Source organism: Variovorax sp. FW305-3-2-15-B-LB1 (genome assembly GCF_058787635.1).
The window spans coordinates 1-56476 of the sequence record NZ_JBYSZY010000014.1 but is presented as its reverse complement, the minus strand read 5'-3'; the positions used below and the strand labels follow the sequence as shown (position 1 = coordinate 56476).

Here is a 56476-nt window from a genome sequence, read left to right as displayed (position 1 = left end):
GGCCATCGACTGCTCCATGGCTTCCTTGACGCCGGAGAAGTCGCCCTTTTCGATCAGGTCGGCCACCAGTGCGGTGTTCAGCATCACTTCGAGCGCGGGCACGCGCCCGCCGGCCGGCGTGCGCAGCAGGCGCTGCGACACCACGGCGCGCAGCGCCGAGCCCAGGTCGCCCAGCAGGGTGGGGCGCACCTCGACCGGGAAGAAGCTCAGGATGCGGTTGAGCGCGCGGTAGCTGTTGTTGGCGTGCAGCGTGGCCACGCACAGGTGGCCCGACTGCGCGTAGGCGATGGCGGCCGTCATGGTGTCGCGGTCGCGGATTTCGCCGATCTGGATCACGTCGGGCGCCTGGCGCAGTGCGTTCTTCAGGGCCACCTGCAGCGAGGTGGTGTCGCTGCCCACGTCGCGCTGGTTCACCAGCGATTTCTTGTTGGTGTAGGTGAACTCGATCGGCTCTTCGACCGTGAGGATGTGGCCGCTGGCGTGCTCGTTGCGGTAGTCGAGCATCGAGGCCAGCGTGGTCGTCTTGCCCGCGCCGGTGGCGCCCACCATCAGGATCAGCCCGCGCTTTTCCATGATGAGCGACTTCAGGATGTCGGGCAGGTTCAGGTCGTCGAAGCTGGGGATGACCGAGGCGATGTGCCGCACCACCACGGCGTAGCTGCCGCGCTGGCGCATGGCGCTGATGCGGTAGTTGCCGGCGCCTTCGAGGGCGACGGCCATGTTGAGTTCGCCCGTGTTTTCCAGTTCCTGGATGCGGGCTTCGGGCACCACTTCCGACAGCAGCGCCAGCGGCGCGGTCGGGGGCAGCACCTGCGCATTGATGGGCAGGCAGTTGCCGTTGATGCGGATCATCACCGGGGAGTGGGCCGAGAGGTAGATGTCGGAGGCCTTGCGCTCGGCCATCAAACGAAGAATCCGTTCCATCATGTTCATCGGTCTCTCTCCTCGGTGCTGTTTTTTTCTCAGGGGAAGAAGCGGACCGGCCGCGCGGTGAAGCAGGCGGCCGGTGGTGGGTGCGTTTTTTAGTCGCGCAGCAGGTCGTTCAGGCTGGTCTTCGAACGCGTCTGCGCGTCGACCGTCTTCACGATGACTGCAGCGTAGGTGCTGTAGTCCTGGCCCGACTTGGTCTTCTTGGGCAGGCTGCCGCTGATGACCACGCTGCCGGCGGGCACGCGGCCGTACGAGATCTCGCCGGTGTCGCGGTTGAAGATCGGGGTGCTCTGGCCCAGGTACACGCCCATGCCCAGCACCGAGTTCTCTTCGACGATCACGCCTTCGACGACTTCGGAGCGCGCGCCGATGAAGCAGTTGTCTTCGATGATGGTCGGGTTGGCTTGCAGCGGCTCGAGCACGCCGCCCAGGCCCACGCCGCCCGACAGGTGCACGTTGGCACCGACCTGCGCGCACGAACCGACGGTGGCCCAGGTGTCGACCATGGAGCCTTCGCCCACGTAGGCGCCGATGTTCACGTACGAGGGCATCAGGATCGCGCCCTTGGCGATGAAGCTGCCGCGGCGGGCCACGGCCGGCGGCACGATGCGCACGCCCGATTCCTTCAGCTCGGCGGCCGACAGGTGCGAGAACTTGGTCGGCACCTTGTCGTAGAAGCCCAGCGAACCGGCCTGGATCTGCTCGTTGTCCTTCAGGCGGAACGACAGCAGCACGGCCTTCTTGATCCACTGGTGCACGGTCCACTGGCCCACGCCCTGGCGGGTGGCGACGCGCAGCTTGCCGTTGTTCAGCTCGGTGATCACGTGCTCGACGGCGTCACGCACTTCGGCGGGGGCGGCGGTGATCGAGATGTTGGCGCGGTCTTCCCACGCGGCGTCGATGATTTGTTGCAGTTGCTGTGTCATGGAGAGAGTCTCGGGTGAAAAAGGGGGCAGGGACGCGGGGCGACGGGGGTCAGCGGCGGCCGTCTTTGACGAACCGGACGATGCGCTGGGCGGCCTCGACGCACTCGGCCGTTTCGGCCACCAGCGCCATGCGGATGCGACCGCGGCCCGGGTTGGCGCTGTGGTCGGTGTCGCGCGCCAGATAGCTCCCCGGCAGAACCGTGACATTGTATTGAGCGTAGAGCGCGCGGGCGAAGGCTTCGTCGTCGCCAGCCCACACTTCGGGCACGCCGGCCCAGAGGTAGAAGCTGGCGTCGGGCAGGCGCACGTCGAGCACGGGTTCGAGCAGCGGCGTGACGGCGGCGAACTTGGCGCGGTACTGGGCGCGGTTGTCGACCACGTGCGACTCGTCGCCCCAGGCCGCGATGCTGGCGGCGGCCACGGCGCCGCTCATGGCGCTGCCGTGATACGTGCGGTAGAGCAAGAAGCCCTTGATGAGGGCCGCGTCGCCGGCCACGAAGCCGCTGCGCAGGCCGGGCACGTTGCTGCGCTTCGAAAGCGAAGTGAGCGCGATCAGGTTCTTGAAGTCGGGCCGGCCGAGCTTCATCGAGGCTTCCAGGCCGCTCAGCGGGGGCTCGTCGCGGAAGTAGATCTCGCTGTAGCACTCGTCGGCGGCGATCACGAAGCCGTGGCGGTCGGACAGCGCGAAGAGCTTCTTCCACTCGTCCAGAGACATCACCGCGCCCGTGGGATTGCCCGGCGAGCAGACGAACACGAGCTGGGTGCGGGCCCAGACGTCGTCGGGCACGCTGTCCCAGTCGACGGCGAAGTTGCGCGCGGGCACGCTGGGCACGTAGTACGGCTCGGCGCCCGAGAGCAGGGCCGCGCCCTCGTAGATTTGATAGAACGGGTTGGGCGACATCACCACCGGCTTCGGCTGGGCGCTGGCGTCGACCACGGTCTGGGCGAGCGAGAACAGCGCCTCGCGCGAGCCGTTGACCGGCAGCACCTGGGTGGCCGGGTCGAGCGTCAGGCTGTAGCGGCGATGCAGCCAATGGGTGAAGGCGGTGCGCAGTTTCAGCTCGCCGGCGGTGGCCGGGTAGGCGGCAAGGGCGCCGAGGCCGGCGCTCAGGGCGTCCTTGATGAAGGCCGGCGTGGCGTGCTTGGGCTCGCCGATGCCCAGGCTGATGGGGGCGAATTCGGGGGCGGGCGTGACGCCCGCGAACAGCTGCTTCAGCCGCTCGAACGGGTACGGCTGCAATTTGGCAAGCAAGGGATTCATGCCCCGGATTATCGGCGACGGGCAGGGCGGCCCGCACGCCCCGCGCCCCTTGGCCCGCTCAGCAAAGCGGGCGGTTGAACTGGCCGATCATGTTGGCGAAGTTCTGGTTGTAGCGGTTGGCCGCGTCGACGATGGCCGAGCGGCCCATGCGGGCCATCGCACCGGTTTCCTTGCGCTTGAACACGCCGTCTTTGGCGTCCTTGATCACCGAGCGCGACTGGCCGATGAACTCGTTGATCTGCAGCATGCCGCCGCTGCAGCTCTTGCCGTTCTGGGTCGACTGCTCGCTGGTTTTCTTGCTCCAGCCTGCGGCCGAGTCGGCCACCAGCGCCAGCGAGGCCTCGAAGGCGGCCAGCGCCTGCGGGTCGTTGGGCGCGGCGAACAGCGCCATGGCGTCGGCGTGGTTGAGCTTGCCGTGGTAGATCAGGCCGGCGCGGTAGTAGGCGGCGGTGTCCTTGGGCGCCTTCTCGAAGGCTTCCCTGGTGAGCGCCCGGTCGCGGGCGCTCAGGCCCTTGTCGAAGGCCGCTTCGGCCTGCGCGACGGTGGTGAGCGCGGCCAGGTAGTCGGCGCTCATTTGGCGTGCCTTGTCGCCGTTGTCGGCGAGGTAGCCCTTGGAATTGGCGTAGTCGTTCAGCTCGCGGCTCAGGGGCGACAGCATCTTGAGCGCGGCCGAGAAGGCCTTGGCCGATTCGTCGATCTCGGGCAGCGGCGCGGCGATGGCGGCGGCGGCATCGAGCTTCTTCGCCGAGCGGTCGACCAGGATGTCGTTCTGGATGCGCAGGCTGGTGAGCGGCGCCTTGGCCTGCAGCAGCGGCACCTGGCCGGTCACGTAGCTTTCGCGGGCTTCCTGGAACGAGGTGCGCAGGTTGTTCGAGACGTCGACGTAGAGGTTGTACTTCTCGACGAGCTGCTGCTGGTCGTTGCCGGCCGGGGCGGCGGGCTTGGCTTCGGCGGAAGCGGGCGGGGTGGTCTTGTCCGTCTTGTCGCCGCAGCCCGCGACGAGCGCCGACACGGCGACGAGGGTGGCACCCAGCAGGGCTTGGTAGTTCTTCATTCTTTCATTTCCTCCATTGAAAAAAACAGCACGGGCAGGCCGCGGGACGGCGGCTTGCCGGAAAAACATCGTGGGAAGGAGCGCCGCTGCCTGAGGACAGCGGTCGAGGGGGCGGGATGGGTCAGACGGCGGTGGCCGCGCTGCGCCGGTAGAAAGCGAGCGAGCCTGCCAGCGCCAGCAGCATGCCGCCGCAGGCGCGGTCGATCCAGCGCGTGGCCGACACCGTGAGCAGCCGGATCGCGCGGGCGCCGACGAAGGCGTAGGCCAGCATCACCGCCATGTCCAGCCCCGCGAAGATCAGCGCAATGATCAGGTACTGCGGCGCCTGCGCGGCGGCCGGGTCGATGAACTGCGGCAGCAGCGCCGAACAGAAGATGTAGCCCTTGGGGTTGGTCACCGCCACGAGGAACGACTTGAAGAAGATGCGCCGGCTTTCGACCGCCGTGACGGTGGCCGCGGCGTCCGCGCTCGGCAGCTGGAAACCGCCCTGGGAGCGCAGCATGCGCAGCCCGAGCCAGGCGAGGTAGACCGCGCCGACCCACTTCAGCATCGAGAACCAGAACTCCGAAGCCGCCAGCAGCGCGCCCAGGCCGAGTGCCACGGCGCCGACCAGCACGAAGTCGGACAGCACCGCGCCGAGCATGCCCGGCAGCGCCCGGCGCACGCCGTGGCGCGAACCGTTGCTGAGCGCCAGCAGCACCGTGGGGCCGGGCGTGGCGATGGCGGCGAAGGCCACGATGGCGAACAGCAGGGCGGTGGCGAGCGTCATCGGGGCGTCTTTCTTCGGATGGGTTTCTTCTTCAGATCTTCTTGACCAGCACCTGGCTCTTGCGGTCCCAGTTGTACTTGCGCTTGCGCGCCTCGGGCAGCCAGTCGGGGTTGACCTGCTGGAAGCCGCGCTTGAGGAACCAGTGCATCGTGACCGTGGTGAGCACGAAGATGCTTTCCAGGCCCATGGCCTTGGCGCGGTGCTCGATGCGCTTGAGGATGCGTTCGCCGTCGCCCTGCGACTGCGACTGCGGCGACACCGTGAGCGCGGCCATCTCGGCGGTTTTCGCCTCGGGGTACGGGTACAGCGCCGCGCAGCCGAAGATCACGCCGTCGTGCTCGATCACCGTGTAGTGGCCCACGTCGCGCTCGATCTCGGTGCGGTCGCGCTTGACCAGCGTGCCGTCGCGCTCGAAGGGCTCGATGAGCTGCAGGATGCCGCCGATGTCGTCCACCGTGGCTTCGCGCAGGCTCTCGAGCTTCTCGTCGATCACCATGGTGCCGACGCCGTCGTGCACGTAGATCTCGAGCAGCAGCGAACCGTCGAGCGCGAACGGAAGGATGTGATTGCGCTCCACGCCGCCCTTGCAGGCCTTCACGCAGTGCTGCAGGTAGAAGGCGGTGTCGGTCGGCTTCTGCGCGGGCGGCAGCGAGGCCAGCAGCTTCTCGGCGGCGGCCAGCGGCAGTTCGGTGTCGATCGGGTTGTCCTCGCTCTCGGGCAGTTCGCTGTCCACGCGGATGCCCGGCACTTCGGTCAGGAAGATCAGCTTGTCGGCCTGGATCGAGATGGCCACGCTGGTCGCCACTTCTTCCATCGTCAGGTTGAAGGCCTCGCCGGTCGGCGAGAAGCCAAAGGGCGACATGAGCACCATCGCGCCGAAGTCGAGCGTGCGGCGGATGCCGGCCGCGTCCACCTTGCGCACCAGGCCCGAATGCTTGAAGTCCACCCCGTCGACCACGCCCACCGGGCGCGCGGTGATGAAGTTGCCCGAGATCACGCGCACCGTCGAGCCGGCCATGGGCGTGTTGGGCAGGCCCTGGCTGAAGGCGGCCTCGATCTCGTAGCGCAGCTGGCCCGCGGCCTCCTGCGCCGAGTCGAGCGCCACGGCGTCGGTGATGCGGATGCCGTGCGAGTACTTCGCCTCGTGGCCCTTGGCCGCCAGCTGCTCGTTGACCTGCGGGCGGAAGCCGTGCACCAGCACGATCTTGACGCCCATGCTCTGGATCAGGGCCAGGTCCTGCGCGATGTTCTGCAGCTTGCCCGCCGCGATGGCCTCGCCCGCCAGCGCGACCACGAAGGTCTTGCCGCGGTGCGTGTGGATGTAGGGCGCGACCGAGCGGAACCACGGCACGAAGGTGAAATTGAAGACGGTGGACATGGGGCGTGATTGTGCATTCTTGGCAAGGTTTTGGTGCAGCGCGTCATGCCAGGGCGCGCAGCAGCCGGCCGGCCCCGGCCGCGGCGGGCGTGCCGCGGGCCTTGAAGGCCTCGAGCTGGTCGGCGTAGGCGTCCAGCGGCTCCACCGCCGCCTCGGCCGCACCCGCCGGCGCGGCCGGTGCCAGCGGCAGGCCGAGCAGTCCGGCGAGCTCGTCCGGCGCGATCGAACCCTGCGCCATCAGCGCATCGACCACCGCCATGAAGGCGGTGGCGTGCGCTTCGAGCAGGCCCAGCGCGCGGGTGTGTTCGCGCGCCAGGATGGCCTCGATCTCGCGGTTGGTGGCGGCCACGTCGGTGTTCAGGTTGTCGTTCGAATCGGTCGTCACGTCGGTGCGGCTCCAGCGGGTGCCGAAGCCCAGGTGGCGCACGTGGCGCGCTGCCGTGGCGGTCGCCTGCGCCAGGTCGCGCTCGGCGCCGGTGGTGCAGCCCGATTCGCCGAACACCAGCCGCTCGGCCGCGCGGCCGGCCAGGCTCACGCACACGCTGTCGAGCAGGTTGCGCTTGGACCACGCCTTGCGCTTCACGTAGCTGTTGTAGCCACCCTCGAACGAGGCCACGTTGATGCGGATCTCCTGCGGCGCGCGGCCGAAGAGCAGGGCGTACACCAGGCCGTGGCCGGCTTCGTGCACCGCGAGCAGCGCGCGGAAGTCGGCGTTGGCGCGCTGCTTGAGCCGGTTCAGCTCCAGCGCCACCGGGAACTCGCGCCGCGCCAGCCGGAAGCGCGCGACCAGGCGCGGGCCGCCGGGCGTGACCTCGCCGGGGTCGAGCATCAACCACACGGGCTCGCTGCCGTGCGCGCCCTGTTCGAGCGCCCACAGCGCGGCATTGACCAGCGTCGCGCTCAGGATCGCGTGGATCGACGAGAACAGCGGCCGCGTGCCCTGCGCCGGGAACACGGCGTTGGCGTAGATCTGCTCGTACACGCTCGCGTCGAGCACGAAGCGCACGCCCGAGCTTTCCTGGATCTCGCTCACGTAGCGGTCGCAGATCGACAGGATCAGGCGCACGTAGGTGGCGCGGCTGAACGAGGGGTAGATCACGTGGTTGTTGCCCAGCCGCGCGACCTGCTCCGGCTTGAAGCGCTCGGCCAGCGCCTTCTTCACGTCGATGAGCGAGAGCTTCTTCGTCAGCGCGTGGAAGATGTCGGCGTCGGTGTCGCAGTCTTCCACCCGCTTGGCGGTCTCGGCGTACATCTCGTCGAGGTTGCCCGAGACGAAGACCAGCAGCTTCGAATAGTCGGTCTCCCAGTTGTCCTGCGAGGCGCGGAAGGCGCGCAGCCGCGCCTGGATCTCGTCGGGCTTCCAGGTCATGATTTCGAGCAGCGACTCGCGCAGCTTCAGGCAGCGCTTGAACTCCTGCGCTTCCCAGGGCGAGAGCTGCAGGCGGCGCTTGCGCTTGGCCTTGCCAGCCTTGGCGCCGTCGTCCTCTTCGTCTTCATCGTCGTCATCGGTGCGGCGGTCCTGGTCGTACTCGGCCCAGGCCAGCGACGACTCGATCTCGCTGAGCACCGACAGCGACGGCGGCAGGCGGCCGTCCGAGAGCAGCGCCCACACGTCCTGGTAGCGCTCCACGCGCGCTTCCTTGCCGCTGGCGTCCACGGTGCGAAAACGCTGGAACTCGTCGAGCACGAGGATGCCGGGCGCGCCCTCGGCGATGCCCGACTCGGCCAGCATGGCCGAGATCGAGCCGGCAGTGCGGTGGCCCGAGCCGTGGCTGAAGCCGTCCATCTGCACTTCGATGAAGCGGTCGTAGAAGCCCAGGTGCTGCGCCAGGCGCCGCACGAGCTGCGTTTTGCCGGTGCCGGTCAGGCCCCACAGGCAGATGACGACCGGGCGGCTGATGAGCTGCGGCAGCACGTACCAGGCGCGCAGCGAATCGATCACGCGATCGATGATCTCGTCGATGCCGAACAGCTCGGCCTTCAGCGAATGGGCAATGGCTTGCAGGTGGCGCGTGCGCTCGGCCAGCGTGGTGTGCAGGTCACGGGAAATGTCTGGATGCGACATGAGGTTCTTTTTTCTTCGAATGATTCGGGACACGGAAACAGGAATGCGGCCGCTTCTCCACGCGAGATGCGAGGAGGGCGGTGGTGCAGGCGCTGTGCGGGTCAGGCTGGCGCGCTTCAGTCTGTGAAGCGCGAGCACAGGGCGTTCAGTTCCGCGAAGGAAGCTGAAGCCGGCGCGCGGGCTTCGTCAGGCCGGGCGGGTCGCCTTGACCCCGCCGCGTGCAAGGACGCGGCTTGCGCAGCGGATGCGCATCGAAAGGGGGGCAAGGAAGGAGGTCATGGCCGCGATCGTAGCGGCGGCATGCGGTAGAGTAAAGAGTCTTTACGAAATTTTCTGCGCCACCTGCTGCATGCGGCCTCGCTGTGGATGCCATGCAACAGCGCCGGGGCCCCGCGATAATTGGCGGTTTGCCCGCCTGCCGCCGCGCGCAACGACCGACGACTGCCTTGCCTTGACGACCCTCACACCTCCCGCTCCCCTGCGCATCGAGTTTCCCGAATCGCTCCCGGTCTCCGGCCGGCGCGAGGAGATCATGGCCGCCATTGCGGCGCACCAGGTCGTGATCGTCTGCGGCGAAACGGGCTCGGGCAAGACCACGCAGCTGCCGAAGATCGCGCTGGCGCTCGGGCGCGGCAAGCTCAATGCCGAACCCGGCAAGGGCCGCCTCATCGGCCACACGCAGCCGCGACGCATTGCCGCGAGTTCGGTCGCCAAGCGCATCGCCGAAGAGCTGAAGACGCCGCTGGGCGACGTGGTCGGCTTCAAGGTGCGTTTTCAGGATCGCCTGAGCCGCGACGCGTCGGTGAAGCTGATGACCGACGGCATCCTGCTGGCCGAGACGCAGACCGATCCGCTGCTCAAGGCCTACGACACGCTCATCATCGACGAGGCCCACGAGCGCTCGCTGAACATCGACTTCCTGCTGGGCTACCTGCGCGAGATCCTTCCGCGCCGGCCCGACCTGAAGATCATCGTCACCTCGGCCACCATCGATGCCGACCGCTTCGCGCAGCACTTCGCTTCGGCCAAGGGCCCCGCGCCGACGATCATGGTGTCGGGCCGCACCTTCCCCGTCGAGCAGCGCTACCGCCCGTTCGAAGAGTCGCGCGAACACGACCTGAACGACGCCATCGCGGATGCGGTCGACGAACTCTGGCGCGACCCGCACAACGCGGGCGACATCCTGATCTTCCTGCCCGGCGAACGCGAAATCCGCGAGGCGGCCGATCACCTGCGCCGCCACGTCAGCCACCAGCCGCTGTTCCGCAATGCCGAGGTGCTGCCGCTGTTCGCCCGGCTCTCGGGCCCCGAGCAGGACCGCATCTTCGAAAGCCACCACGGCCGACGCATCGTGCTGGCCACCAACGTGGCCGAGACCTCGCTCACCGTGCCGGGCATCCGCTACGTGATCGACACCGGCACGGCGCGCGTCAAGCGCTACAGCTTCCGCAGCAAGGTCGAGCAGCTGCTGGTCGAGCCGATCAGCCAGGCCGCGGCCAACCAGCGCGCGGGCCGATGCGGGCGCGTGGCGAACGGCATCTGCATCCGTCTGTACGACGAGAAGGACTTTGCGGGCCGTCCGCGTTTCACCGACCCGGAAATCCTGCGCTCGTCGCTTGCGGGCGTGATCCTGCGCATGAAGTCGCTGCGACTGGGCGATGTGGCGCGCTTCCCGTTCCTCGAAGCGCCGTCGCCGCGCGCGATTGCCGATGGCTACCAACTGCTGAATGAACTCGGCGCGGTCGACGACGCCAACGAGCTCACGGCCACCGGCGCCGAGCTGGCCAAGCTGCCGCTCGATCCGCGCGTGGGCCGCATGATCCTGGAAGCCCGCACGCGCGGCGCGCTGGAAGAAGTGCTCATCATCGCTTCGGCCCTCAGCGTGCAGGACGTGCGCGACCGGCCGATGGACGCGCAGCAGCAGGCCGACCAAGCGCATTCGAAATTCGACGACGAGAAGAGCGAGTTCAGCGGCTACCTGCGGCTGTGGAAGTGGATCGCCGATGCGCGCGGCGGCCACGGCGACACGCACAAGCTCAGCAACCGCCAGTACGAGCAGCTGCTGCGCCAGAACTTCATCAACATCCGCCGCGTGCGCGAATGGCGCGACATCCATTCGCAGCTGCTCACGGTGGTCACCGAGCACAAGTGGCGCATCAACGCCACGCCGGCCGGCTACGAGCCGCTGCACCTGTCGATGCTCGCGGGCCTGCTGGGCAACGTGGGCTGGAAGCTCGAGGACGACGAGGCCTACCTCGGCGCGCGCGGCATCAAGTTCTACAAGCACCCCGGCGCGCACCTGAAGAAGAAGCCGGGGCGCTGGATCGTCGCGGCTGAACTGGTCGAGACCACGCGGCTGTTCGGGCGCGGCATCGCCAACATCGAACCGCAGTGGCTCGAACAGGTGGCGGAGCATCTGCTGAAGAAGCAGCTGCTCGATCCGCACTGGGAGAAGAAGGGCGCGCAGGTCTCGGCGCTGGAGCGCGCGACGCTGTACGGCCTCGTGGTCTACAGCGGGCGGCGCGTCGATTTCACCAAGGTCGATCCGGTGTCGGCGCGCGAGATCTTCATCCGCGAAGCGCTGGTTGGCGGGCAATGGGAAAGCAAGTTCCCGTTCCTCACGGCCAACCGCAAGCTGGTGCGCGAGGTCGAAGGCCTGGAGCACAAGGCGCGCCGGCAGGACGTGCTGGTCGACGACGAACTGATCTTCGCCTTCTACGACGCGCAACTGCCGGCCGACGTGGCCAGCGGCATCACCTTCGAGAACTGGTACCGCCACGCCTCGAAAGACCAGCCGCGCCTGCTGTACCTCACGCGCGACGAGCTGATGCGCCACCAGGCGGCCGGCATCACCACGCAGTCGTTCCCGCCGACACTGCGGCTCGGTGGTGTCGATTGCGCCGCGAGCTACCTGCACGAACCGGGCGACGCGAAAGACGGCCTCACGGTCAGCGTGCCGCTGTTCGTGCTCAACCAGGTGAACGAAGAGCGCTGCGAGTGGCTGGTGACGGGCATGCTCAAGGACAAGATCCAGGCGCTGCTCAAGAGCCTGCCGCAGCGCCCGCGCTCGCGGCTGGTGCCGCTGCCCGAGTCGGCCACGAAGCTGGCGGAGGAGCTGTCGGCGCCCGAACTCTTCGGTACCGGCTCGCTCACCGACGTGCTGCTCAAGCGTGTGCGCGATCTCACGAGCATCGACGTGAAGCGCGCCGACTTCAAGCTCGACATGCTCGCGCCGCACCTGTTCATGAACCTGCGCATCGTCGACGAGCACGGACGCCAGCTGGGCATGGGTCGCAACCTCGGCGCACTGAAGGCGGAACTGGGCGCGCAGGCGCGCGGTGCATTCCAGGCGCTCGCAGGGCTCAACGTGAAGGCGTCGCCGGCGCCCAAGGCTGCGCCTGCGAACGGGGGCCAGGCCCCCGCGAAGAGCGCTGCGCCCGAGAAGGCTGCCCCCACGCTGCCCGCCGGCCAGCGCTACACGAGCTGGACCTTCGGCGAGCTGCCCGAGCTGATGGAAGTGCGGCGCGGTTCGCAGTCGCTCATCGGCTTCCCGGCGCTGCGCGACGAGGGCGATGCCGTGACCATCGAGGTGTTCGACGAGCCCGCCGTGGCCGCCGCCAAGCACCGCGCGGGCCTGCGTCGCCTGTTCGCGCTGCAGCTGAAGGACGCGCTCAAGTACCTCGAGAAGAACATCCCCGACCTGCAGAAGATGTCGGTGGCCTACATGCCGCTGGGCACCTCGGAAGAACTGCGCACGCAGATCATCGACGTGGCGATCGACCGCGCCTTCCTGCAGGAGCCGCTGCCGACCGACGAGTTCGCCTTCAAGAAGCGGCTCGAAGAAGGGCGCGGGCGGCTCACGCTGATCGCCAACGAGGTGGCGCGGCTCGCGGGCGTCATCCTCGTGGAGTACGCGGCCGCCGCGCGCAAGATCAAGGACACGAAGGTCCAGCCCGAGGCGGTGCAGGACGCGGCGCAGCAGCTGCAGAAGCTCGTGGGCAAGCGCTTCATCGCCGATGCGCCGTGGACGCAGCTGCAGCACTTCGCGCGCTACCTCAAGGCCATCGTGCTGCGCCTGGACAAGCTGCGCGCCGACCCCGCGCGCGACACGGCCAAGCTGGCCGAGCTGAAGCCGCAGGAACAGCGCTACTGGCGCCTCGTGGCCGAGCGCAAGGGCGTGGTGGACGAGCGCATGCTCGAATTCCGCTGGCTGCTCGAGGAGCTGCGCGTGAGCTTCTTCGCGCAGGAACTGCGCACGCCGCAACCGGTGAGCGTGAAGCGGCTGGACAAGGCCTGGGCGCAGCTTCAGGCGTAAAAAAAGCCCGCGGCGACGCGGGCTTTTTTCATGATGGCGCGGGCGCTATATGCGGCCCATGAGCACGAGGATCACCAGGATCAGCACCACGAGCCCGAGGCCGCCGCTGGGCCCGTAGCCCCAGGACCGGCTGTAACCCCAGCTCGGCAGCGCGCCGATCAGCAGCAGGATCAGGACGATCAGCAGAATGAACGAGAGGGACATGTTTTTTCTCCTGGGACGTTGTTGTCACGAGCCTCCATGCTCATCGTCCCGGGGCGCCGCGAGCGCCGGAGAGCCGCCCCTGACGCGGTCAGGACTGTCCTACCGTGGGCGTCGGCGCTTTACCGGTGCGCCTGCCAGCAGGAAGTGCATGGCCACGCCCACCGCCAGGAAGATGGCGCCCAGACCGCCGACGATGGCGGCGCCGCCCCACAGGTCGAAGAAGCCGTCGAGCCGGGCGTCCTGCGGGTTCGCGGGGTTGAAGAACACGCCGACGACTTCGCCCTTGTCGTAGGCCGGCGGGTTGCTGCTGCTCGACGGCGAGAACTCGACGATCGCGCCCGACGGCAGGGTGAAGCGCACCAGCGGGCGCCACGTCGGCGAATTGCTGCGGCTCGAACTTCCCGCGGACTGCAACGCGATCACCTCGCCCTGCGCCTTGCCGGCCGATGCGATGAACTTCGTGGTGTTCTGGTAGAGCAGCCAGCCGCCGACGAGCATGAGCGCGCCGACGAGCGTGAAGATGCGCGTGATGAGGCGGGTGGGGTTCATTGGGGTGGCCTTCAGTTGCGCATCCACTCGACCGACAAGGTGCCCACGGCTGCCAGCACCAGGCTCGACACCAGGAAGCCCACGGCCCCCAGCGTGGCCAGCAAGGCCCGTCGCCAGGGGCGCGTGCGAAAGAGATAGACCGGAATGCCCAGCAGCGGAAAGATGCCTGCGAGCAGCGCCGCGCGACCAGGCGCGGGCACGCCGCGCGCGAGGCCATCGGCCCGGCACCACGTGTAGCACAGCGCCGAGATGAGGAACACATGCGCCACGTCCAGCGCGGTGTAGTCCTTGCCGCGCAGCGGCGGCAGGAACGCGTCGGCGATGCCCACCACGAGGAACGAGAGGGCCAGGGCCAGCAGGATCCAGCGCGGCCGGTTCATCGTCATCGCTGCCCCCCGGAGCGTGGCCGCCGGTGTCAGAGCTTCGCGAGGCGGTCGAGCGCGGCGAGCAGCGTCTCGTCCTTCTTGGCGAAGCAGAAGCGCACCACGCGCTGGTCGAAGCCGTCGCCGTAGAAGGCCGACAGCGGGATCGCCGCCACGCCGATCTCGCGCGTGAGCCAGAGGCAGAAGTCGGCCTCCGACAGGTCGCTCACGGCCGAGATGTCCACGCACTGGAAGTAGCTGCCTTCGCTGCGCAGCAGCTTGAAGCGGGTCTTCTCGGCCAGGCCGGCCGCGAACAGGTCGCGCTTGCGCTGGTAGAAGGCGGGCAGCTCCAGGTAGGGCTCGGGCCGCGCCATGTACTGCGCCAGCGCGTGCTGCATCGGCGTGTTCACGGTGAACACGTTGAACTGGTGCACCTTGCGGAACTCGGCCATCAGCGGCGCGGGCGCGGCCACGAAGCCGACCTTCCAGCCGGTGACGTGGTAGGTCTTGCCGAAGCTGCTGACAATGAAGCTGCGCGCCGCCAGGCCGGGGAAGCGCGCCACGCTTTCATGGCGTGCGTCGTCGAACACCATGTGTTCGTAGACCTCGTCGCTGATCACGAACACGTCGGTGGGCGCGAGCAGGTCTTCGAGTTGGCGCATCTCGGCCTCGGTCCAGACCGTGGCGCTCGGGTTGTGCGGCGTGTTGATGATGATCGCGCGCGTCTTCGGCGTGAGCGCGGCGGCGATCTTGTCGAAGTCGGGGCGGAAGGTGCCGGGCACGAGCGGCACGCGCACGACCTTGCCACCGGCCAGGTCGATGTTGGGCACGTAGCTGTCGTAGCAGGGCTCCAGCACGATCACTTCGTCGCCGGGGCGCACGAGGGCCAGGATGGCGGTGATGATCGCCTGCGTGGCGCCGGCCGTGACCGTGATCTCGGTCGCGGCGCTGTAGCTGCGGCCGTAGAGCGCTTCGATCTTGGCGGCGATGGCGTCGCGCAGCGACGGAATGCCCGGCATCGGCGGGTACTGGTTGTGGCCAGCCGCCATGGCGGCGGTCACGTCTTCGAGCAGCTTCGGATCGCAGTGGAAATCGGGGAAGCCCTGGCCGAGGTTCACGGCGTTCTTCTCGGCCGCGAGCGTGGACATCACGGTGAAGATGGTGGTGCCGACAGCCGGCAGCTTGGTGGTGATCTCGGGCGTGCGGGGAGAAGACGAAGGGGTGGCGGTGCTCATGGTCGGTCGTCGCGGGGGAAAAGCGAAAGGTCAGAGTTCGTAGTCTTGTTGATGGCCGCTCAGGGCCTTCGCGATCAGGTTGCGGTCGAGGCGGTCGGAGAGCAGCTCGGCGAACTTGAAGACGAAGTTGCGCAGGTAGGCGCTGCGCTTGAAGGCAACGCGCGCGATGTTCTGGCCGAACACATGGCCCATCGGGCGCACCACGAGGTCGGCGTTCGACTCGTCGCGCACGGCCATCTCGGCCACGATGCCCACGCCCAGGCCCAGGCGCACGTAGGTCTTGATCACGTCGGAATCGATGGCCTCGAGCGCGATGCGCGGCGTGAGCTTTTTCTGCGCAAACGCATGGTCGATGCGCGTGCGGCCGGTGAACGACGGGTGGTACGTGATGATCGGCTCGCTCGCGAGGTCTTCGAGCGACACGCGCTCCTTGGCCGCCAGCGGATGGTCCTTGGGCAGCACCAGCACATGCTGCCACTCGTAGCAAGGCAGCGTGACCAGCTCGGCATAGCCGTCGAGCGATTCGGTGGCGATGCCGATCTCGGCGATCTCGTCGATCACCATGCGCGCCACCTGGTCGGGCGAGCCCTGGTGCAGGCTCACGTTGACCTTCGGGTAGGCCTCGCGCAGGTTGGCCACGGGCACCGGCAGCACGTAGCGCGCCTGCGTGTGGGTGGTGGCGATGGAGAGGGTGCCGCTGTCCTGCGCGCTGAACTGTTCGCCGATGCGCTTGAGGTTGCCCACCTCGCGCATGATGAGCTCGATGCTCGCGATGACGTGCTGGCCGGGTTCGGTGATGCGCTTCAGGCGCTTGCCGTGGCGGGCGAAGATCTCGACGCCGAGCTCTTCCTCGAGTTCGATGATCGCCTTGGAGACGCCGGGCTGCGAGGTGTGGAGCGCCTTGGCCGCCTCGGTGAGGTTCAGGTTGCGCCGCACGGCTTCCTGAACAAACTTGAACTGGTGCAGATTCATATCAAATTCCGTCTGATTGCGGAATTCATTATGCCTTTGAAGTCTATAAAAATGACCGGGACTTCAGGATTTGATGGCAATCCGGGCCAGCAAAGCGACCAGTTCGGGCGATTCACCCACGATCGGGGCCAGCGAGAAGGCCACGTCGGGCCAGCGCCTGCGCAGGGCGTCCAGTTGCAGCGGCAGGTCTTCGCGGGCGTGCTTGCCCATGCCAAGGAACAGCGGCACGACGTGCACCGCGGTGGCGCCGTCGGCGATCAGGGCGGCGGCGGCGGTCGGCAGGTCGGGCGTGGCCAGTTCCATGTAGGCACACAGCACGCGCACGGCGGGGTCGTCTTCGCGCATGCGGGCGGCGACCGCCTCGATGGGCTCGCGCCAGCGCGCGTCGCGCGAGCCGTGCGCGAGCAGCACTGTGCCCGGCACCTGCGGGGTCATCGCCTCAGGACCAGCCAGCTGAAGGCTGTGAGAGACAGCACCGAATAGATCAGCCCCGGCGCCGCCGCCGTGAGCCAGGGCGACCAGTTGCTGAGGTTGCCCAGGTAGCCGAACACGTTGTTCAGCAGGAAGAAGCTGATGCCGATCATCACGCCGCCGAACACGTAGGTCGTGATGCCGGCTTGGCGGAAGTGCAGGTAGGCGAAGGGCAGGGCGAGCACCACCATCACCAGGCACGACAACGGATAGAACACCTTGCGCCAGAACTCGATCTCGTAGCGCTGCGCGGTCTGGCCGTTGGCGTTCAGGTGCCGGATGTAGTCGAACAGGTCGATGGTGCTCATGCGGTCGGGCCGCAGCAGTGCGACCGACACCATTTCGGCGGTGAGCGAGGTGGGCCAGTCCATCTTCTCGACGTGGGTGGTCGTGATGCGGGCCTTGTCGGCGGTGCGGGTTTCGTAGTCCTGCTGCTCGACCTCGGAGAGCACCCACTTCTCGTCGAGGATGCGGGCCGACTTGGCCATGAGCTGCTTGCTCACGTAGCCGTTGCCGTCGAACTCGAAGATGCGCGTGTTCTGCAGCGAGCCGTCGCGCGAAATCGACAGCACGTTGACCGCGTACGACGTGTCGCCGCGCTTTTCCTTCAGCCAGGCGCCGGTGTTGCCCACCAGCGAGTAGGTGCCCTGGTAGCGCGACTTGAGCAGCTGCCCGGTGCGTCCCGACAGCGGCGCGATGTAGTCGCCGATGGCAAAGGTGAGCACCACGAAGCCCAGCCCCAGCAGCAGCAGCGTGCGCAGCGCGCGCCACGGGCCCAGACCGCTGGTGCGCAGGATGGTGTATTCGGAGCTTTGCGCCAGCCGCGCCATCACGAAGATGCAGCCGATCAGCACCGTGATCGGCAGCAGCTCGTACAGGTGGCTGGGTACCAGCAGCAGCACGTAGATCAGCGCCTGCACCGGGCCGTAGGCCAGGCTTTCGGGCTTGCCCACGGACTGCAGCTCGTCGACGAAGTCGAAGAAGAAGAACAGGCTCAGGAAGCCGAGCGTCACGAAGGCCACGGCCTTCAGTGCCTCGACGTAGATCAGTCGGCGGATGGTTTTCACGAGGTCGGGTCGATCCGGGAAGGCGGTACGGCCGGCAGGGCGGCCGTGGCGGCGCTGGCGCGGGCCTGGCGCCGGGCCGACCAGTTGTTGTTGCGCAGCGTGAGCCAGGCCGTGGCGAAGAGGAAGACGCCGCCATGCAGCAGCAGCATGAAGGAGCCCATGCCGTAGCGGCCCGAGCTGATCCAGCTCTGGCCGAGGTTCAGCAGGTTGTAGTAGACGACGAAGGCGAACAGCGCAAAAACCAGGTTGCCGCTGCGCCCCACGCGCGGGTTGACGCTGGACACCGTCAGCGCCAGCAGCACGAAGTTGATGGCGGCCAAGAGCATGCCGAAGCGCCAGCCCAGCTCGCCCAGGCTGGCATCGCTGCGGTCGCGCAGCAGCGAGAGCGTGGAGCGCGCGCGCGTGGGCGTGCTGTCGCCGGTGGCGTTCGAGCTGCCGCCAGCACGCGTGCCGTAGGTCTTGAACTCGCTGATCTTCAGGCCCGATTCGGTGAACAGCGGGCGCTCCAGGCGCTGGCCGTTGCTCAGCAGCAGGAAGCGGTGGTTGTCGATGTCCTCGATGCGGCCGCTGCGTGCCGACGTGGTGATCTGCAGCCCACGCTCGACGGCCCAGATGAACACGTTGGTGGCGGTGGCGCCGTCGGGCGTGTCCTTGTCGATGAAGAACACGCGCAGCCGGCCCGAGGACTCGCGGAACTCACCCGGCGTCACGCGCTCGATGTCGCTGCGCTGCTCGTACTGCTGGCGCATGCCGATGGTCTGCGAGTTGGCCCAGGGCCAGCCCACCAGCGCCATGGCGGCGATGAGCAGCAGCACAGGCCAGGCGAAGCGGAACAGCGGCTGGACGAAATCGGCCAGGCCGCGCCCGCTGGAGAGCCAGATCACCATTTCGCTGTCGCGGTACATGCGCGAGAGCGTGCCGACGATGGCGATGAACAGGCTCAGGCTCAGGATGGTCGGCATGTAGCCGAGCACCGTGTACGCCATCACGAGGAAGACCTCCTGCGGGTTCACGCTGCCCTTGGACGCCAGCCCGAGCGTACGGATGAGCATCATGGTCATCACGATGGTGACCAGGACGACGAGGGTCGCTCCGAAGCTGCGCGACAGCTCCTTGCGTAGGGAAGAATGGAATAACATCGTTCGAGGAAAAAAAGGATTATGGACTTTCAACTCAAGACCCTCACCGTCGCCCAGGCCGCCGCCGAGAAATCCGACCTCCTCATCGTGCTCGTCGGCAGCGCTCTCCCCACCGCCAAAGACCCCGTTTCCGTGCTCGCCGCCAGCGCCCGCAAGGCCGGCGACCTGCCCGACAAGGCCGGCAAGCTGCTCGCGCTGTACCGCCCCGAGACCGTGGTGCCCTCGCGCGTGCTGCTGGCCGCCATCGGCGACGGCAAGGCCGCCTCGGTGCGCAGCGCCGTGAGCGCGGCGGTTGCCGCCGCCAAGGCCCACGGCCCCAAGCGCGTCGTGATCGTCTTCGCGCAGCCGGCCGACGCCGCCGCGGTGGCCGCCGCCGTCACGGCCGCGGCCGATGCCAGCTATGTCTACACCACGACCAAGTCGAAGGCCGAGCCGCGCAGCATCCGCCACCTGACGCTGGGCGTGTCCGAGGCCGCCAGCCCCGCCGTCGCCAAGGCCTTCGACGACGCCCGCGCCACGGTCGCCGGCATCGAACTGGCCAAGGAATGGGGCAACCGTCCCGCCAACCACGCCACGCCCACGCTGCTGGCCGAAGCCGCCAAGGGGCTGGCGAAGCTGCCGCGCATCAAGTGCGAAGTGCTGGGCCCGAAGGAAGTCGAGAAGCTCGGCATGGGCGCGTTCGCCGCCGTGGCCCAGGGCTCGGCCGAACCGCTGCGCTTCATCGTGCTGCGCTACCAGGGCGGCGCGAAAGACGAAGCACCCGTGGTGCTCGTCGGCAAGGGCATCACCTTCGACACCGGCGGCGTCTCGCTCAAGCCCGCGGCCGAGATGGACGAGATGAAGTTCGACATGTGCGGCGCCGCCAGCGTGCTCGGCACCTTCCGCGCGCTGGGCGCGATCCAGCCGGCGATCAACGTGGTCGGCCTGATCCCCTCGTGCGAGAACATGAACGACGGCAAGGCGGTCAAGCCCGGCGACGTGGTCACCAGCATGAGCGGGCAGACCATCGAGATCCTGAACACCGACGCCGAAGGCCGTTTGATCCTGTGCGACGCGCTCACGTATGCCAAGCGCTTCGACCCGGCTGCCGTCATCGACATCGCGACGCTCACGGGCGCCTGCGTGGTGGCTTTGGGCGGCGTGCGCAGCGGCCTGTTCGCGAGCGACGAGTCGCTGGCCTCCGCGCTCGAATCGGCCGGCGAGGCTTCGCAGGACCGCTGCTGGCGCCTGCCGCTGGACGACGACTACGCCGAAGGCCTCAAGAGCAACTTCGCCGACGTGGCCAACATCGCCGGGCGTGCCGGCGGAGCGATCACCGCGGCCAAGTTTTTGCAGCGCTTCACGGCCGACTACGCCTGGGCGCACCTGGACATCGCAGGCACGGCCTGGAAGAGCGGGGCGGCCAAGGGCTCGACCGGCCGGCCCGTCGGCCTGCTGGTGTCGTACCTGACGAACCGCGCGGGCAGCAGCAACGCCGCTGCCGCCGCACCGAAGGCCGGCAAGGCCGCCAAGCCCATGAAGAAGGCTGCTTCGCCCAAGGCCCCGGCCAAGCCGGCCCGAAAGGCCCGGTCCGCGCAGTGACCGACATCGGCTTTCACTACAACGCGCCGGACAAGCTCACCTACGCTTGCCGGCTGGTTCGCAAGGCCGTGAGCACACGCGGCCTGCGCGTGGTGGTGGTGGGTGATGCGCGCGCGCTCGACACGGTCGATGCCGCGCTCTGGCAGCTGTCGCCGGTCGACTTCGTCGCGCACTGCCGCGCCGATGCGCCGGCCCATGTGGTGGCGCGCTCGCCCGTCATCCTGTGCGTCGAAGGCGGGGACGCGGCCTCGCTGCCGCACCGCGAGATGCTGGTCAACCTCGGCCTCGAGGTGCCGGCCGGCTTCGAGCGCTTCGAACGCATGATCGACATCGTGAGCGACGAGGCGAACGACCGGCAGGTCGGCCGCACCCGCTGGCGCCACTACGCCGACCGGGGCTACACGATCCAGCCGCACGATTTCGCAAGGAGCGCTTCCTGATGGCCAGCACGCTGCGCACGCCGCCCCGGTTCGTCCCGACGCTGACGACCGTGCTCGAGATCCCGGCCGAGCCCGTGCCGGTCGCCGAGACGGTGCGACCCACGGGTGCGCCGGTGTCGCAGCCCCCGCCGCCGGACCCTGCGAGCGCCGTGGCGTTGCCGCCGTCGGTGTCGCTCACGCCGGCCGAAATCGTCAGCCTCGAAGAGCAATTGCTGCACCGCGTCCTGCAGCGCGTCGACCTGTCGCTGGAGGAGCGATTGAGCGACGCCGTGTCAGCTGCCGTTCAGCATCAGCTCGACGAAATGGTGCCGCGTCTGCGCGGCGAAATCGAGGCCGTGCTGCGTGCGCTCGTCATCGAATCCATGGCCGCTGAACTCTGTGAAAACACAGGGGAAAACACAGGGTCTACGCCAACTTCCGGCGCATAAATCCTCGGCTAAACTGCGCCGCAGGTCGGAAAGGCGTGAGGGTGCCGCTGGTCTGCGGCGCGAAACTTGCGAGGTCTGAACGCCCGGATCGAACGACCGGTTTTTATATCTTTTCATCCAAGTTCTGGAGGTTCTCATGCAATTGAAATGGACTGCGGTCGCACTGGCTGCACTCACGCTCGTGGCTTGCGGCAAGAAGGAAGAAGCTGCCGCGCCTGCGGCGACGCCGGCACCCACGGCTGCGGCCCCGGCCCCTGCTGCGCCTCCTGCTGATGCCCTGGTCGTCAAGATCGGCCACGTCGGCCCGACCAGCGGTCCCATTGCCCACCTCGGCAAGGACAACGAGCTCGGTGCCAAGATGGCCATCGAAGACCTGAATGCAAAGGGCTTCAAGATCGGCGACAAGGTTGCCAAGTTCGTGCTGGTTCCCGAAGACGACGCTGGCGATCCGAAGCAAGGCACCGCCGTCGCCCAGAAGCTGGTCGATGAAAAGGTCAACGGCATCGTCGGTCACCTGAACTCGGGCACCACGATCCCCGCTTCCAAGCTGTACAGCGACGCCGGCATTCCGCAGGTCTCGCCGTCGGCCACCAACCCCAAGTACACCCGCCAGGGCTTCAAGACCACGTTCCGCGTGGTGGCTGACGACACGCAGCTGGGCGGCACGCTCGGCAAGTACGCCGTCGAAACGCTCAAGGGCAAGAACATCGCCGTGATCGACGACCGCACGGCCTATGGCCAGGGCGTTGCCGAAGAGTTCGAGAAGGCAGCCAAGGCCGCCGGCGCGACCATCGTGGGCCACGAGTTCACGACCGACAAGTCGACCGACTTCAACGCCATCCTGACCAAGCTGAAGGCTGCCAAGCCCGACGTGCTGTTCTTCGGCGGCATGGACGCCGTGGGCGGCCCGATGCTCAAGCAGGTCAAGCAGCTCGGCCTGAACGTCAAGTTCATGGGCGGCGACGGCCTGTGCACCGGCGAACTGCCGAAGCTGGCAGGCGACGCCATCGGTGAAGACATGGTGGTCTGCGCCGAAGCCGGCGGTGTCGACGGCGACTTCAAGCAGCCGCTGGAAGACTTCAAGGCCAAGTTCAAGACCAAGAACGGCGTCGAAGTGCAGATCTACGCACCGTACGTGTACGACGCGGTCAACGTGCTGGCCGAAGCCATGGCCAAGGCCGGCTCGTCCGACCCGGAAAAGTACCTGGCTGAAGTCGGCAAGGTGCAATACAAGGGCGTGACCGGCCCGATCGCCTTCGACGAAAAGGGCGACATCAAGAACGGCGCGCTGACGCTCTTCACCTACAAGGGTGGCGTGCGCACGCAGATCGCCGTGGTGCGCTGATCGCATTGCAGCCAACGACCCTTCACCGGGTCGTTCCATTAAAAAAGGGCCCTCGGGCCCTTTTTTAATTCAGGGGTGCGCGCAGCCGTTGCGCGGGCCTGCCTTCAGAGCGCGGCCATGCCCGAGGGGCGGTCCGCGTTGCAGTACTCGATGAAGGCGTCCAGGTCGCGCGACTTGTCGAACACTGCGTCGGCGCCCAGTGCCTGGCAGCGCGTGCGGATGTCGGGGGTGACGTAGTTGCTCAGCACCACGACCCGCTGGTGCGGGCCGCGCTCGCGGCAGCCCGACAGCACGCCCAGGCCGGAGCCTTCCTTGAGGAACAGGTCGACGATGAGCAGTTGCCAGGCATCGGGGTGGGCGGCGAGCCAGGCGAGGGCGCCCGATTCGGTTTCGGCATAGCCGACGACATGGCCGTTGACGAGGTCCTCGAGGGCCGGGACCAGGTTGTCCCTGATGGTCTTGTTGTCCTCGACGAGGAACGTGATGAGGGCCATGCCGCGGTTTTGATGTGTGAACCAATAGCGTAGCGTGACGCAAGCGGTCTCCGCGTAGGAGAAGGGAGAACGACGCACGCAAACCGTGCGGAAACAACGGCGATCAGCGCTTGTCCGACGTCGCCTGGGTGCGGATGCGCGCCTTGAGCTGCTCGGCCAGCGCCTGGCTCTCGTCGCGCTCGGCGGTCACTTCGAGGCGCTTCTCGATTTCCTCGCTCAGCGCCGCATTCACTTCGGCCAGTTTCTCGGCCGACTGGGCGAGTTTTTCCTCGAGCTGGCTGGTGTGCTCGATGGCCTGCGCCACCTCGCCGACCTGGACCTCGTCCGGCAGTTCCTGTTCCAGCACGGTGCTCACGACGGCGAGGTTGTCCGAGGCGCGCTGCACATCGGCGGCCACCTGTTCGCTCTTTTTCAGGGTCTTGTCCAGCGAGGTGGTGCCGCGCGTCAAGGTGGGGGAAGGTCCGGCCATCGAGGCTCCTTTGCGGCAGGCGAAGTGGGGTGGAATGTCGGTCGATTCGATTCCGCGCATCGTACCGCCAGATGCGGCCTTGCTCAGGATTGGCAACAGTTGCTGCGGGGCAACAGGGTTCAGCCGAAGTCCTACGGAATCGGCCGCGAGTTTCGGACTGGGCCGATGGGGGATTCTTGCCGCCCCCGGGAAGATGCAGAACATCCTCTTCCCCCGCCAAGGCTCGCCATGATCAGAAACGCACTCGTGATCGACCAGGTCGAACGCACCGGCTTCGCGCTGGCCACCTTCATGCGCCACGCCGGCATTCCCCGCGTGGACGTGACGCGCAGCGGCCATGGCTTTGTCGAGGCGGTACAGCACCGGCGCCACGACCTGCTGGTGGTGGACATCGACACGCCCGAAGTCACGGGCCTGCAGATGATCGATGCCGTGGTCGAGGCCGGCAGCCCCGCCGCGCTGGTGCTCATGAGCGCCCAGCCGCCGCGCATCCTGCAGGCCGCAGAAGACTATGCCAGGGCCCGTGGCGCGCGTGTGCTTTCGGCCATCGCCAAGCCGCGCACCATGGTCACGATGGCGTCGGCGGCGCAGGCCATGGCGCGCGAACGGCGCCACCGGGCCGGGCTGCGGCGCGGCAGTGCGCCGCCCGCGAGCGGCGGCGCACCGGCGTTCACGGAAGCAGTCCTGCGCGAGGCGCTGGCCACGCGCCAGATCGCCGCCCACTTCCAGCCTCGGCACTGCGCGCGCACGGGCGTGCTGCGCGGCGCCGAGCTGCAGCCGGGCTGGTACCGGCCCGACGACACCTGGCTGTCCGCGGCCGACTTCCTGCCCGCCATTGCGCAGGCCGGCCTGCACGACGCGCTGGTGCAACGCATGCTCGAGTGCGCTTTCGAACTGCTCGGCTACATGCACAAGGACCACGGCCTGCGCCTGGGCGTGCGCGTGCCCGCGTCGGTGGCCGCCTCGGTGTCCTGGGCGCAGGGCGTGGCCGAGCAGGCCGAACGCGCCGGCATGGCCGCCGACCAGCTCGTGCTGGAGATCGCCGAGGACGGCGGCGCGCGCTGCAACGAGGTGCTGGCCGGTGCGGTCGCGCACCTGCGGCTGCGCGGGTTCCACTGCGCCATCGACCGTTTCGGCCAGGGCGACTCGACCCTGAGCCGCTGGTTCAAGGTGCCGTTCAGCGAGCTCCAGATCGACGCACGCCAGCTGGCACAGGCGCGCGAGAACCCGCATGCCCGCCACATCCTGGCGAGCGTGATCGCGATGGCGCGCGAACAGCACGCGACACTGCTCGTGAAGGGCGTCGACGGCGAGCACGACCTCGCGCTGGCCCGCAGCCTCGGGTGCCACTTCACGCAGGGCGCGCAGCACGCCGCGCCAATGCTCACGAACACCATGAAAGGACGACCCTGCATGTCGAAACCGGGCTGCACCAGCTTGAAGGGCGATGCCCCCGGTGCCAGCAGGTCGGGCGCCGGCGGCTGCCAGGCGACGCGCCGCTGCGTGCGCCACTGCGCGGCAAGCGCCGGGTCGCCGGCGAGGTCGCCGATGTCGTAGCTCAGACGCGCGATGAGCGCGGCGGTGTCCGGCAGGCCGGTGCGGGCCAGCACGCCCTGCAGGCCGCCTTTGGGCGCGGGCATCAGCGTGAGCAGGCGGTGGTCGGGGGTGTAGGCGTAGGCGCCCAGCGGCGAATTGCGCAGCTGTGCGACGGCGGTGACGCTGTAGGCCTGCATTTCGAGCATGCCCAGGTAGGGCGCGAACGCGTGCAGGTCAGGGGTGCCGGCGGGGTCGACGGCTGCGATGGCGGGTGTCAGCTGCGCCCCGGCCTGCAGGACCACCTGGCCTCCGTCGCGCACGAAGGCCTCCAGCGTGCCGGCGGCCGGCGGGGCCTGGCTGTTCCAGAGCAGCTCGGCATTCACCACGCCGCGGCGCATCGCCGCCTGCTTTTCTTCGATGTCGAGCTGCATCTGCGCGCTGTGCGCGGCCAGCGTGGTGCGCAGGTTCGCGAGCGCATTGGCGGCGGCGTTGTACAGCACGAGGCCCGCGGCCAGCACGATGAGCAGCGAGCCGCGAGGAGGTGTCGCTGCTGCGCGCCTACCGGACCTCGGACGACGCCGGCAAGAAAGCCGCGCATGCAGCACTCCAGGCCATCGCGCAGGCCTTCCCGGGCGACATGCTGTCGGCCTCGGGCGCGCGCGCTTCGCAGCCCGCTGCCGCGGCGCCGCCCACCGAAACGGCCTGAGCCGTTCACCTGCGCGCCGCGTCCCCGCCCGCGCAAGACCGGCGGGTAAGATGCCCCGGCGCAGCGCCCGGACCCTCGTCCGCCGGCCACGCCGGCAAGCGAAAGGGAAAAAACAATGGCAATGGACCGCTTCGAAATCCGCGTCGTTCTGGCCGACGACCATCCCGGCATGCTGGCCGGGGTCCGGCACGAGCTGGCGTCGGTCGAGACCCTCACGCTGGTGGGCGAGGCGGCCAACTCGACCGGGCTCATGGCGCTGCTGGAGACCACGCCCTGCGACGTGCTGGTGTCCGACTACGCGATGCCGGCCGGCGAGTTCGGCGACGGCGTGCCGCTGTTCAAGCTGGTAAAGCGGCGCTTTCCCGACACGCAGATCGTGGTGATGACCATGCTCGACAACCCGGCGGTGCTGCACTCGCTGGTGTCCAGCGGCATCCGCTGCATCGTGAGCAAATCGGATGCGGTGGCGCACCTCATTCCCGCCATCCACGCCGCCCGCACCGGCGGCACGTACTACTCGCCGACCATGGACGCGGTGGTGCGCTCCATCGACTGGGAGGTGCGCAGCCGCAACGCCGCGGGCGTGCTGAGCCAGCGCGAGTCGGAGGTGGTGCGGCTGTATGCGTCGGGGCTCACGATCAACGAGATCGCCGAGCAGCTGCATCGCAGCAAGAAGACCATCAGCACGCAAAAGACCAAGGCGATGGAAAAGCTGGGCATCGAGCGCGATGTTGACCTGCTGCGCTACGCGCTCGAAAACGGCCTGACGGCCACGGTGACGGGCGCGCCGCAAGGCTGACCCGCATGTGGCCTCAGGGCCAGGGCAACGCCGGCAGGCCCGGCGGTGGCGGCGGCGGGGCCGCCGAGGTGCTCATGAGCCCCGTCTCCATGCCGTAGCGCACGAGGTCCATGTCGCGCAGGATGCCGAGCTTGGCCATGGCCGAGCCCTTCTGCGTGCTGATGGTCTTCTTGCTGCGGTGCAGCCGCTCGGCAATCTCCGTCACCGTGAGGCCTGACACGAACATGCGCACCACCTCGAGCTCGCGCTTGGAGAGCATGGCGTGTGGCTGGGTGTCGGTGCGGTGCGGCGCGGTGCGCGCGGCGATCTCCGCCATGCTGGGCGACAGGTAGCGTCCGCTCGCGTAGGCCGCATGCACGGCCGGCAGCAGGTGGCTCACCGAGTCGGCCTTGTTCAGGATGCAGGGCACGCCGATGTCCAGCAGCGAATGGATGATGCCGGGGTTGTCCAGCATGGTCATCACCACGATCTTCAGCCGCGGGTAGCGCTGGCGCACCAGCGCGAACAGCGCGATGCCGTCGCCGTGCAGGCCGCCGGGCATGGCGTAGTCGGACACCAGGATCTGGCAGTCGTGCTGCTTGAGCATCTCCATCATCTCGGTGGAGTCGCGCGCGGCGCCCACGACGGTGACCGCCTGGCTTTCGCGCAGCGTGCTCTCGATGCCGATGCGAACGGCGGGATGGTCGTCCGCGATCAGGACGCGGAGATTGAACGGCTTCATGGCGGACCTGTGGAACACAGAGGGATCGGACCTGCGCGCGCCGCGTGCAGGAAGGGCTGCTGTCGAACGCCCAGCCCCCGGCGTCGGGGACGTCTGAAAAAGGGGCCGGTGGCGGGTGCCTCGGGCGGTGCCAGCAGGGGATGACTGGACTTTAGGAGGACGTCGGTCCTGCGTTAAGCGGCCTGATCCGATAGCGGGCCGCCAATGCATAGGACCCGTCCTAATTTGTAAGACGCGGGGCCCGAAGGGCTAGGACCGGGGGCGCCGGCGGATCGGATCGGGTCCGAAAACGGGTTCGGACCCGGGCGGCTTCAGGCCGCGGCCGCGCCCTCGGGCGCCCGGCGTGCGAGCGCGGCGCGCGCCGCCGGTTCGAAGCGTTCGAAGGCCTGCGCCAGCGCGGGCAGGTCTGCGTCATGCAGCTGCGTTTCCATCGCGACGCAATCGGCGGCGAGCCCGGCTTCGTGGATCAGCGCGAAGGCGCCGCGCAGCGAGTGCAGCCCGGCGCCGAGCGCGGCGCTGTCGCCGGCGTCCAGCGCCGCGCGGATGGCCGCCGCGGTATCGGCCAGCGACTGCGCGAGCGGCCGGTGCACCGACGCGGGCAGGGTGCCTTGCGCGATGTCCTGCCGCCGGGCGACGGCCGATGGCGCGGCGTCGGGGTCGCGCAGGGTCAGCTGCCGCACGGTCTGGTCGAGCGTGTCGAGCAGGATGGGCTTGATCAGCGCGGTGTCGATGCCTGCCGATTCGCAGCGCTCGCGTTCGCGCACCGCGACGTCGGCCGTGAGCGCCACGATGGGCACGCGCGAGCCCTGCGCGCGCAGTGCGCGTGCCAGCGTGTAGCCGTCCATGCCCGGCATGTTGATGTCGGTGATGATGAGGTCGTGCCGCCGCCGGGCGAACAGGTCGAGCGCTTGCAGGCCGCCCGAGGCCTGGTCGGAGGTGTAGCCCAGCGCCTCGAGCTGCATCTTCACCAGCTCGCGGTTGGCTGGATGGTCATCCACCACGAGGATGTGGGCCGTCGGCGCGGCCGTGTCGGCGCCCGTGGCCGGCGGTGCGGGCGCGCGTGGGGGCAGGGCGGGCGCGGCCGGCAGCGGCAGCGTGACCAGGAAGGTGCTGCCCTTGCCCGGCGAGCTCACCACCTGGATGTCGCCATCCATGAGCCCGGCCAGCCGGCGGCACAGCGCCAGCCCCAGGCCGGTGCCGCCGAAGCGGCGCGCGATGCTGCTGTCGGCCTGCGTGAAGGGCTCGAACAACGCCTTCTGCTGCGCCGCCGTCATGCCGATGCCGGTGTCGCTCACGCCAATCACCACCGGCGAGGCGGGGTCGGCGTCGTCCTTCAGGTAGACCTCGAGCAGCACGTCGCCGGTGTCGGTGAACTTGATGGCGTTGCTCAGCAGGTTCATGAGCAGCTGGCGCAGGCGCGTCGGGTCGCCGAGGTGGTGCGGGGCGAGGGCGTCGTCGATCACGCAATCGAGCGCCAGGCGCTTGGCCTGCGCCAGCGGCGTGAAGACGGCGATCACCTGCCGCGCCGTGTCCGCGAGGTCGAAGCGGATCGACTCCAGCCGCATCTGGTCCGACTCGATCTTCGAGAAGTCGAGGATGTCGTTGATGATGCCCAGCAGCGCGGTCGACGACGACGTCACGGCGCCGAGCCGCTCGTTCTGCGCGGCCGACAGCGGTGAGCGCTGCAGCAGCTCGAGGTTGCCCATGATCGCGTTCAGCGGCGTGCGTATCTCGTGGCTCATCATGGCCAGGAAGGCCGACTTCGCATGATTGGCCTGGTGCGCGGCTTCGCGCGCGCTTTCCAGTGCACGCTCGGCGTTCTTGCGCGTCGTGATGTCGGAGAAGTTGCACAGCAGCACGTCGCTGCCCTGGTACTTGGTGCGCACCACGCTCACGAGCAGCTCGGTGACTTCGCCGCTGGCCAGCGTCACGGGCAGTTCCAGGTCGGGCAGCCATTCGGGAGCGCCGGGGGCGTCGTCGTACAGGCGCAGCAGGCGCTGCGGCAGGGGCGGGTCTTCGGGCCGCGCGTTGTCGGTGCAGGCCTGCATCACCTGGTTCTGCAGCAGCACCTCGCCCGAGGGGTAGCGCAGCAGCGCCAGGCCCGAGGGCGTGGTCGCGACCATGGTGCGGTTGAGGTTCTCGCTCTCCACGATGCGCTGGGAGCGCGCATAGCCAGGCCGGAACACCTTGCGATCGAGCAAGAGCAGCGCGGCCCAGACGAAGGCGATGAGCAGCAGCATGGCGCCCGCGTAGAGCGCCAGCCGCAGGCCCAGCTCGGACGCGATGGTGCGCCACGAAAAGGCGTAGAGGTAGGTCCAGTTGGCGTCGGCGATCGGAGCGCGCAGCGTGAAGAGGCCATCGCGGTACTGCAGCGTGGCGCCGTTCGCGGCCAGCGATGGCTGCGAGAGCTGCAGCGCGCGCGCCTGCAGGCCCTCGGTGCCGCTGGGGCCGTGCGTCTCGGCGATCACCCGGCCTGACGGGTCCACGAACATCGAGGCCTCGTCGTGGCGCTCGTTCGACAGGTGCGCGGTGATGATGTCCAGCGGGTAGTCGTTCACCAGCACGACGAAGGGCTTGCCGTCGTGGAAGCCGGGCTGCGCCAGCCGCAGCACCGTCTCGCCGGTGAAGGGGCTCACGGCCGGCGGCAGCCACACGGCCGTGCCGCTGTCGCGCAGGCGGGCGACGACGGCCGGGTCGCTCAGGTCGCCGAGCTCGGGCGGCGCGATGCGCTGGAGCAGGTCTTCGGTGCTGCGCGCGCCGTGGCGTTCGAACAGGTCGGCCGCGGCGGGGGCCGGCACCACGGCCAGGAAGCGCAGGTCGGGCGCGTAGAAGTAGCTGGAGTGCAGCGTCAGCGTCTTCGTGTAGGCCGCCGAGCGGTAGCCGACCTCTTCGGCCAGCCCGAGGTACTGCGCGAAGCTGTCGGCCGGGCGCTGCGCCGAGAGGTCGCCCAGCAGCAGCATCGGCGGGAAGTCCTTGTTGCTGGGCAGCACCAGCCGGCCCTCGTGCGCGGCGAAGGCGTCGACCAGCGACTGCGGCGCGCGTGCGCGCCGCTCCCAGGCGCCTTCCTCGTGAAAGATGTTGATCCGCGCCGAGCCCTGGCGCACGAAGAGTTCGAGGTGAAGCAGCGCCTTGCGCGCATTGAACTCGGCCTGCCGCTCGGCGACGTAGTCGCGCACCTGCGACGAGAGCATCACGCCGGTGGCGGCCAGCAGCACGAGCGAGGTGACGGCGCCGCCCACGTACAGCAGCGCGCGCTGGTAGCGGTTCAGCAGGCTGATCACACCGCGTGGGGTGGCGCGCGAAGCGCCGAAGCCGAAGAAACGCGGGAGATCGCTGGGCATCATGGCATCCGTGTGACCGGTGCGGGCGGGAAGAAGATGCCCGCGATGGTAGGGCACTGCCGCGCGCGCGGGCGCACCGTGGGAGCGAGCGCGATGCACGCATGCGGGGCGCATCGGGTGATCGCTGTATCAAGAAATGTCGACATTGGTGCAAACACCGTGGTTGACAGAACGTTTGTCGCAGACCATCGGCGGCCAGATCGCGAGCCGGACGGGCAGGCCGGATGGCACGCAATTTGCACAAGGCACGCCATGACAGCCAGCTCGCCGCGCACCTCCGCCAAGGCCCCCAAGGTCACCCGCATCGACCGCGACAACGACAGCACCGTGCAGTCGCTCACGCGCGCCATGCAGCTGCTCGAACTTCTGGCTGAAGACGACGAAGGCTTCCGGCTGGTCGACATCGCGGCGCACACGGGCCTGTCGTCGTCTACCGCGCACCGGCTGCTCACCACGCTCGAGCAGCGGCGCTTCGTGCAGTTCGATCGCGAGACGAACCTCTGGTACGTGGGCGTGCGCTGCTTCTCGGTGGGCGCCGCCTTCGGGCGCCGCCGCCGCATCGCGCACCTGGCGCTGCCGGTGATGCGCCGGCTGCGCGACAGCACGGGCGAGAGCATCAACCTGGGCATCGCCGACCTGGGCGACATCGTGTTCGTCACGCAGGTCGAGAGCCGCGAACTCATGCGCGCCATCGGCAAGCCGGGCTTCCGTGCGCCGCTGCATGGCACCGCGATGGGGCAGGCGATCCTGGCGGCGATGTCGGAAGACGACGTGCTGCAGTACCTGCGCACCTACGGCCTGCCCAAGCTCACCAACAACACGATCGCGCGCGCCTCGCGGCTGCACGAAACGCTGGGCGAAGTGCGCCGCGCGGGCCATGCGATCGACGACGAGCAGAACGCCGTCGGCCTGCGCTGCATTGCCGCCGCCATCCGCGACGAGCACGGCCAGCCCTTCGGGGCGATCTCGCTGGTCGGCCCGACGCAGCGCATCAAGAGCACCGACTTCCCGCACCTGGGCGCCACCGTGCGCGCCGCCGCCGACGAGATCACCGCCGCCTACGGCGGGCGCGCCCGCTGAGGCGCGCGCATTCCACTGGCGCAGCGCGCCAAGTGCTTGATTCCTAAGCCGTTTTTCCGACCGTCCCGAGCAGCGGGATAGTCCGCTGCGCGCGTGCGGCGCGCGCTCCAATGGCTTGCCCTTCAACCGTACCTCCTTGCACAAAACCATGAAAACATTGCTTCCACAGCACGGCATCAGCCGAACGCTGACGCGGGTTTGCGACTGGACCGTGATCGCCTGCGGCTGGTGGCTGATCGCGCTGTCCGTCATGACCTGCGTCGAAATGCTCGGCCGCAAGGTGTTCTCGTTCAGCCTGCAGGGCATCGACGAGATCGGCTCGTACACCTACGGCATCGTCGGCGCCTTCGGCTTCGCCTACACGCTGATCACGCGCAGCCACACGCGGGTCGACTTCCTGCTGTCGCGCTTCTCGGTCGGCACGCGCGCGCTGCTCAACATGCTCGCGATGGTGAGCCTCGCGGCGCTGGCGGTGCTGTGCCTCTGGCGCGGCTACAACGTCGTGGTCGAGAGCATCGAGCTGCAAAGCACGGCCGCCACGCCGCTCGCCACGCCGATGTGGATTCCGCAATCGATCTGGCTCGGCGGCTACCTGATGTTCGCGCTGGTCGCGGCCTGGGCGGCCTTCGATGCGCTGCGCCTGTTCGTGCGACGCCGCACGGGCGAGCTCAACGAGCGCTTCGGGCCGCAGACGCTCGAGGAAGAGATCGAGGCCGAGACCGAGGTCCAGATCAAGAGTCCGGCGCAGCCGCCGGCCGAACATGCTGCCGCCACCGTGGCCAACGCCACCGGAGTCGCCTCGTGATCGGGCCGCTCGAAATCCTGGCCGGCCTGGCCATCATGCTGGGCCTGATGTTCCTGGGCTTCCATGTCGCGACCACGATGCTGGTCGTCGGCCTGCTCGGGTCGCTGATCCACTTCGGCATGCCCGCCATCAACGCCGTCGGCGAGCAGCTCTGGGCCGCCGGCGAAGACTACCTGCTGCTGTCGATCCCGCTGTACATCCTGCTGGGCGAGATCCTGATGCGCGGCGGCGCCACCGACAAGATGTACCAGTCGCTGGGCCAGTGGCTCAACCGCATGCCGGGCGGGCTGCTGCACACCAACATCGGTGCCTCGGCGCTGTTCTCCGCGGTGTCGGGCTCGTCGGTGGCGACCGCGGCAACGATCTCGACCGTGGCGCTGCCCGCCTTCAAGAACCGCAACTACGACCAGCGCATGGTGCTGGGCACCATCGCCGCCGGCGCCAGCCTGGGCAACCTGATTCCGCCCGGGGTGGCTTTCATCATCTACGGCTCGATGACCAACACCTCGGCGGCGCGGCTGTACATGGCCGGCATCCTGCCCGGCGCGATCATGACGGTGCTGTTCCTGCTCACGATCCTGGCGATCTGCGTCTGGCGCCCGTCGGTGGCGGGCATCCGCGAGGGCCGCACCGCGCTGGCGGAGAAGCTGCGCCACTCGGTGCACCTGCTGGGCCCGCTGGCCGTGTTCGCGGTGGTGATGGGCGGCATCTACACGGGCTGGGCCACCGTCACCGAAAGCGCGGCGCTGGGCGTGATCGTCTGCCTGCCTATTGCTACGGGCTACCGCAAGCTGAACGTTTCGATGCTGCACGAGTGCTTCCGCTCGACCATGCGGCTCACCGCGATGACGGCGCTGATCCTGGTGGCGGCGCTGTACCTGAACTTCGTGCTCTCGATGCTGGGCGTGCCGCAGGCGCTGGCCAGCCTCATCAAGTCGGCCGACGTGTCGCCCATCATGCTGCTGTGGATGCTGGCAGCGCTGTACCTGGTGCTCGGCATCGCGCTGGAGACCATGCCGATGCTGGTCGGCACGCTGCCGGTGGTGTTCCCCATCGTGCAGGCCGCGGGCATCGACCCCGTGTTCTTCGGCGTCTTCATGGTGCTGATGTGCGAGATCTCGCTGATCAGCCCGCCGATCGGCATGACGCTCTACGTGATCCAGGGCGTGCGTGGCGAAGGCTCGATCAACGACGTGTTCCAGGGCACCTTGCCCTTCTTCGTCGCCATGGTCGTGATGACCGCGATCCTGATCCACAACCCCTGGATCGCGACCTACCTGCCGAACCTGCTGTTCGGCAAGTGACGGTACTTTTTTCTCCCGCTCTCGAATCACCTTTCAACCTTTCAAGGAGTCAGGCATGCAACTGAAATTCGTTCTCCCGCTGATCGCAGCGACCCTCGCGCTGGCACTGCCGGCGCAGGCGGACAACGCCCGCCTGCGCGTGGCCGGCAACCTGGTGGCCACCGGGCTGATCCAGCAGACCAAGGAGCAGCCCTTCTTCGAGAACTTCGCGAAGAACACGGGGCTGGCCATCGACGCCGACTACAAGCCGATGGACGTGCTGGGCGTGAAGGACGCCGACGGCCTGCGCGTGCTGAAGTCGGGTCTGTTCGACATCGTCACTCTGCGCCTGGCACAGGTGTCGCGCGACGAGCCCTTCTTCCTCGGCCCCGACATCGTGGGTCTGTCGACCGACTACGAGGTGGCGCGCAAGGTGGTCGATGCCTACCGTGAGGCCTTCGACAAGCGGCTGCAGGAGCGCCACGGCGGCAAGCTGCTGGGCATCTATCCCTTTGGCCCGCAGGTGGTGTTCTGCAAGGTGGCGATCGGCGGCCTGGCCGACCTGAAAGGCAAGAAGGTGCGCGTGTACGACCAGTCGCTCGCCAAGTTCATCGAGAAGCTCGGCGGCATCCCGGTGACCATTCCCTTCGGTGAGACGCAGCAGGCGCTGGAGCGCGGCGTGACCGACTGCGCCATCACCGGCCCGAGCTCGGCCAACTCGGCCGGCTGGCCCGAGGTCACCACGCACTTCATGCCGATCGGCTTCCAGATCGCGCTCAACGCGTACGCGATCAACCTGCAGAAGTGGAACGCGCTGAGCGCCGACCAGAAGGTGAAGCTCACCGAGGCCTTCCGCAAGTTCGAGACCGAGGTGTGGGGCTATTCGAAGGAACTGTTCGACGATGCCTCGCGCTGCAATGTCGGCAAGGAGCCGTGCAAGACCGTCAAGAAGTTCGCGATGAAGGACGTGCCGGTGAAGCCGGGCGACCAGCAGATGATCCGCGACGCGCTGACCACGGTGTCGCTGCCGATCTGGAGCGAACTCTGCGACAAGTCCTACGACAAGTGCTCGGCCACCTGGAAGCAGGTCGTCGGCCCGGTGGTCGGTCTCAAGTAGCCCGGTATGCCATCGCTCTGGCAACTCACCGCGACCGAGCTCGCCGCAGGCTTTCGCGATGCGTCGTTCACCCCGACCGACGCGCTGCATGCCTGCCTGCAGCGCAGCGCCGAGGTCAACCCGCGGCTGAACGCGCTCATCACGCTCGACAGCGAAGGCGCCACGCACGCCGCCGAGCAGAGCACCGCGCGCTGGCGCAGCGGCCGGGCGCTGGGCGCGCTCGACGGCGTGCCCGTCACCATCAAGGACAACCTGCAGGTGCGCGGCCTGCCGACGCACTGGGGCAGCCGCGCGCTGGCCGGTGTGCTGGCCGAGCGCGACGAGCTGCCCGTGGCCAGGCTGCGCGAGGCCGGCGCCGTGATCTTCGGCAAGACCAACGTGCCCGAGTTCACGATGCAGGGCTACACCGACAACCCGGTGTTCGGCCCCACCGGCAACCCGTGGGACCCGGCGCTCACGCCCGGCGGTTCGTCGGGCGGCGCAGTGGCGCTGGTGGCCGCGGGCGGCTGCCCCATTGCGCTGGGCACCGACGGCGGCGGCTCCATCCGCCGGCCGGCCTCGCACACCAACCTCGTGGGCTTCAAGCCCTCGCGCGCCCGCGTGCCGCGCGGCGACGGGCTGCCGCCGATCTTCCTGGGCTTCGAAGTCGCGGGCCCGATCGCGCGCAGCGTGGCCGACGTGGCGGCGGTGATGCAGGTGATCGGCGACCGGCCGGTGGAGGAGGGCGCGGGCCCGCAGCGCGCGCGCATTCTCTTCATTCCGCGCTTCGGCGATCACCCGGTCGATCCGCAGATCGCGGCGCTCACTGAAGCGGCTGCGCGGCACATGACCGCACTCGGCCACGAGGTGACGACGGCGCAGGACTTCGGCATCGCCGAGGCGGTCAACCAGCGCTGGCCGCTGCTGGCGCAGGTCGGGCTGGCCTGGCTGGTGGCGCATCCGCAGGAGCTGTCGAGCCGGCCCTTCGACGCGTCGCTGTTCGGCCCCGCGATGCAGGCGAACGCCGAGAGCGGCCGCAAGGCCAGCGCGAGCGAGCTGTTCGAGCTGCTGTACGAGGCCGAGCGGCTGCGCAACACGCTGGCGCAGCTGTTCGACCGCTACGACTTCCTGCTCACGCCCGCCGCCGCCGCGCTGCCCTGGCCCGCTGGCGAGACGCATCCCACGCGCATCGACGGGCGCGAGGTCGGCCCGCGCGGCCATGCGGTGTTCGCCGGCTTCGCGAACGCCGTGGGCCTGCCCGCCATCGCGCTGCCGTGCGGCTTTGCGGGACCGCTGCCGGTCGGCGTGCAGCTCGTGGCGCGCGAAGGGGCGGACGACGCCTTGCTCGCGCTCGCGCGCTCGTTCGAACAGGCCCATCCGTGGCGGCGCTTCCCCGCGTTGTGACGCTGGCCGAGGCCGTGGCGGCGCAGCTCGCGCCGGCCGAGGCCGCGCAGGCGCTGTGCCGCGCGCGGCGCGACGGGCGGCGCGTGATGTCGGCGCTGCTGCCGTCGCACGACCGGCGCGCCGCCTACGCCATCCAGGACGCGACGCTGGCGGCGCTCGGTGCGGTCGGCGGCTGGAAGGTCGGCGCGAGCGCGCCGGGCCGCGAGCCCGTGTGCGCGCCGCTCCCGGCCGAAGGGCTGGTGCCCGGCGGCGCGGCGCTGGTCGGCGGGGCATGGCATCTGCGCGGCGTCGAGGCCGAACTCGCGTTCCGCCTCGGCGCCGACCTGCCGCCGCGCGCGTTGCCCTACACGCGCGATGAGGTCGCCGACGCCATCGACGCGGTGCAGCCCGTGATCGAGGTGGCGGAGACCCGGCTGATCGACTGGCTCGACGCCAGCCCTTCTGCGCTGCTGGCCGACCTGCTGTGCCACGGCGGCCTCGTGCTCGGCGAGCCCGCGCCCTTCGAGCGGTCGTGGCTCGACCTCGCGCAGACCGAGGTCGTGATGCATTTCGACGCGCAGGTCGTCGCCCACACGGTCGGGGAGCACACGCACCCCGACGTCGGTGGGCTGCTCGTGTGGCTGGCCAACGAAGGCGCGGCCCGGGGCGAAGGCCTGCGGGCCGGCCAGGTCGTGACGACCGGTTCATGCACCGGCATGTTGTTCGCCTCGCAGGGCACGGCCGTGCGGGCGGAAGTGAAGGGGCTCGCGCCGTTGCACGCGCGCTTCTGAATGTCTTTCCTGGGATCACTGGAGGAACCCGATATGTCCCATTCAACGATCGACGCGGTCGCGCAGGCGCTGGTGCGTGCGCGCGGCGCGCACGTCGCGTGCCCGGCGGCCAGCGTGGCCGGAGGGCTCGCGCAGGCCGACGAGGCCTACGCCGTACAGCAGCAGGTGGCGCAGTCGCTTGGCTGGTTCGGTGTGGCGCCGCCCCGGTACTGGAAGGCCGGCGGCCCGTCGCGCGATGCCGTGCTGACGCATGCGCCGCTGCCGCCGCGCGGCGTCTGGACCAGCCCGGCCACGGCCGGCGACTGGCCGCTCCACCTCCGCGGCATCGAGGCCGAGATCGCGCTGCGCATCGGCCGCGACGCCGATGCGGCCCTGGCTTCGAAGCTCGACGCGGACAGCGCCCGCGCGCTGATCGATGCGATGACGGTCTCCATCGAGATCGTCGATTCCCGCTGGCAGGAGGCCCTCGGCGCGCCCGCGCTGTGCAAGCTGGCCGACCTGCAGTCGCACGGCGCGCTGGTGCTCGGCGAGTGGGTGCCGTTCGTGGCCCGCGACTGGGCCGCGCAGGCCTGCGAGGTGCGCATCGGCGCGCGCGCGAGCGTGGTGCGCCGCGGCACGCATTCGCTCGGCGACCCCGCCTGGGTGCTGCCCGCGTGGCTGCGCCATGCCACGCGCCACGGCGACACCGTCGCGGCCGGCACCGTGGTCACGACCGGCACCTGGGTCGGCATTCTCGAAGCGGGCGAGGGCGACCTCGTCACCGCCGAATTCCCCGGCATCGGCCACGCGTCGGTGCAGTTCTAGCAATTTCCACAACCCATCCAGAACGGAGACAACCCCCATGATCGCGCTCGACAACCACCCCAGCGGCCGCCACTTCCTGCAGATTCCGGGCCCCAGCCCCGTGCCCGACCGCATCCTGCGGGCCATCAGCCTGCCGACCATCGACCACCGCGGGCCCGAGTTCGCCACGCTGGGCAAGAAGGTCATCGGCGGGTTGCAGCAGGTGTTCCAGACCCGGCACCCGGTTGTCGTCTATCCCGCGTCGGGCACCGGCGCCTGGGAGGCGGCGCTGGTCAACGTGATGAGCCCGGGCGACCACGTGCTGATGTTCGAGACCGGCCACTTCGCGACGCTGTGGCAGAAGATGGCGCGCCGGCTCGGCCTGGAGCCCGAGTTCCTCGCGCTCGAAGGCACCGACGAGACCGGCCTGCCGCGCAGCTGGCGCCACGGCGTGCAGGCCGACCTCATCGAGCAGCGCCTGCGCCAGGACACCACGCACCACATCAAGGCCGTGTGCGTGGTGCACAACGAGACCTCGACCGGCGTCACCTCCGACATCGCCGCGGTGCGCCGCGCGATCGATGCGGCGGGCCATCCGGCGCTGCTGATGGTCGACACCATCTCGGGCCTGGCGAGCGCCGACTACCGGCACGACGAATGGGGCGTGGACGTCACCGTCAGCGGCTCGCAGAAGGGCCTCATGCTGCCGCCGGGCATCAGCTTCAACGCCGTGTCGCCCAAGGCGCTCGAGGTGGCGAAGACGGCGCGCCTGCCCAAGGCCTTCTGGGCCTGGGACGAGATCATCGAGATGAACCAGGGCGGCTACTGGCCCTACACGCCGAGCACGAACCTGCTGTACGGCCTGAGCGAGGCGCTGGACATGGTGCTGGAGCAGGGCCTGCCCGTGATCTTCGCGCGCCACCAGCGCTGGGGCCGCGGCGTGCGCGCCGCCGTGCAGGCCTGGGGCCTGCCGACGCAGTGCGCCGACGAGCGCGTGCACTCGCCGGTGCTGACCGGCGTCATCACGCCGCAGGGCGTCGATGCCGATGCGCTGCGCCGCCTCATCCACCAGCGCTTCGATCTCTCGCTGGGCGCGGGCCTGGGCAAGCTGCGGGGCCGCATGTTCCGCATCGGGCACCTGGGCGACTGCAATGACCTGACGCTGATGGCTGCCTTGACCGGCATCGAGATGGGTTTCAAGCTGGCGGGCGTGCCGGTGGCCGGCAGCGGGGTGCTGGCGGCCATGGCGTACTTTGCGCAAACACCGGCCGCCAACGCCGCGTGATCCCCCGGGAAGGGGCTGCGGCCTAGGTGTTTGCCATTATCGTCAACAATATTGTCAACATTGATGTTGACGTTGATTTCGACAAAGCCTAAATTCCGCTCCACAGCCTCGGTGGTGCACTGGACCGGACCAGCCCGACCCGCGACTGCAAAGTTCGCCAGCGTGCCGGGTCGTTTCCTTGCAAGCTGGCATCCGTGCCACTGCAAGGAGACAAACCGATGCAAAACACCATGACGGACGGCGCCAAGGCGACCGCCGCAGCGCCCGACGCCGCCCTCCAGCCCACCAAGGTGCGCTGGAAGATCTTCCTGATGATGTTGTTCCTGATCTCGATCAACTACATCGACCGGGCCTCGCTCTCGGTGGCCATGCCGCTGATCGCCAAGGAATTCGACATCGGCCCGGCCGTGCAGGGCCTGCTGCTCAGCTCCTTCTTCTGGACCTATGCGCTGATGCAGATCCCGGGCGGCATGTTGGCCGACCGCTTCGGCCCGCGCGTCGTCATTGCCGGCGCCACCGTGGGCTGGGGCTTCTTCCAGGCCATCGCCGCGGCCTGCACCGGCTGGGTGCCCCTGCTGCTCATGCGGCTGGGCCTGGGCGCCGCCGAGGCGCCGATCTATCCGGCGGGCGGCAAGCTCAACGGCATCTGGATGACGCAGACCGAACGCGGGCGCGGCGCCACCTTGCTCGACGGCGGTGCGCCCCTGGGCGCGGCGCTGGGCGCGATCCTGATCTCGGCGCTGATCGCCGTGCTCGGCTCGTGGCGCCTGGCCTTCGTGATCGCCGGCGTCGGCACCGTCATCGCCGGCTACTTCGCCTGGCGCTACATCCGCAACCATCCGCGCCAGCATCCCGACGTGAACGAAGCCGAGGCGCGCTACATCGAGGCCAGCCACGCCGCCGACGCCGCCAAGGAATCGGCCAATGCCAGCGGCCGCGTGCTCGACTTCTTCCGCTACCGCTCGGTGTGGGGCATGTTCTTCGGCTGGATGTGCTTCAACGCGCTGTTCTACGGACTGCTCACCTGGATGCCCAACTACCTGTCGAAGGTGCACGGCTTCGACATCAAGCAGATGGGCGGCGCGGTGTTCATCATGTTCTTCTCGGGTTTCGTCGGCGAAATGTTCGGCGGCTGGCTGGCCGACAAGTGGATGGCGGCCGGCGCGTCGCAGAGCAAGGTGCTGCGCACGCTGTTCGGCATCTCGTCGATCATCGCGACCATCGCCATCTTCATGGTGACGCGGATCACGGACCCGGTCGCCGTGGTCGTGCTGCTGTCGGTCACGCTGTTCTTCCTGCGCTGGTGCGGCCTGTTCTGGTGCGTGCCGTCGATCCTCGGCACGCGTGCCCGGGTCGGCTTCCTGGGCGGCACGATGAACCTGGGCGGCAACGTGGCGGGCATCGGCGTGCCGATCGTGGTCGGCCTGATCGTGCAGGCCACGGGCTCGTACTTCATGGCGCTGATGCTGTTCACGGCCGCCGGTGCGGGCCTGTTCGTCTGCTCGACGATGCTGATCGATTACAGCAAGAAGCTGCCGGTCTGACGCCAACCACCCCGACGTCCATCACATGACCTCTCGCAAACTCATCGGCGTGCTCACGCCGTCCTCGAACACGGCGCTCGAACCGCTGACCAGCGCGATGGTCGCGGCCGTGCCCGGCGTCTCGGCGCATTTCTCGCGCTTCACCGTCACCGAGATCTCGATGCGCGATGCGTCGCTGAACCAGTTCGACGACAGCAAGATTCTCGAGGCCGCGCGGCTGCTGGCCGATGCGCGCGTCGACACCATCTGCTGGAGCGGCACCTCGGCCAGCTGGCTGGGCTTCGAGAAAGACCAGGCGCTGTGCGCGCGCATCACCGAGGCCACCGGCATCCCGGCGACCACCTCGGTGCTGGCGCTCAACGAACTGCTGGCCGCGCAGGGCGCGCGCACGCTGGGGCTGGTGTCGCCGTACGTCGAGGACGTGCAGCGGCGCATCGTCGCCAACTACGCGGGCATCGGCATCGACTGCGTGGCCGAGCGCCACCTGGACCTCACGGTGAACTTCTCGTTCAGCGAGGTCGAGCCCGACACGCTGCGCCGCATGCTGCGCGAAGTGGCGCAGCAGCGCCCCGACGCCATCACCATCATGTGCACGAACCTGAGCGGCGCGCAGCTGGTCGAGGAAATGGAGCGCGAGCTCGGCATCCCGATCTACGACTCGGTGGCCACCGTGGTCTGGCGCGCGCTGAAGACGGTCGGCGTCGCGCCGGGCGCGGTGAAGGGCTGGGGCCGGCTGTTCGACGCGAACGCCTGAACGGCTGCCACCGACCACCTGACACAGACAGAAAAGCAAAGAAAGACCATGACCTTCCGCGACCTCGATCTCGTGGTGCGCAACGCCCGCGTTGCCACTGCCAGCGACACCTTCGATTCGGACATCGGCATCGCCGGCGGCCGCATCGTGCAGCTCGGCCTCGGCCTGCCGCCCGGCCGGCAGGAGATCGACGCCGCTGGCCGCTACGTGACGCCGGGCGGCGTCGACGCCCACTGCCACCTCGACCAGCCGATGGAGCCGCCCGTGCGCATGGCCGACGACTTCGGCTCGGGCACCCGCGCCGCGGCCTGCGGCGGCACCACCACCGTGATCCCGTTCGCCGCGCAGCAGAAGGGCCAGTCGCTGCGCGCCGCCGTGCAGGACTACCACCAGCGCGCCGAGGGCCGCGCCCACGTCGACCACGCCTTCCACCTGATCGTGAGCGACCCGACCGAGGAAGTGCTCAAGCACGAGCTGCCGCAGCTCATCGCCGAGGGCTACACCTCGTTCAAGATCTACATGACCTACGACGATCTGAAGCTGGACGACGGCCAGATCCTCGACGTGCTGTCGGTGGCGAGAGAGCAGGGCGCGATGGCCATGATCCATGCCGAGAACGCCGACTGCATCGAGTGGCTGACCAAGCGGCTCGAAGCCAGCGGGCGCACCGCGCCGCGCTTTCATGCGCACTCGCGGCCGATGCTGGTCGAGCGCGAGGCGACGCACCGCGCCATCGCGCTGTCGGAGCTGGTCGATGTGCCGATCATGATCGTGCACGTGTCGGGGCGCGAAGCCGTCGAGCAGATCCGCTGGGCGCGCGCGCACGGCCTGAGCGTGTTCGCCGAAACCTGTCCGCAGTACCTGTTCCTGACCGCCGAAGACCTGGGCATCGACGACAGCTACCAGGGCGCGCGCTGCGTCTGCAGCCCGCCGCCGCGCAACCGCGAGAACCAGCAGGTGATCTGGAACGGGCTGTCCGACGGGCTGTTCACGATCTTCTCGTCGGACCATGCGCCGTTCCGTTACGACGCGCCCGAGGGCAAGAAGCCCGGCGGCGAAGAGGTCGCGTTCCGCCACATCCCGAACGGCATTCCGGGCATCGAGACGCGGCTGCCGCTGTTGTTCTCGCACGGCGTGCTCGACGGGCGCATCACCATCAACAAGTTCGTCGAGCTGACGTCCACCAACCCCGCCAAGGCCTACGGGCTGCACCCGCGCAAGGGCACGATTGCCGTCGGCGCCGACGCCGACCTCGTGGTCTGGGGCACCACGCCGCGCGCCATCCGCAACGCCGACCTGCACCACGACGTCGACTACACGCCCTACGAGGGCATCGAGGTGAAGGCCTGGCCGGCGCTGACGCTGGCGCGCGGCGAGGTCGTGTGGGACGGCGAACGCTTCCATCCGCGCGCCGGACGCGGAGAATTCCTGCGCCGGGGCGAGCCCACCTTGCTGCCGAGCCGCCGACCCGCCTGAACCTGGAGCCACCGCCATGAACCTGCTGCTCATCAACCCCAACACCTCGCAAAGCGTCTCCGACCTGATCGCGGCCGAGGCCCGGCGCGCGGCCGCGAGCGACACGCACATCGAGGTGCTCACGGCGCCCTTCGGCGTGGCCTACATCGAGACGCGCTTCGAATCGCTGATCGGCGCCTATGCCGCCGCCACGCTCGCGGCCGAGCACCACACGCGGCACGACGCCATCGTGGTCGCGGCCTTCGGTGACCCCGGCATCGACGGCCTGCGCGAGGCGCTCGACATCCCCGTGGTCGGCCTCACCGAAGCCGCGCTCATGAGCGCGTGCCTGCTGGGCAAGCGCTTCTCGATCATCGCGATCTCGCGCCGCATCACGGCCTGGTACCGCGAGTGCGTGCAGGCCAACGGCCTCATCGACCGGCTGGCGAGCATCCGCAGCCTGGACGGTCCGCTCAAGGACATCGGCCACGTGCAGGACGACCACGGCCAGCGGCTGGAGGCCCTGTGCATGTCGGCCATCGAGGACGACGGCGCGGACGTGATCATCATTGCCGGCGCGCCGCTGGCGGGGCTGACGCGCTCCATCAAGGACCGCATTCCGGTGCCCGTGGTCGACGGCGTGTCGAGCGCCGTGTGCCATGCGCAGACGCTCGTGTCGCTGGCACCCGCGCCGGCGCGCCTGGGCAGTTTTGCGCCGCCGCCGATCAAGCCGAACCACGGGCTGCCCGAGGCGCTGGCGCGGCTTCTGGCGCGTGACGGCGCCCGCGCGCCAGGCTGAGGTCGCGGGCCCCGTGACGCTCTGCAGCCTCGAGGGGGCGTCGATAGAATCGGCGCCGATGCCCACCAAAGCCCCAGCCCGCAAGACCAGCGCGAACGGCGCGACTGGCGCCACCGGCACGACCGGTGCCACCCCTGCCCGCGAACACAGCGTCGACGAGATCGCCGAGAAGATCTCGGCCGCCATCCTGGAACACCGTCTCGCGCCGGGCACGAAGCTGGGCGAAGACCGGCTGGCCACGATCTTCGCGACCAGCCGCGCCAAGGTGCGCGAGGTGCTGGCCCGGCTGGCGCACGAACAGATCGTCGAGCTGGTGCCGCAACGCGGCGCCTTCGTCGCCAAGCCCACCATCGAGCAGGCGCAGGATGTGTTCGAGGCGCGCCGCCTCATCGAGCCCGGTGTGCTGCGCCGCCTCATCCGCACGCTCGACGACGCCAAGCGGGAGCGCCTGCAACGCCATATCGAGCTCGAGGCCGATGCACGGCGCCGCGACGACAAGCGCGCCATCGTGCGGCTGTCGGGCGAGTTCCATGTGCTGCTGGCCGAGCTGGCCGGCAACTCGGCGCTGGCGCGTTCGATGCGCGAGCTGTCGGTGCTGACCTGCCTGATCATCTCGCTGTACGACGCGCCCACGGCCACCAGCTGCCGCGCCGACGAGCACGAGGAAATCGTCGCCGCCGTGAACCGCGGCGACGCCGCACGGGCCGAGAAGCTGATGCTGCATCACCTCGACCACATCGAGCAGAGCCTGAAGCTGGACGACAGCGCGGAAGAGGTCGATCTCGAAAGCGTGTTCAGCTGAACCGGAGGAGGTCGGGCAACGGCATGCCCGATGTCCGCAAGGCATAGGCAAACCCATTGCGGGTGCCCAACAAACAAAAAGCCCCAGCAGCTTGGCAGCTACTGGGGCATCGTTTTGGCGGAGCAGGCGGGATTCGAACCCGCGGAGGGCTATTAACCCTCACACGCTTTCCAGGCGTGCGACTTAAACCGCTCATCCACCGCTCCTGAGCCCACGATTGTAGCGCGGGTTTTCAGCCGTTTTCAGGTCGGGCCAGAGCTTTTGCCAGTTTGGATCATGCGCATGGCCGACGAGATCAGCGCGGCCGTCTCGGTCATGTTGCTCGGCACGATGAGCGTGGTCTTCGAGTCGGCGGCCACCTTGCCGTAGGCATCGACGGCGCGCTCGGCCACCTTCAGCTGCACGGCCTGTTCGCCGCCCGGCTGGCGGATGGCGGCGGCCACGCGCTCGATGGCGTCTGCGGTGGCGGTGGCCACGGCCGTGATGGCGGCGGCTTCACCTTGCGCGTTGTTGATCTGCGCCTGCTTCTCGCCCTCGGAGCGGGCAATGAAGGCTTCGCGTTCGCCGGTGGCGATGTTGATCTGTTCCTGGCGACGGCCTTCCGAGGCGGCGATGAGTGCGCGCTTGCCGCGTTCGGCGGTGATCTGCGCCTGCATGGCCAAGAGGATTTCCTTGGGCGGCGTCAGGTCCTTGATTTCGTAGCGCAGCACCTTCACGCCCCAGTTGAGTGCGGCCTCGTCGATGGCGGCCACGACCTGGGCGTTGATCACGTCGCGCTCTTCGAAGGTCTTGTCGAGCTCGAGCTTGCCGATCACGCTGCGCAGCGAGGTCTGTGCGAGCTGGGTCACGGCCACGATGTAGTTCGACGAGCCGTAGCTGGCGCGCATCGGGTCGGTCACCTGGAAGTACAGGATGCCGTCGACCTGCAGCTGCGTGTTGTCGCGCGTGATGCAGATCTGGCTGGGCACGTCGAGCGGGATTTCCTTCAGGCTGTGCTTGTACGCCACGCGGTCGATGAACGGGATCAGGAAGTTCGGGCCGGGCGTCATGGTGCCGTGGTATTTGCCCAGGCGCTCGCGCACCCATGCGTTCTGCTGCGGCACGAACTTGACCGACTGGCTGATGAAGATGATCGCGATGACCAGGATGATGAGAGGAACTGAAAATTCCATGGTGTTGCTTCCTTTTCGAATGCGTTTTTCTGACTGACCGATTGAACTGCTAGATCTGCTAGATCTTGTCGACCACGAGGCGGCTGCCGACCACCTCGACCACGCGGTGTTCGCCGGTGGAGGGCGCATGGCCCGCGCGCAGCACGACGGTCCATTGCGAGCCGCGGTAGCGCACGGTGGCGGTGCCGTCGAGGTTCCAGGCATCGACGTACACGCTCTCGCCGATGTCCAGGTTGAGATCGCGGTTGGCCTCGCTGGAGGGCTCGGCAGGGCGGTTGCGGCGGATCAGGTACCAGGTCACGACCGCGCCCACGCCGACCACGGCGGCCACCAGCAGTTGCGTGACGAGGCTGAAGCCCAGGTGGGCGGCGATGGCTGCGGCGGCGAAGCCGGCGGCCAGCAGCAGCAGGTACACCGTGCCGGACAACAACTCGGCCACGATGGCCGCGCCTGCGATCAACCACCAGAAGGTGGGATTTCCCATGGCAACTCCTCTCTTCTTTTGTTACTTGGACCTTCGCCATTCTGCGGCATGGCGCGCCATGCGCCTGTGTCGCGTAGGGATATGGCGCCCGCCGGGGCCGTCCCGGCCGGCGCACCCCACGGGGCTTGCAGGCGCCCGACGCAATCCGTCATCCGAATTCCGTACACTTCGCGCCTCGCTCATTGCCTGTCTGACTGCCTGTCCGGAGCCCCGCTCATGAAATTTCGCTTTCCCATCGTCATCATCGACGAGGACTTCCGCTCCGAAAACACTTCGGGCCTCGGCATCCGCGCGCTCGCGCAGGCCTTCGAAAGCGAGGGCTTCGAGGTGCTGGGCGTCACGAGCTACGGTGACCTGAGCCAGTTCGCGCAGCAGCAAAGCCGCGCCAGCGCCTTCATCCTGTCGATCGACGACGAAGAGTTCTCGGTCGGCCCCGACCTCGACCCGGCCGTGCTGAGCCTGCGCAGCTTCATCGGCGAGGTGCGTCGCAAGAACGCCGACGTGCCGATCTACATCTACGGCGAGACCAAGACCTCGCGCCACATCCCGAACGACATCCTGCGCGAGCTGCACGGCTTCATCCACATGTTCGAGGACACCCCCGAATTCGTGGCGCGCCACATCATCCGCGAGGCCAAGAGCTACCTGGAAGGCGTGCAGCCGCCGTTCTTCAAGGCGCTGATCGACTACGCCGAAGATGGCTCGTACTCGTGGCACTGCCCGGGCCACTCGGGCGGCGTGGCGTTCCTGAAGAGCCCGGTGGGCCAGATGTTCCACCAGTTCTTCGGCGAGAACATGCTGCGCGCCGACGTCTGCAACGCGGTGGAAGAACTGGGCCAGCTGCTCGACCACACCGGCCCGGTGGCGGCCAGCGAGCGCAATGCGGCGCGCATCTTCAACGCCGACCACTGCTTCTTCGTGACCAACGGCACCAGCACCAGCAACAAGATGGTGTGGCACCACACGGTGGCGCCCGACGACGTGGTGGTGGTGGACCGCAACTGCCACAAGTCGATCCTGCACGCGATCATCATGACCGGCGCGATCCCGGTGTTCATGAAACCCACGCGCAACCACTTCGGCATCATCGGCCCGATCCCGAAGAGCGAGTTCGAGCAGAGCGCCATCAAGGCCAAGATCAAGGCCAACCCGCTGCTCGCCGACGTGGACCCGAACAAGGTCAAGCCGCGCGTGATGACGCTCACGCAGTCGACCTACGACGGCGTGATCTACAACACCGAGACCATCAAGAACATGCTCGACGGCTACGTCGACACGCTGCACTTCGACGAGGCCTGGCTGCCGCACGCGGCCTTCCACCCGTTCTACGGCGCCTACCACGCGATGGGCAAGCGCCGCGTGCGGCCGAAGGAATCGCTGGTGTTCGCCACGCAGTCGACGCACAAGCTGCTGGCCGGCATCAGCCAGGCCAGCCATGTGCTGGTGCAGGACTCGCAGAACCGCGCGCTGGACCGCGACCTCTTCAACGAGGCCTACCTGATGCACTCGTCGACCAGCCCGCAGTACGCGATCATCGCCAGCTGCGACGTGGCCGCCGCCATGATGGAGCCGCCCGGCGGCACCGCGCTGGTGGAAGAGAGCATCCTGGAAGCGCTCGATTTCCGCCGCGCCATGCGCAAGGTCGAGGAAGAGTTCGGCAAGGACGAGTGGTGGTTCAAGGTCTGGGGCCCCGAGAAGCTCGTCGACGAAGGCATCGGCCGCGCCGAAGACTGGATCATGCACGGCGAGAAGAACGGCAAGCCCAAGAGCAAGAAGTCGCCGCGCAACTGGCACGGCTTCGGCGAACTGGCCGACGGCTTCAACATGCTCGACCCGATCAAGTCGACCATCGTCACGCCGGGCCTGGACCTGGAAGGCAACTTTGCCGAGACCGGCATCCCCGCCAGCGTGGTGACCAAGTTCCTGGCCGAGCACGGCGTGATCGTGGAGAAGACGGGCCTCTATAGCTTCTTCATCATGTTCACCATCGGCATCACCAAGGGCCGCTGGAACACTTTGCTCACGGCGCTGCAGCAGTTCAAGGACGACTACGCGCGCAACCAGCCGATGTGGCGCATCCTGCCCGAGTTCTGCCAGCAGCACCCGGGCTACGAGCGCCTGGGCCTGCGCGACCTGTGCCAGCACATCCACCAGCTGTACGCGCGCTACGACGTGGCCCGCCTCACGACCGAGATGTACCTGAGCGACCTCACGCCGGCCATGAAGCCCAGCGACGCCTTCGCCCACATCGCGCACCGCAAGACCGAGCGCGTGGAGATCGACGAGCTCGAAGGCCGCATCACCACCAGCCTGATCACGCCGTACCCGCCGGGCATTCCGCTCCTGATCCCGGGCGAAGTGTTCAACAAGAAGATCGTCGACTACCTGAAGTTCTCGCGCGAGTTCAACCTGCAGTGCCCGGGTTTCGAGACCGACATCCACGGCCTGGTGGCGCGCATCGACGAGACGGGCAAGAAGCGGTACTACGCGGACTGCGTGCGTCAGGCAAGTTGAAAGAGGAGCGTGCCCCGGTGAGGGGCACGGTCTGCGAAGGCTGGGCTAGCCTTCGCGCATCCGCATGAAGCGGGCGAATTTCGGCAACCCGCTCGGGTGCGTGCCGTTGTAGCGGTAGGTCACCAGGCTGCCGATCGGCGGCGGCTGGTCGCGCTCGGCGTCGGTCAGGCCGGTGCCGAGCCGGAAGCGCTGGCCGTCGGGCATCTCGACCATCAACGCGCCGAGCCGGCCGTGGTGCTTGCCCTTGCCGGGCAGGTGCGCGACCACGCGAGCCTCGGCGTCCTCGAAGGGCTTGACCTTGAGCAGGTCGTTGTTGCGCTCGCCGCGGTACATCGACGCGCCCCGGTGCAGCATCAGGCCCTCGCCGCCCATCTTCACGGTCTTGTCGAGCAGCGCCTGCAGGTCCTCGTGCGTGGTGGCGGGCTGCTGCGGCACGGCCACCACCCACGGCGCGTCGGTGATCGGCAGCAGCTTGCGCAGCGCCGCGAGGCGGGTGTTGAAGTCGCCGCCCTGGGCGGGCAGGTCGAACACCATGAAGCGGATCTCGTGCCAGGCCGTGTCGCTGGGCGTCTGGCTGCGCACGGTCGACATCGTGTGGTTGAAGCGGCCACGTCCCGCCCACAGTTCGCCGTCGAGCGGCTGCTTGGGCAGCGAGGCGGTGAACCAGGCCGGCACCATGACGGGCTCGCCGCCGCGGGTCCAGAGCTTCTGGCCGTCCCAGTAGCCGCGCACGCCGTCGAACTTCTCGCTGACCCAGTAGCCCGCGAGCGACATGCCGGGGCGGTACACCTCGGCCAGCATCAGGGCGGGCCCGGCGGCGCGTGCGAACGCGGCGCGGCCCGAGAGGGCTGTGCCCAGTCCCGCAAGCAGGAGGAGGGAGCGTCGATTCAACACGATGGCAGGCGCTGGGAGCCGAGAGGGGAAATTACTCCGCCATGCCTCCGACCACGTTGCTGAAGCCGCCGTCCACGTAGGTGATCTCGGCGGTGACGCCGCTGGCCAGGTCGCTCAGCAGGAAGGCGGCCACGTTGCCGACTTCCTCGATGGTCACGTTGCGGCGGATCGGCGAGGCGTCGGCCACGGCCGTGAGGATCTTGCTGAAGCTCTTGATGCCGCTGGCGGCGAGCGTCTTGATGGGGCCGGCGCTGATGCCGTTCACGCGCATGCCCTTCGGGCCGAGCGAGGCGGCGGTGTAGCGCACCGAGGCCTCGAGCGAGGCCTTGGCCAGGCCCATGGTGTTGTAGTTGGGCAGCGCGCGCTCGGCGCCCAGGTAGGTCAGCGTGAGCAGGGCCGACTTGTCGTTGAGGTAGGGCAGGGCCGCCTTGGCCATGGCCGGGAAGCTGTACGCACTGATGTCGTGCGCGATCTTGAAGCCTTCGCGCGAGAGGCCTTCCAGGAAGTCGCCTGCGATCGACTCGCGCGTGGCGAAGCCGATGCTGTGCACGAAGCCGTCGAATTTGGGCCAGGTCTGCGCGAGGTCGGTGAAGAGCTTGTCGATCTGCGCGTCGTCGCCCACGTCGCAGTCGAAAATCAGTTTCGAGCCGAAGTCTGCGGCATATTCGGTGATACGGTCCTTGAATCGCTCGCCGACATAACTGAAGGCGAGTTCCGCGCCCTGGTCGTGACAGGCCTTGGCAATGCCATATGCAATGGAGCGATTGCTCAACACACCGGTGATCAACAGTTTCTTGCCGGAAAGAAAGCCCATGAAGTTGCCTCGTGAAAATCTTGGGCAGAATTCTCGCATGCGAGGTTGGCTGCTCTGGATGTTGGCGCTCCTGGCGCTGCCCTCGTGGGCGGCGCACGGGCTGGGCATGGGTTACGAGCCCAAGTACCCGGCGTCGTTCACGCATTTCGACTACGTGAACCCCAACGCGCCCAAGGGCGGCGACCTGACCTTGTCGGCCGCTGGCAGCTTCGACAAGCTCAACCCCTTCACCTTGCGCGGCGTGCCGCCGGTGGGCATGGGCTACAGCGCCAACGGCTTCGTGTTCTCCGAGTACGGCCTGCTCTTCGACTCGCTGACCACGCCGAGCGAGGACGAGCCCTTCTCGCAGTACGGCCTGCTGGCCGAGGACATCCAGCTGGCGCCCGACCGCTTGAGCGTCACCTTCCGGCTGAACCCCAAGGCGCGGTTTTCCGACGGCTCGCCGGTGCTGGCGAAAGACGTGAAGTACTCCTTCGACACCCTGCGCAGCAAGCTGGCCGGGCCGACCTTCCGCTCGTACTGGGCCGACATCAAGGAGGCCGTGGTGACGGGCGAGCGCACCATCCGCTTCGACTTCGTGCGCCAGAACGCCGAGCTGCACATGATCATCGGTGGGCTGCCGGTGTTCTCCAGCGCCTGGGGCAAGGGCAAGCCCTTCGATCAGATCGTGACCGAGGCGCCGATCGCGAGCGGGCCGTACATGGTGGACAGGGTCGATTTCGGCAAGTTCATCTCCTACCGCCGGCGCCCGGACTACTGGGCCGCCAACCTGCCGGTGCGCAAGGGGATGTTCAACTACGACACGGTGTCGTACCAGTATTTCAAGGACTCGCTCGGCGAGGAAGAGTCGCTCAAGGCCGGCGCGCTCGACGCAATGGAAGAGCGCTCGATCATCGCGTGGGTGCGCCGCTACAAGGGCCGCCGCTTCGACTCCGGCGAGCTGGTCAAGGAAGAGATCGCGCATCGCCGCTTCACCGGCATGCAGGGCCTGGCGCCCAACCTGCGGCAGCCGCGCTTCGCCGACATGCGCGTGCGCAGGGCGCTGGCGCTGGCCTTCGACTTCGACTGGCTCAACGCCCACCTGTTCTATGGCCGCCGCGGGCGCACCCAGAGCTACTTCCAGAACAGCGACGACCTCATGGCCCAGCCCGAGGTCAGTCCCGAGGAGCAGGCGCTGATCGACAAGCTCAAGACCCGGCAACGCTACCTCGACAACACCAAGGGCGAGTTGCCGCGCCCCGACAGCAGCGGCGACACCGCCGAAGGCCTGCGGCGCAACCTCGTGAAGGCGCAGGAGTTGCTCAAGGAGGCCGGCTGGAGCTACCGCGACGGCGCGCTGCGCGACAAGGCCGGCACGCCGTTCGTGATCACCATCGACATCGCCGACCGCAGCTCGGGCGTGGTGCTTGCGCCGTATGCGCGCAACCTCGGCAAGCTGGGCATCCGCCTGGACTACCGCCTGCGCGACCCGAGCCTGCTGAAGAAGAAGCTGGACGACTTCGATTTCGACATGGCCATCAGCCTCGTCGGTGGCTCGTCGAGTCCCGGCAACGAGCTCTACGACGACTTCGGCTCGAAATCGGCGAGCGAGAAGGGCAGCCAGAACCTGAGCGGCATCAACGATCCGGTGGTCGACGAGATCGTCGAGGTGATCGTCAACAGCCACGACCGCGCCTCGCTCGCGGCGGCCGCGCGGCTGCTGGACCGCTACTTGCTCCACCAGCACTACATGACCCCGATGTACTACGGCAAGCAGTATTTCATTGCCCACAAGCGAAAGCTGCGTCGCCCGGATGCGCCACTGCCGCAGCGCCTGCTGGCGGGGTCGGCGATGCTGACGATGTGGTGGATCGAGCCGAGCGCCAAGTAAGAGAACAAGAACACGCATGGCCGCCTACCTGATCCGACGCCTCCTGCTGATCGTTCCCACGCTGTTCGGCGTGCTGCTGCTGAACTTCGCCATCGTGCAGTTCGTGCCGGGCGGTCCGGCCGAGCAGTTGCTCTCGCAACTCACCAACAAGGAGAACCGCATCTCGGGCGGCCCCACCGGCCGCACGCTCGACGCCAAGCAGGTGGCTGAGATCAAGGCGCTCTACGGTTTCGACAAGCCAGCCCCCGAGCGCTTCTGGCAGATGCTCAAGCAGTTCGCGCGTTTCGACCTGGGCAAGAGCTTCTTCCAGAGCAAGGACGTGTGGCAGCTCATCAAGGAGAAGCTGCCGGTGTCGATCAGCCTGGGGCTGTGGACCTTCTTCATCAGCTACCTCATCGCGGTGCCGCTGGGCGTGGCCAAGGCGGTGCGCGCGGGCTCGCGCTTCGACTTCTTCACGACGCTTCTCGTGCTCGTCGGCTACGCCATCCCGGGCTTCGTGCTGGGCGTGGCGCTGCTGGTGATCTTCGGCGGCCAGCTGCAGTGGTTCCCGCTGCGCGGGCTGACCTCGCCGAACTGGGAGTCGCTGAGCTGGGGCGCGCGCATCGTCGACTACCTGTGGCACATCACCTTGCCGGTGACGGCCATGGTGCTGGGCAGCTTCGCGATCACCGCGATGCTCACCAAGAACTCCTTCCTCGAGGAGATCCGCAAGCAGTACGTGCTGACGGCGCGCGCCAAGGGGCTGGCCGAGCGGCAGGTGCTGTGGAAGCACGTGTTCCGCAATGCGCTGATCCCGATCATCACGGGCTTTCCGACCGCCTTCATCGGCGCCTTCTTTTCGGGCGCGCTGCTGATCGAGACGCTGTTCTCGCTCGACGGCATGGGCCTGCTGAGCTACGAGAGCGTGCTGCGGCGCGACTACCCGGTGTTCCTGGGCACGCTTTATCTGTTCACGCTGATCGGGCTGGTGACCAAGCTCATCTCCGATCTCTGCTACGTCTGGGTCGATCCGAGGGTGAAGTTTGACTGAAGCCGCCGCCGTGTCCGTGAGCCCCGGGCGCCGTGCCTGGCGCCGTTTCCGCCGCAACCCGCTGGGGTTCTGGAGCCTGGTCGTCTTCTCGGCGCTGGTGGTGCTGAGCCTGTTCGCCGACGTGCTGTCCACCGACAAGCCGCTGGTGGTGCGCTACGAAGGCCAGACCTACTTCCCCGTGCTGCGCGACTATTCCGAGAAGACCTTCGGTGGCGATTTCGAAACGCCGGCCGACTACCTCGACCCCTTCATCGAGCAGCGCATCACGCAGGGCGACAACTGGGCGCTGTATGCGCCCAACCGCTACGGCCCGGCCACGCTCAACTATTTCTCGAAGCCGCCGAACCCCGCCGCACCCTCGCACGCGAACCTGCTGGGCACCGACGAGCGCGGGCGCGACCTGCTGGCCCAGCTGATCTACGGCTTTCGCGTGAGCGTGCTGTTCGCGCTGGCGCTCACGGTGGTCGGGGTGGTGCTGGGCATCGCGACCGGTGCCGTGCAGGGCTTCTTCGGCGGCAAGATCGACCTGACCTTCCAGCGCCTGATCGAGATCTGGAGCGCGATGCCCGAGCTGTACCTGCTGATCATCTTCAGCGCGATCTTCACGCCGAGCGTGTCGCTGCTCTTGATCCTGCTGAGCCTGTTCGGCTGGATGGGGCTGTCGGACTACGTGCGCGCGGAGTTCCTGCGCAACCGCCAGATGGACTACGTGCGCGCCGCGCGCGCGCTCGGCGTGGGCAACCTGCAGATCATGTGGCGCCACATCCTGCCCAACAGCATGGTGCCGGTCGTCACCTTCCTGCCGTTCCGCATGAGCGCGGCCATCCTGGCGCTGACCTCGCTCGATTTCCTCGGGCTGGGCGTTCCGCCCGGCACGCCGTCGCTCGGCGAACTGCTGAGCCAGGGCAAGGGGAACATCGACGCCTGGTGGATTTCGCTGTCCACCTTCTGCGTGCTGGTCGTCACGCTGATGCTGCTGACCTTCATGGGCGACGCGCTGCGCGATGCGCTCGACCCCCGCAAGGCCGACAAATGACGACGATGCGCGACACGACGAAGAACCAGCCCTTGCTCGACGTGAAGGGGCTGCGCGTCGCCTTCGGCGGCAAGCCGGTGGTGCATGGCATCGACCTGCAGATCGCGGCGGGCGAAAAGCTCGCGCTGGTCGGCGAGTCGGGCTCGGGCAAGACGGTCACGGCGCTGTCGCTGCTGCGGCTGGTGCAGAACGCCGACCTCGCCGGGGTGGCAACCCTGTCGGGGGCGCAGGCGCAGCGCGGTGCGCGCGACCTGCTGTCGATTCCGGAGCGCGAGCTGCGCGGCATCCGCGGCAAGGAGATCGCGATGATCTTCCAGGAGCCGATGACCGCGCTCAATGCGCTGTACACCGTGGGCGACCAGATCGCCGAGGTGCTCGAGTTGCACGAAGGGCTGTCGGCCCGCGCCGCGCAGGAGGCGGCCGTGCAGCTGTTGGCCGACACCGGCATTCCCGAACCGGCGAGGCGGGCGAGGTCGTATCCGCACCAGCTCTCGGGCGGGCAGCGCCAGCGCGCCATGATCGCGATGGCCCTGGCCTGTAAGCCGCGCCTGCTGCTGGCGGACGAGCCGACCACGGCGCTCGACGTCACGGTGCGTGCGCAGATCCTCGAGCTGCTGGCCGAGCTGCAGCGCAAGTACGGCATGGCCGTGCTGCTCATCACCCACGACCTGAACCTGGTGCGCCGTTTTGCCGACCGCGTGGCGGTGATGGAGCGCGGCCACATCGTCGAGCACGGCCCGGTGGGCACGGTGTTCGAGGCGCCGCAGCATGCCTACACCCGCAAGCTGATCGACAGCCATCCGGCGCGCGACGTGGCCGAGGCGGCCGCCGACGGCGCGGCGCCGCCGGTGCTGGAGGCCCGGGCGCTGCGCGTGAGCTATCCGGTGTCGCGCCCCGGCTTCGCGGGCTGGTTCCGCAAGGGCGAGTTCGTCGCCGTGCAGGGCGCCGATTTCCGGATCGCGCCGGGCGAAACGCTGGGCGTGGTCGGCGAATCGGGCTCGGGCAAGTCGACGCTGGCGCTGGCCGCGCTCGGCCTGCTCAAGCACCGGGGCGAGCTGCAGGTGACGGGGAAGGGCTGGGCGGTGGACCGCGCCTCCGACCTCGCGCTGCGCCGCACGATGCAGGTGGTGTTCCAGGACCCGTTCTCGTCGCTCTCGCCGCGCATGACGGTCGAGCAGATCGTGGGCGAGGGGCTGCGCGTGCATGCGCCCGAGCTCGACGCCGCGGCCCGCCGGGCGCGCGCGCTCACGGCGCTGGCCGACGTGGGGTTGAGCGAGGCGCAGTTTCCCGCGCTGCTCGACCGCTATCCGCACGAGTTCTCGGGTGGGCAACGCCAGCGGCTGGCGATCGCCCGGGCGCTGATCGTCGATCCGCGGCTGCTGGTGCTCGACGAGCCCACCAGCGCGCTCGACGTGACCATCCAGAAGCAGGTGCTCGGCCTGCTGCAGCGGCTGCAGCGCGAGCGGGGGCTGAGCTACCTCCTGATCACCCACGACGTCGAGGTGATCCGCGCCATGGCGCACCAGGTCATCGTGATGAAGGACGGTGCGATCCTCGAATCCGGGCCGGCCCTGCGCGTCCTCGACGCCCCCGAGCATCCCTACACACAGAAGCTGGTGGCAGCGGCGCTACTGGAATAAAAAACGGAGACGGGTGGAAATGTCGAATATCGGACACGACCGGCGCGGTGCCTGGCGCGCGGCGCTGGCCTGCATGGTCACGCTGGCGGTGGCCATGGGCCTGGGGCGCTTCGCCTTCACGCCCATGCTGCCCATCATGCTGAGCGAGGGAAAGCTCGAGCTGGCCGGCGGCGGTTTGCTGGCGTCTCTTAATTACCTGGGCTATTTCTTCGGCGCGGTCAGCTGCGCGGCCATCGGCATCAAGGCGTCGAGCATGGTGCGCGGCGGGTTGCTGGCCACGGCGGCCTTGCTGGTCGGCATGGGGCTGCTGCACAGCTTCATCGGCTGGGGCGTGCTGCGCGCGGCGGCCGGGGTGATGAGCGCCTGGGTCTTCGTGTTCGCCTCGGGCTGGGGGCTGCGCCGGCTGGCCGAGACGAACGCGCCCGCGCTGGCCGGCGTGATCTACACCGGGCCGGGCATCGGGATCGCCATGACCGGGTTGCTGGGCGGTGCGCTCGGCCGCTGGGGTTCGGAAGCGGGCTGGATCGGCCTCGGGTTGCTGGCCGTGGTGCTGATCGCGGTGATCTGGCGGGTGTTCGATGACGGCGAGCGGGTGGGGGCGGTGG

General features: G+C 68.4%; 50 protein-coding genes and 1 tRNA gene (1 of these 51 cut by a window edge). 27 read left to right on the top strand and 24 right to left on the bottom strand.

Annotation, left to right across the window (positions count from 1 at the left end; genetic code table 11):
- From AC3WQR_RS11435 to AC3WQR_RS11405, 7 genes are all read right to left on the bottom strand, one after another.
- Positions 1 to 933, bottom strand: the 5' portion of a protein-coding gene (locus tag AC3WQR_RS11435; protein ID WP_062470184.1) for a PilT/PilU family type 4a pilus ATPase. Its footprint begins 216 nt before the window's first position; 933 of the gene's 1149 nt are visible here — the first part of the coding sequence; the start codon lies at positions 931 to 933; its stop codon lies off the left edge, out of view.
- Between the two features lie 89 nt (positions 934 to 1022).
- The gene (gene dapD, locus AC3WQR_RS11430) at positions 1023 to 1856 is read right to left on the bottom strand and encodes a 2,3,4,5-tetrahydropyridine-2,6-dicarboxylate N-succinyltransferase (protein WP_095745420.1); all 834 of its coding nucleotides are present in this window, start codon (positions 1854 to 1856) and stop codon (positions 1023 to 1025) included.
- 49 nt (positions 1857 to 1905) lie between these two features.
- Positions 1906 to 3117 (bottom strand): succinyldiaminopimelate transaminase, encoded by a 1212-nt coding sequence (dapC, locus tag AC3WQR_RS11425; RefSeq protein ID WP_095745419.1) that lies wholly within the window; start codon positions 3115 to 3117, stop codon positions 1906 to 1908.
- Between the two features lie 58 nt (positions 3118 to 3175).
- Positions 3176 to 4171, bottom strand: a complete 996-nt coding sequence (locus AC3WQR_RS11420; RefSeq protein WP_492742091.1) for a DUF3829 domain-containing protein — start codon at positions 4169 to 4171, stop codon at positions 3176 to 3178.
- A gap of 121 nt (positions 4172 to 4292) precedes the next feature.
- Positions 4293 to 4940 carry a LysE family translocator gene (locus AC3WQR_RS11415; RefSeq protein ID WP_095745417.1) on the bottom strand — a complete coding sequence of 216 codons (648 nt, stop codon included), beginning with the start codon at positions 4938 to 4940 and terminating at the stop codon, positions 4293 to 4295.
- Between the two features lie 31 nt (positions 4941 to 4971).
- Entirely contained in the window at positions 4972 to 6318 is a 1347-nt protein-coding gene (gene argA, locus AC3WQR_RS11410) for an amino-acid N-acetyltransferase (protein WP_062470199.1), read from the bottom strand.
- Positions 6319 to 6361: 43 nt separating this feature from the next.
- A complete protein-coding gene (locus AC3WQR_RS11405) occupies positions 6362 to 8383 on the bottom strand; it encodes an AAA family ATPase (RefSeq protein ID WP_492742090.1) in 2022 nt (673 codons plus the stop codon).
- 349 nt (positions 8384 to 8732) lie between these two features.
- Between AC3WQR_RS11405 and hrpA the strand changes: the two genes are divergently transcribed.
- Positions 8733 to 12698 carry an ATP-dependent RNA helicase HrpA gene (gene hrpA, locus AC3WQR_RS11400; protein WP_492742089.1) on the top strand — a complete coding sequence of 1322 codons (3966 nt, stop codon included), beginning with the start codon at positions 8733 to 8735 and terminating at the stop codon, positions 12696 to 12698.
- Positions 12699 to 12743: 45 nt separating this feature from the next.
- On the opposite strand, the gene AC3WQR_RS11395 is transcribed toward hrpA, so the two are convergent.
- The 8 genes from AC3WQR_RS11395 to lptF form a co-directional block, all read right to left on the bottom strand.
- On the bottom strand, positions 12744 to 12902 hold the full coding sequence (locus AC3WQR_RS11395; RefSeq protein ID WP_070060790.1) for a DUF3309 family protein: 159 nt from the start codon (positions 12900 to 12902) through the stop codon (positions 12744 to 12746).
- Between the two features lie 99 nt (positions 12903 to 13001).
- On the bottom strand, positions 13002 to 13451 hold the full coding sequence (locus tag AC3WQR_RS11390; protein ID WP_159276854.1) for a DUF3592 domain-containing protein: 450 nt from the start codon (positions 13449 to 13451) through the stop codon (positions 13002 to 13004).
- An 11-nt stretch (positions 13452 to 13462) separates the two neighbouring features.
- Positions 13463 to 13837 (bottom strand): rard protein, encoded by a 375-nt coding sequence (locus tag AC3WQR_RS11385; protein ID WP_070060788.1) that lies wholly within the window; start codon positions 13835 to 13837, stop codon positions 13463 to 13465.
- Between the two features lie 29 nt (positions 13838 to 13866).
- Positions 13867 to 15048: a pyridoxal phosphate-dependent aminotransferase gene (locus AC3WQR_RS11380; protein WP_492742088.1), complete on the bottom strand. Its 1182-nt coding sequence runs from the start codon at positions 15046 to 15048 to the stop codon at positions 13867 to 13869.
- A gap of 30 nt (positions 15049 to 15078) precedes the next feature.
- Positions 15079 to 16020: a CysB family HTH-type transcriptional regulator gene (locus AC3WQR_RS11375; RefSeq protein WP_062470216.1), complete on the bottom strand. Its 942-nt coding sequence runs from the start codon at positions 16018 to 16020 to the stop codon at positions 15079 to 15081.
- Between the two features lie 63 nt (positions 16021 to 16083).
- On the bottom strand, positions 16084 to 16455 hold the full coding sequence (locus AC3WQR_RS11370; RefSeq protein WP_492742087.1) for a sirohydrochlorin chelatase: 372 nt from the start codon (positions 16453 to 16455) through the stop codon (positions 16084 to 16086).
- A complete protein-coding gene (gene lptG / locus AC3WQR_RS11365; protein ID WP_062470221.1) occupies positions 16452 to 17558 on the bottom strand; it encodes an LPS export ABC transporter permease LptG in 1107 nt (368 codons plus the stop codon). The genes AC3WQR_RS11370 and lptG overlap by 4 nt, the downstream gene beginning before the upstream one ends.
- Positions 17555 to 18697, bottom strand: coding sequence for an LPS export ABC transporter permease LptF (gene lptF, locus AC3WQR_RS11360; RefSeq protein ID WP_492742086.1), 1143 nt, complete (start codon positions 18695 to 18697; stop codon positions 17555 to 17557). The genes lptG and lptF overlap by 4 nt, the downstream gene beginning before the upstream one ends.
- 21 nt (positions 18698 to 18718) lie before the next feature.
- Here lptF and AC3WQR_RS11355 point away from each other — a divergent pair, with 21 nt between their 5' ends.
- The 4 genes from AC3WQR_RS11355 (at position 18719) to AC3WQR_RS11340 (ending at position 22491) form a co-directional block, all read left to right on the top strand.
- Positions 18719 to 20278, top strand: coding sequence for a leucyl aminopeptidase (locus AC3WQR_RS11355; protein WP_492742085.1), 1560 nt, complete (start codon positions 18719 to 18721; stop codon positions 20276 to 20278).
- On the top strand, positions 20275 to 20718 hold the full coding sequence (locus AC3WQR_RS11350) for a DNA polymerase III subunit chi (protein WP_492742084.1): 444 nt from the start codon (positions 20275 to 20277) through the stop codon (positions 20716 to 20718). Before AC3WQR_RS11355 ends, AC3WQR_RS11350 begins: the two co-directional genes overlap by 4 nt.
- Entirely contained in the window at positions 20718 to 21146 is a 429-nt protein-coding gene (locus tag AC3WQR_RS11345) for a hypothetical protein (protein ID WP_139701649.1), read from the top strand. The genes AC3WQR_RS11350 and AC3WQR_RS11345 overlap by 1 nt, the downstream gene beginning before the upstream one ends.
- Positions 21147 to 21282: 136 nt before the next feature.
- Positions 21283 to 22491 carry a branched-chain amino acid ABC transporter substrate-binding protein gene (locus AC3WQR_RS11340; protein ID WP_492742083.1) on the top strand — a complete coding sequence of 403 codons (1209 nt, stop codon included), beginning with the start codon at positions 21283 to 21285 and terminating at the stop codon, positions 22489 to 22491.
- A 104-nt stretch (positions 22492 to 22595) separates the two neighbouring features.
- Here the strand turns inward: AC3WQR_RS11340 and AC3WQR_RS11335 are convergent, their stop codons facing one another.
- Together AC3WQR_RS11335 and AC3WQR_RS11330 are read right to left on the bottom strand one after the other, a co-directional pair.
- Positions 22596 to 22985: a response regulator gene (locus AC3WQR_RS11335; protein ID WP_070060783.1), complete on the bottom strand. Its 390-nt coding sequence runs from the start codon at positions 22983 to 22985 to the stop codon at positions 22596 to 22598.
- 103 nt (positions 22986 to 23088) lie between these two features.
- Positions 23089 to 23454, bottom strand: coding sequence for a hypothetical protein (locus tag AC3WQR_RS11330; protein WP_070060782.1), 366 nt, complete (start codon positions 23452 to 23454; stop codon positions 23089 to 23091).
- A 228-nt stretch (positions 23455 to 23682) separates the two neighbouring features.
- Between AC3WQR_RS11330 and AC3WQR_RS11325 the strand changes: the two genes are divergently transcribed.
- The 3 genes from AC3WQR_RS11325 to AC3WQR_RS11315 all read left to right on the top strand — a co-directional run bounded on the left by AC3WQR_RS11325 (position 23683) and on the right by AC3WQR_RS11315 (position 26495).
- Positions 23683 to 25011 (top strand): EAL domain-containing response regulator, encoded by a 1329-nt coding sequence (locus AC3WQR_RS11325; protein ID WP_492742082.1) that lies wholly within the window; start codon positions 23683 to 23685, stop codon positions 25009 to 25011.
- Between the two features lie 520 nt (positions 25012 to 25531).
- Positions 25532 to 25696, top strand: a complete 165-nt coding sequence (locus tag AC3WQR_RS11320; protein ID WP_492742081.1) for a hypothetical protein — start codon at positions 25532 to 25534, stop codon at positions 25694 to 25696.
- A 121-nt stretch (positions 25697 to 25817) separates the two neighbouring features.
- A complete protein-coding gene (locus AC3WQR_RS11315; protein ID WP_070060780.1) occupies positions 25818 to 26495 on the top strand; it encodes a response regulator in 678 nt (225 codons plus the stop codon).
- Between the two features lie 13 nt (positions 26496 to 26508).
- Here AC3WQR_RS11315 and AC3WQR_RS11310 read toward each other — a convergent pair whose 3' ends face one another.
- Positions 26509 to 27216: a response regulator gene (locus AC3WQR_RS11310; protein ID WP_062470253.1), complete on the bottom strand. Its 708-nt coding sequence runs from the start codon at positions 27214 to 27216 to the stop codon at positions 26509 to 26511.
- 311 nt (positions 27217 to 27527) lie between these two features.
- Entirely contained in the window at positions 27528 to 30557 is a 3030-nt protein-coding gene (locus tag AC3WQR_RS11305; RefSeq protein ID WP_492742080.1) for a hybrid sensor histidine kinase/response regulator, read from the bottom strand.
- Between the two features lie 252 nt (positions 30558 to 30809).
- Between AC3WQR_RS11305 and AC3WQR_RS11300 the strand changes: the two genes are divergently transcribed.
- From AC3WQR_RS11300 to AC3WQR_RS11240, 13 genes are all read left to right on the top strand, one after another.
- On the top strand, positions 30810 to 31637 hold the full coding sequence (locus AC3WQR_RS11300) for an IclR family transcriptional regulator (protein WP_159271724.1): 828 nt from the start codon (positions 30810 to 30812) through the stop codon (positions 31635 to 31637).
- A 148-nt stretch (positions 31638 to 31785) separates the two neighbouring features.
- Entirely contained in the window at positions 31786 to 32442 is a 657-nt protein-coding gene (locus AC3WQR_RS11295; protein WP_307635772.1) for a TRAP transporter small permease subunit, read from the top strand.
- Entirely contained in the window at positions 32439 to 33746 is a 1308-nt protein-coding gene (locus AC3WQR_RS11290; RefSeq protein ID WP_492742079.1) for a TRAP transporter large permease, read from the top strand. The genes AC3WQR_RS11295 and AC3WQR_RS11290 overlap by 4 nt, the downstream gene beginning before the upstream one ends.
- Positions 33747 to 33801: 55 nt before the next feature.
- Positions 33802 to 34842, top strand: coding sequence for a TRAP transporter substrate-binding protein (locus AC3WQR_RS11285; protein WP_492742078.1), 1041 nt, complete (start codon positions 33802 to 33804; stop codon positions 34840 to 34842).
- A 6-nt stretch (positions 34843 to 34848) separates the two neighbouring features.
- Positions 34849 to 36225 (top strand): amidase, encoded by a 1377-nt coding sequence (locus AC3WQR_RS11280; protein ID WP_492742077.1) that lies wholly within the window; start codon positions 34849 to 34851, stop codon positions 36223 to 36225.
- Positions 36201 to 36995: a 2-keto-4-pentenoate hydratase gene (locus AC3WQR_RS11275; RefSeq protein ID WP_492742076.1), complete on the top strand. Its 795-nt coding sequence runs from the start codon at positions 36201 to 36203 to the stop codon at positions 36993 to 36995. The genes AC3WQR_RS11280 and AC3WQR_RS11275 overlap by 25 nt, the downstream gene beginning before the upstream one ends.
- Before the next feature lie 33 nt (positions 36996 to 37028).
- On the top strand, positions 37029 to 37799 hold the full coding sequence (locus AC3WQR_RS11270) for a fumarylacetoacetate hydrolase family protein (RefSeq protein ID WP_492742075.1): 771 nt from the start codon (positions 37029 to 37031) through the stop codon (positions 37797 to 37799).
- Between the two features lie 37 nt (positions 37800 to 37836).
- Positions 37837 to 39063 (top strand): pyridoxal-phosphate-dependent aminotransferase family protein, encoded by a 1227-nt coding sequence (locus AC3WQR_RS11265; protein ID WP_492742074.1) that lies wholly within the window; start codon positions 37837 to 37839, stop codon positions 39061 to 39063.
- A gap of 218 nt (positions 39064 to 39281) precedes the next feature.
- Positions 39282 to 40607 (top strand): MFS transporter, encoded by a 1326-nt coding sequence (locus AC3WQR_RS11260; RefSeq protein WP_492742073.1) that lies wholly within the window; start codon positions 39282 to 39284, stop codon positions 40605 to 40607.
- Between the two features lie 25 nt (positions 40608 to 40632).
- Positions 40633 to 41361 carry a maleate cis-trans isomerase family protein gene (locus AC3WQR_RS11255; protein WP_354342085.1) on the top strand — a complete coding sequence of 243 codons (729 nt, stop codon included), beginning with the start codon at positions 40633 to 40635 and terminating at the stop codon, positions 41359 to 41361.
- Between the two features lie 48 nt (positions 41362 to 41409).
- Positions 41410 to 42837 (top strand): dihydropyrimidinase, encoded by a 1428-nt coding sequence (gene hydA / locus AC3WQR_RS11250; protein ID WP_307588420.1) that lies wholly within the window; start codon positions 41410 to 41412, stop codon positions 42835 to 42837.
- A 16-nt stretch (positions 42838 to 42853) separates the two neighbouring features.
- Positions 42854 to 43615, top strand: a complete 762-nt coding sequence (locus tag AC3WQR_RS11245) for an aspartate/glutamate racemase family protein (RefSeq protein ID WP_492742072.1) — start codon at positions 42854 to 42856, stop codon at positions 43613 to 43615.
- Between the two features lie 58 nt (positions 43616 to 43673).
- Complete coding sequence (locus AC3WQR_RS11240; RefSeq protein ID WP_159271732.1) at positions 43674 to 44417, top strand: GntR family transcriptional regulator; 744 nt, start codon at positions 43674 to 43676, stop codon at positions 44415 to 44417.
- Positions 44418 to 44532: 115 nt separating this feature from the next.
- Here AC3WQR_RS11240 and AC3WQR_RS11235 read toward each other — a convergent pair.
- From AC3WQR_RS11235 to AC3WQR_RS11225, 3 genes are all read right to left on the bottom strand, one after another.
- A tRNA-Ser gene (locus AC3WQR_RS11235) sits at positions 44533 to 44623 on the bottom strand.
- Positions 44624 to 44659: 36 nt separating this feature from the next.
- Complete coding sequence (locus AC3WQR_RS11230; protein ID WP_093239542.1) at positions 44660 to 45589, bottom strand: SPFH domain-containing protein; 930 nt, start codon at positions 45587 to 45589, stop codon at positions 44660 to 44662.
- A gap of 58 nt (positions 45590 to 45647) precedes the next feature.
- Positions 45648 to 46073 carry an NfeD family protein gene (locus AC3WQR_RS11225; protein WP_139701638.1) on the bottom strand — a complete coding sequence of 142 codons (426 nt, stop codon included), beginning with the start codon at positions 46071 to 46073 and terminating at the stop codon, positions 45648 to 45650.
- A 216-nt stretch (positions 46074 to 46289) separates the two neighbouring features.
- Between AC3WQR_RS11225 and AC3WQR_RS11220 the strand changes: the two genes are divergently transcribed.
- Positions 46290 to 48587: an arginine/lysine/ornithine decarboxylase gene (locus AC3WQR_RS11220; RefSeq protein WP_062479834.1), complete on the top strand. Its 2298-nt coding sequence runs from the start codon at positions 46290 to 46292 to the stop codon at positions 48585 to 48587.
- A gap of 45 nt (positions 48588 to 48632) precedes the next feature.
- Here the strand turns inward: AC3WQR_RS11220 and AC3WQR_RS11215 are convergent, their stop codons facing one another.
- Positions 48633 to 49481 (bottom strand): DNA ligase, encoded by an 849-nt coding sequence (locus AC3WQR_RS11215; protein WP_492742071.1) that lies wholly within the window; start codon positions 49479 to 49481, stop codon positions 48633 to 48635.
- 31 nt (positions 49482 to 49512) lie between these two features.
- Positions 49513 to 50295 carry an enoyl-ACP reductase FabI gene (fabI, locus tag AC3WQR_RS11210; RefSeq protein ID WP_095745393.1) on the bottom strand — a complete coding sequence of 261 codons (783 nt, stop codon included), beginning with the start codon at positions 50293 to 50295 and terminating at the stop codon, positions 49513 to 49515.
- Between the two features lie 37 nt (positions 50296 to 50332).
- Here fabI and AC3WQR_RS11205 point away from each other — a divergent pair, with 37 nt between their 5' ends.
- The 5 genes from AC3WQR_RS11205 to AC3WQR_RS11185 all read left to right on the top strand — a co-directional run.
- Complete coding sequence (locus tag AC3WQR_RS11205) at positions 50333 to 52165, top strand: extracellular solute-binding protein (RefSeq protein WP_492742070.1); 1833 nt, start codon at positions 50333 to 50335, stop codon at positions 52163 to 52165.
- Positions 52166 to 52181: 16 nt separating this feature from the next.
- On the top strand, positions 52182 to 53195 hold the full coding sequence (locus AC3WQR_RS11200) for a microcin C ABC transporter permease YejB (RefSeq protein WP_062479827.1): 1014 nt from the start codon (positions 52182 to 52184) through the stop codon (positions 53193 to 53195).
- A complete protein-coding gene (locus AC3WQR_RS11195) occupies positions 53188 to 54231 on the top strand; it encodes an ABC transporter permease (protein ID WP_062479825.1) in 1044 nt (347 codons plus the stop codon). The genes AC3WQR_RS11200 and AC3WQR_RS11195 overlap by 8 nt, the downstream gene beginning before the upstream one ends.
- Complete coding sequence (locus tag AC3WQR_RS11190) at positions 54228 to 55871, top strand: ABC transporter ATP-binding protein (protein WP_492687158.1); 1644 nt, start codon at positions 54228 to 54230, stop codon at positions 55869 to 55871. The genes AC3WQR_RS11195 and AC3WQR_RS11190 overlap by 4 nt, the downstream gene beginning before the upstream one ends.
- 19 nt (positions 55872 to 55890) lie before the next feature.
- Positions 55891 to 56476, top strand: a 586-nt coding sequence (locus AC3WQR_RS11185) for a YbfB/YjiJ family MFS transporter (protein WP_492742069.1), incomplete at its 3' end; no start/stop codon positions are given.

What these genes read in the sequence shown, in the direction of transcription:
- AC3WQR_RS11305 (WP_492742080.1), bottom strand. Translation starts at nt 30,557, where the DNA reads ATGCCCAGCGATCTCCCGCGTTTCTTCGGCTTCGGCGCTTCGCGCGCC.
- AC3WQR_RS11295 (WP_307635772.1), top strand. Translation starts at nt 31,786, where the DNA reads ATGAAAACATTGCTTCCACAGCACGGCATCAGCCGAACGCTGACGCGG.
- AC3WQR_RS11315 (WP_070060780.1), top strand. Translation starts at nt 25,818, where the DNA reads ATGGACCGCTTCGAAATCCGCGTCGTTCTGGCCGACGACCATCCCGGC.
- AC3WQR_RS11385 (WP_070060788.1), bottom strand. Translation starts at nt 13,837, where the DNA reads ATGACGATGAACCGGCCGCGCTGGATCCTGCTGGCCCTGGCCCTCTCG.
- AC3WQR_RS11415 (WP_095745417.1), bottom strand. Translation starts at nt 4,940, where the DNA reads ATGACGCTCGCCACCGCCCTGCTGTTCGCCATCGTGGCCTTCGCCGCC.
- AC3WQR_RS11265 (WP_492742074.1), top strand. Translation starts at nt 37,837, where the DNA reads ATGATCGCGCTCGACAACCACCCCAGCGGCCGCCACTTCCTGCAGATT.
- fabI (WP_095745393.1), bottom strand. Translation starts at nt 50,295, where the DNA reads ATGGGCTTTCTTTCCGGCAAGAAACTGTTGATCACCGGTGTGTTGAGC.
- AC3WQR_RS11240 (WP_159271732.1), top strand. Translation starts at nt 43,674, where the DNA reads ATGCCCACCAAAGCCCCAGCCCGCAAGACCAGCGCGAACGGCGCGACT.
- hydA (WP_307588420.1), top strand. Translation starts at nt 41,410, where the DNA reads ATGACCTTCCGCGACCTCGATCTCGTGGTGCGCAACGCCCGCGTTGCC.
- AC3WQR_RS11325 (WP_492742082.1), top strand. Translation starts at nt 23,683, where the DNA reads ATGATCAGAAACGCACTCGTGATCGACCAGGTCGAACGCACCGGCTTC.
- AC3WQR_RS11345 (WP_139701649.1), top strand. Translation starts at nt 20,718, where the DNA reads ATGGCCAGCACGCTGCGCACGCCGCCCCGGTTCGTCCCGACGCTGACG.
- AC3WQR_RS11375 (WP_062470216.1), bottom strand. Translation starts at nt 16,020, where the DNA reads ATGAATCTGCACCAGTTCAAGTTTGTTCAGGAAGCCGTGCGGCGCAAC.
- AC3WQR_RS11260 (WP_492742073.1), top strand. Translation starts at nt 39,282, where the DNA reads ATGCAAAACACCATGACGGACGGCGCCAAGGCGACCGCCGCAGCGCCC.
- lptF (WP_492742086.1), bottom strand. Translation starts at nt 18,697, where the DNA reads ATGTTATTCCATTCTTCCCTACGCAAGGAGCTGTCGCGCAGCTTCGGA.
- AC3WQR_RS11280 (WP_492742077.1), top strand. Translation starts at nt 34,849, where the DNA reads ATGCCATCGCTCTGGCAACTCACCGCGACCGAGCTCGCCGCAGGCTTT.
- AC3WQR_RS11405 (WP_492742090.1), bottom strand. Translation starts at nt 8,383, where the DNA reads ATGTCGCATCCAGACATTTCCCGTGACCTGCACACCACGCTGGCCGAG.
- AC3WQR_RS11335 (WP_070060783.1), bottom strand. Translation starts at nt 22,985, where the DNA reads ATGGCCCTCATCACGTTCCTCGTCGAGGACAACAAGACCATCAGGGAC.
- AC3WQR_RS11420 (WP_492742091.1), bottom strand. Translation starts at nt 4,171, where the DNA reads ATGAAGAACTACCAAGCCCTGCTGGGTGCCACCCTCGTCGCCGTGTCG.
- hrpA (WP_492742089.1), top strand. Translation starts at nt 8,733, where the DNA reads ATGCGGCCTCGCTGTGGATGCCATGCAACAGCGCCGGGGCCCCGCGAT.
- AC3WQR_RS11190 (WP_492687158.1), top strand. Translation starts at nt 54,228, where the DNA reads ATGACGACGATGCGCGACACGACGAAGAACCAGCCCTTGCTCGACGTG.
- AC3WQR_RS11390 (WP_159276854.1), bottom strand. Translation starts at nt 13,451, where the DNA reads ATGAACCCCACCCGCCTCATCACGCGCATCTTCACGCTCGTCGGCGCG.
- AC3WQR_RS11340 (WP_492742083.1), top strand. Translation starts at nt 21,283, where the DNA reads ATGCAATTGAAATGGACTGCGGTCGCACTGGCTGCACTCACGCTCGTG.
- AC3WQR_RS11370 (WP_492742087.1), bottom strand. Translation starts at nt 16,455, where the DNA reads ATGACCCCGCAGGTGCCGGGCACAGTGCTGCTCGCGCACGGCTCGCGC.
- AC3WQR_RS11255 (WP_354342085.1), top strand. Translation starts at nt 40,633, where the DNA reads ATGACCTCTCGCAAACTCATCGGCGTGCTCACGCCGTCCTCGAACACG.
- AC3WQR_RS11330 (WP_070060782.1), bottom strand. Translation starts at nt 23,454, where the DNA reads ATGGCCGGACCTTCCCCCACCTTGACGCGCGGCACCACCTCGCTGGAC.
- dapC (WP_095745419.1), bottom strand. Translation starts at nt 3,117, where the DNA reads ATGAATCCCTTGCTTGCCAAATTGCAGCCGTACCCGTTCGAGCGGCTG.
- AC3WQR_RS11205 (WP_492742070.1), top strand. Translation starts at nt 50,333, where the DNA reads ATGCGAGGTTGGCTGCTCTGGATGTTGGCGCTCCTGGCGCTGCCCTCG.
- AC3WQR_RS11285 (WP_492742078.1), top strand. Translation starts at nt 33,802, where the DNA reads ATGCAACTGAAATTCGTTCTCCCGCTGATCGCAGCGACCCTCGCGCTG.
- AC3WQR_RS11380 (WP_492742088.1), bottom strand. Translation starts at nt 15,048, where the DNA reads ATGAGCACCGCCACCCCTTCGTCTTCTCCCCGCACGCCCGAGATCACC.
- dapD (WP_095745420.1), bottom strand. Translation starts at nt 1,856, where the DNA reads ATGACACAGCAACTGCAACAAATCATCGACGCCGCGTGGGAAGACCGC.
- AC3WQR_RS11310 (WP_062470253.1), bottom strand. Translation starts at nt 27,216, where the DNA reads ATGAAGCCGTTCAATCTCCGCGTCCTGATCGCGGACGACCATCCCGCC.
- AC3WQR_RS11395 (WP_070060790.1), bottom strand. Translation starts at nt 12,902, where the DNA reads ATGTCCCTCTCGTTCATTCTGCTGATCGTCCTGATCCTGCTGCTGATC.
- AC3WQR_RS11300 (WP_159271724.1), top strand. Translation starts at nt 30,810, where the DNA reads ATGACAGCCAGCTCGCCGCGCACCTCCGCCAAGGCCCCCAAGGTCACC.
- AC3WQR_RS11230 (WP_093239542.1), bottom strand. Translation starts at nt 45,589, where the DNA reads ATGGAATTTTCAGTTCCTCTCATCATCCTGGTCATCGCGATCATCTTC.
- AC3WQR_RS11200 (WP_062479827.1), top strand. Translation starts at nt 52,182, where the DNA reads ATGGCCGCCTACCTGATCCGACGCCTCCTGCTGATCGTTCCCACGCTG.
- AC3WQR_RS11225 (WP_139701638.1), bottom strand. Translation starts at nt 46,073, where the DNA reads ATGGGAAATCCCACCTTCTGGTGGTTGATCGCAGGCGCGGCCATCGTG.
- AC3WQR_RS11245 (WP_492742072.1), top strand. Translation starts at nt 42,854, where the DNA reads ATGAACCTGCTGCTCATCAACCCCAACACCTCGCAAAGCGTCTCCGAC.
- AC3WQR_RS11220 (WP_062479834.1), top strand. Translation starts at nt 46,290, where the DNA reads ATGAAATTTCGCTTTCCCATCGTCATCATCGACGAGGACTTCCGCTCC.
- AC3WQR_RS11270 (WP_492742075.1), top strand. Translation starts at nt 37,029, where the DNA reads ATGTCCCATTCAACGATCGACGCGGTCGCGCAGGCGCTGGTGCGTGCG.
- AC3WQR_RS11355 (WP_492742085.1), top strand. Translation starts at nt 18,719, where the DNA reads ATGGACTTTCAACTCAAGACCCTCACCGTCGCCCAGGCCGCCGCCGAG.
- argA (WP_062470199.1), bottom strand. Translation starts at nt 6,318, where the DNA reads ATGTCCACCGTCTTCAATTTCACCTTCGTGCCGTGGTTCCGCTCGGTC.